General features: G+C 69.3%; 49 protein-coding genes and 1 riboswitch (1 of these 50 running past the window's edge). Of the genes, 16 read left to right on the forward strand and 33 right to left on the reverse strand.

The features are described 5' to 3' along the window. The 4 genes from ACYVF6_RS15175 to ACYVF6_RS15190 all read right to left on the reverse strand — a co-directional run. A protein-coding gene (locus ACYVF6_RS15175) for an Ig-like domain-containing protein (RefSeq protein WP_460521513.1) crosses the window boundary here: on the reverse strand, positions 1-512 show its 5' end (the start). The gene continues 1,783 nt to the left of window position 1, outside the view; 512 of the gene's 2,295 nt are visible here — the first part of the coding sequence; it begins with the start codon at positions 510-512; its stop codon lies off the left edge, out of view. Between the two features lie 186 nt (positions 513-698). Continuing rightward, positions 699-2,291 (reverse strand): hypothetical protein, encoded by a 1,593-nt coding sequence (locus ACYVF6_RS15180; protein ID WP_460521515.1) that lies wholly within the window; start codon positions 2,289-2,291, stop codon positions 699-701. Between the two features lie 79 nt (positions 2,292-2,370). Beyond that, the gene (locus ACYVF6_RS15185; protein ID WP_460521517.1) at positions 2,371-3,324 is read right to left on the reverse strand and encodes a glycoside hydrolase family 130 protein; all 954 of its coding nucleotides are present in this window, start codon (positions 3,322-3,324) and stop codon (positions 2,371-2,373) included. 6 nt (positions 3,325-3,330) lie between these two features. Next, the gene (locus ACYVF6_RS15190) at positions 3,331-4,434 is read right to left on the reverse strand and encodes a glycoside hydrolase family protein (protein WP_460521519.1); all 1,104 of its coding nucleotides are present in this window, start codon (positions 4,432-4,434) and stop codon (positions 3,331-3,333) included. A 244-nt stretch (positions 4,435-4,678) separates the two neighbouring features. Between ACYVF6_RS15190 and ACYVF6_RS15195 the strand changes: the two genes are divergently transcribed. The 5 genes from ACYVF6_RS15195 (at position 4,679) to ACYVF6_RS15215 (ending at position 11,290) form a co-directional block, all read left to right on the forward strand. Then, the gene (locus tag ACYVF6_RS15195) at positions 4,679-7,624 is read left to right on the forward strand and encodes a S8 family peptidase (protein WP_460521521.1); all 2,946 of its coding nucleotides are present in this window, start codon (positions 4,679-4,681) and stop codon (positions 7,622-7,624) included. A 100-nt stretch (positions 7,625-7,724) separates the two neighbouring features. Beyond that, positions 7,725-9,371 carry an acyltransferase gene (locus tag ACYVF6_RS15200; protein WP_460521523.1) on the forward strand — a complete coding sequence of 549 codons (1,647 nt, stop codon included), beginning with the start codon at positions 7,725-7,727 and terminating at the stop codon, positions 9,369-9,371. A gap of 105 nt (positions 9,372-9,476) precedes the next feature. Further along, on the forward strand, positions 9,477-9,965 hold the full coding sequence (locus tag ACYVF6_RS15205; protein ID WP_460521525.1) for an RNA polymerase sigma factor: 489 nt from the start codon (positions 9,477-9,479) through the stop codon (positions 9,963-9,965). After that, complete coding sequence (locus ACYVF6_RS15210; RefSeq protein WP_460521527.1) at positions 9,958-10,515, forward strand: methylated-DNA--[protein]-cysteine S-methyltransferase; 558 nt, start codon at positions 9,958-9,960, stop codon at positions 10,513-10,515. The genes ACYVF6_RS15205 and ACYVF6_RS15210 overlap by 8 nt, the downstream gene beginning before the upstream one ends. 28 nt (positions 10,516-10,543) lie before the next feature. After that, entirely contained in the window at positions 10,544-11,290 is a 747-nt protein-coding gene (locus ACYVF6_RS15215; protein WP_460521529.1) for an alpha/beta fold hydrolase, read from the forward strand. Between the two features lie 8 nt (positions 11,291-11,298). On the opposite strand, the gene ACYVF6_RS15220 is transcribed toward ACYVF6_RS15215, so the two are convergent. Both ACYVF6_RS15220 and ACYVF6_RS15225 read right to left on the reverse strand, forming a co-directional pair. Further along, entirely contained in the window at positions 11,299-14,508 is a 3,210-nt protein-coding gene (locus tag ACYVF6_RS15220; RefSeq protein WP_460521531.1) for a GH116 family glycosyl hydrolase, read from the reverse strand. A gap of 31 nt (positions 14,509-14,539) precedes the next feature. After that, the gene (locus ACYVF6_RS15225) at positions 14,540-14,704 is read right to left on the reverse strand and encodes a hypothetical protein (RefSeq protein ID WP_460521533.1); all 165 of its coding nucleotides are present in this window, start codon (positions 14,702-14,704) and stop codon (positions 14,540-14,542) included. 72 nt (positions 14,705-14,776) lie between these two features. On the opposite strand from ACYVF6_RS15225, the gene ACYVF6_RS15230 reads away from it, so the two are divergent. After that, a complete protein-coding gene (locus ACYVF6_RS15230; RefSeq protein ID WP_460521535.1) occupies positions 14,777-15,802 on the forward strand; it encodes a GlxA family transcriptional regulator in 1,026 nt (341 codons plus the stop codon). Here ACYVF6_RS15230 and ACYVF6_RS15235 read toward each other — a convergent pair whose 3' ends face one another. Then, positions 15,803-17,083, reverse strand: coding sequence for an alpha/beta hydrolase (locus ACYVF6_RS15235; RefSeq protein WP_460521537.1), 1,281 nt, complete (start codon positions 17,081-17,083; stop codon positions 15,803-15,805). It lies immediately after the preceding gene. A 130-nt stretch (positions 17,084-17,213) separates the two neighbouring features. On the opposite strand from ACYVF6_RS15235, the gene ACYVF6_RS15240 reads away from it, so the two are divergent. Then, the gene (locus ACYVF6_RS15240) at positions 17,214-18,443 is read left to right on the forward strand and encodes a glycosyltransferase (RefSeq protein ID WP_460521539.1); all 1,230 of its coding nucleotides are present in this window, start codon (positions 17,214-17,216) and stop codon (positions 18,441-18,443) included. A 1-nt stretch (position 18,444) separates the two neighbouring features. On the opposite strand, the gene ACYVF6_RS15245 is transcribed toward ACYVF6_RS15240, so the two are convergent. From ACYVF6_RS15245 to ACYVF6_RS15270, 6 genes are all read right to left on the reverse strand, one after another. Next, positions 18,445-19,026, reverse strand: a complete 582-nt coding sequence (locus tag ACYVF6_RS15245) for a dihydrofolate reductase family protein (RefSeq protein WP_460521541.1) — start codon at positions 19,024-19,026, stop codon at positions 18,445-18,447. A 105-nt stretch (positions 19,027-19,131) separates the two neighbouring features. Beyond that, a complete protein-coding gene (locus tag ACYVF6_RS15250; RefSeq protein ID WP_460521543.1) occupies positions 19,132-20,412 on the reverse strand; it encodes an enolase-like domain-containing protein in 1,281 nt (426 codons plus the stop codon). Further along, positions 20,409-21,224, reverse strand: coding sequence for an NAD-dependent epimerase/dehydratase family protein (locus tag ACYVF6_RS15255; RefSeq protein WP_460521545.1), 816 nt, complete (start codon positions 21,222-21,224; stop codon positions 20,409-20,411). The genes ACYVF6_RS15250 and ACYVF6_RS15255 overlap by 4 nt, the downstream gene beginning before the upstream one ends. Positions 21,225-21,307: 83 nt before the next feature. Further along, positions 21,308-23,356: a carbamoyltransferase HypF gene (hypF, locus tag ACYVF6_RS15260; RefSeq protein ID WP_460521547.1), complete on the reverse strand. Its 2,049-nt coding sequence runs from the start codon at positions 23,354-23,356 to the stop codon at positions 21,308-21,310. Positions 23,357-23,431: 75 nt separating this feature from the next. After that, on the reverse strand, positions 23,432-24,913 hold the full coding sequence (locus ACYVF6_RS15265) for a hypothetical protein (RefSeq protein ID WP_460521549.1): 1,482 nt from the start codon (positions 24,911-24,913) through the stop codon (positions 23,432-23,434). 277 nt (positions 24,914-25,190) lie between these two features. Continuing rightward, the gene (locus tag ACYVF6_RS15270; RefSeq protein WP_460521551.1) at positions 25,191-25,838 is read right to left on the reverse strand and encodes a transcriptional regulator; all 648 of its coding nucleotides are present in this window, start codon (positions 25,836-25,838) and stop codon (positions 25,191-25,193) included. Positions 25,839-26,239: 401 nt separating this feature from the next. Between ACYVF6_RS15270 and ACYVF6_RS15275 the strand changes: the two genes are divergently transcribed. After that, a complete protein-coding gene (locus ACYVF6_RS15275) occupies positions 26,240-26,701 on the forward strand; it encodes a pyridoxamine 5'-phosphate oxidase family protein (RefSeq protein ID WP_460521553.1) in 462 nt (153 codons plus the stop codon). A gap of 56 nt (positions 26,702-26,757) precedes the next feature. After that, positions 26,758-28,524 (forward strand): sensor histidine kinase, encoded by a 1,767-nt coding sequence (locus ACYVF6_RS15280; RefSeq protein WP_460521555.1) that lies wholly within the window; start codon positions 26,758-26,760, stop codon positions 28,522-28,524. A 436-nt stretch (positions 28,525-28,960) separates the two neighbouring features. Here ACYVF6_RS15280 and ACYVF6_RS15285 read toward each other — a convergent pair whose 3' ends face one another. Further along, complete coding sequence (locus ACYVF6_RS15285) at positions 28,961-30,283, reverse strand: NAD(P)/FAD-dependent oxidoreductase (protein WP_460521557.1); 1,323 nt, start codon at positions 30,281-30,283, stop codon at positions 28,961-28,963. A 114-nt stretch (positions 30,284-30,397) separates the two neighbouring features. Between ACYVF6_RS15285 and ACYVF6_RS15290 the strand changes: the two genes are divergently transcribed. From ACYVF6_RS15290 to ACYVF6_RS15305, 4 genes are read left to right on the forward strand one after another with little or no spacing between them, the layout of a single operon-like run. Then, the gene (locus tag ACYVF6_RS15290; protein ID WP_460521559.1) at positions 30,398-31,243 is read left to right on the forward strand and encodes a helix-turn-helix domain-containing GNAT family N-acetyltransferase; all 846 of its coding nucleotides are present in this window, start codon (positions 30,398-30,400) and stop codon (positions 31,241-31,243) included. A gap of 54 nt (positions 31,244-31,297) precedes the next feature. Beyond that, entirely contained in the window at positions 31,298-32,032 is a 735-nt protein-coding gene (locus tag ACYVF6_RS15295) for an arsenate reductase/protein-tyrosine-phosphatase family protein (protein ID WP_460521561.1), read from the forward strand. Continuing rightward, positions 32,029-32,679 (forward strand): arsenate reductase ArsC, encoded by a 651-nt coding sequence (locus ACYVF6_RS15300; RefSeq protein ID WP_460521563.1) that lies wholly within the window; start codon positions 32,029-32,031, stop codon positions 32,677-32,679. The genes ACYVF6_RS15295 and ACYVF6_RS15300 overlap by 4 nt, the downstream gene beginning before the upstream one ends. Continuing rightward, on the forward strand, positions 32,679-33,413 hold the full coding sequence (locus tag ACYVF6_RS15305; RefSeq protein ID WP_460521565.1) for an MIP/aquaporin family protein: 735 nt from the start codon (positions 32,679-32,681) through the stop codon (positions 33,411-33,413). Before ACYVF6_RS15300 ends, ACYVF6_RS15305 begins: the two co-directional genes overlap by 1 nt. 7 nt (positions 33,414-33,420) lie before the next feature. Here ACYVF6_RS15305 and ACYVF6_RS15310 read toward each other — a convergent pair whose 3' ends face one another. The 5 genes from ACYVF6_RS15310 to ACYVF6_RS15330 all read right to left on the reverse strand — a co-directional run bounded on the left by ACYVF6_RS15310 (position 33,421) and on the right by ACYVF6_RS15330 (position 38,062). Further along, positions 33,421-34,572 carry an aromatic ring-hydroxylating oxygenase subunit alpha gene (locus ACYVF6_RS15310; protein WP_460521567.1) on the reverse strand — a complete coding sequence of 384 codons (1,152 nt, stop codon included), beginning with the start codon at positions 34,570-34,572 and terminating at the stop codon, positions 33,421-33,423. 9 nt (positions 34,573-34,581) lie between these two features. After that, positions 34,582-35,289, reverse strand: coding sequence for a cupin domain-containing protein (locus tag ACYVF6_RS15315; protein WP_460521569.1), 708 nt, complete (start codon positions 35,287-35,289; stop codon positions 34,582-34,584). Between the two features lie 39 nt (positions 35,290-35,328). Beyond that, positions 35,329-36,003: a ferritin-like domain-containing protein gene (locus tag ACYVF6_RS15320; protein WP_460521571.1), complete on the reverse strand. Its 675-nt coding sequence runs from the start codon at positions 36,001-36,003 to the stop codon at positions 35,329-35,331. Between the two features lie 148 nt (positions 36,004-36,151). Then, positions 36,152-36,796: a TetR/AcrR family transcriptional regulator gene (locus tag ACYVF6_RS15325; RefSeq protein WP_460521573.1), complete on the reverse strand. Its 645-nt coding sequence runs from the start codon at positions 36,794-36,796 to the stop codon at positions 36,152-36,154. Positions 36,797-36,931: 135 nt separating this feature from the next. Next, on the reverse strand, positions 36,932-38,062 hold the full coding sequence (locus ACYVF6_RS15330) for a YihY/virulence factor BrkB family protein (protein WP_460521575.1): 1,131 nt from the start codon (positions 38,060-38,062) through the stop codon (positions 36,932-36,934). An 18-nt stretch (positions 38,063-38,080) separates the two neighbouring features. Between ACYVF6_RS15330 and ACYVF6_RS15335 the strand changes: the two genes are divergently transcribed. After that, a complete protein-coding gene (locus ACYVF6_RS15335; protein ID WP_460521578.1) occupies positions 38,081-39,661 on the forward strand; it encodes an acyl-CoA dehydrogenase family protein in 1,581 nt (526 codons plus the stop codon). A 44-nt stretch (positions 39,662-39,705) separates the two neighbouring features. Continuing rightward, positions 39,706-40,158 (forward strand): hypothetical protein, encoded by a 453-nt coding sequence (locus ACYVF6_RS15340; RefSeq protein WP_460521580.1) that lies wholly within the window; start codon positions 39,706-39,708, stop codon positions 40,156-40,158. Positions 40,159-40,183: 25 nt separating this feature from the next. Here the strand turns inward: ACYVF6_RS15340 and ACYVF6_RS15345 are convergent, their stop codons facing one another. The 3 genes from ACYVF6_RS15345 to ACYVF6_RS15355 are packed head-to-tail and all read right to left on the reverse strand — an operon-like array spanning position 40,184 to position 41,958. Next, entirely contained in the window at positions 40,184-40,972 is a 789-nt protein-coding gene (locus ACYVF6_RS15345; protein ID WP_460521582.1) for an immunoglobulin domain-containing family protein, read from the reverse strand. Between the two features lie 12 nt (positions 40,973-40,984). After that, a complete protein-coding gene (locus ACYVF6_RS15350) occupies positions 40,985-41,311 on the reverse strand; it encodes a hypothetical protein (RefSeq protein WP_460521584.1) in 327 nt (108 codons plus the stop codon). Next, on the reverse strand, positions 41,308-41,958 hold the full coding sequence (locus ACYVF6_RS15355; protein WP_460521586.1) for a YbaB/EbfC family nucleoid-associated protein: 651 nt from the start codon (positions 41,956-41,958) through the stop codon (positions 41,308-41,310). Before ACYVF6_RS15355 ends, ACYVF6_RS15350 begins: the two co-directional genes overlap by 4 nt. Before the next feature lie 258 nt (positions 41,959-42,216). After that, positions 42,217-42,315: riboswitch (ZMP/ZTP riboswitch) on the forward strand. Positions 42,316-42,350: 35 nt separating this feature from the next. On the opposite strand from ACYVF6_RS15355, the gene ACYVF6_RS15360 reads away from it, so the two are divergent. Continuing rightward, positions 42,351-43,613 (forward strand): serine hydroxymethyltransferase, encoded by a 1,263-nt coding sequence (locus ACYVF6_RS15360; RefSeq protein WP_460521588.1) that lies wholly within the window; start codon positions 42,351-42,353, stop codon positions 43,611-43,613. Between the two features lie 88 nt (positions 43,614-43,701). On the opposite strand, the gene ACYVF6_RS15365 is transcribed toward ACYVF6_RS15360, so the two are convergent. From ACYVF6_RS15365 to ACYVF6_RS15415, 11 genes are all read right to left on the reverse strand, one after another. After that, on the reverse strand, positions 43,702-44,436 hold the full coding sequence (locus tag ACYVF6_RS15365) for a GNAT family N-acetyltransferase (protein WP_460521590.1): 735 nt from the start codon (positions 44,434-44,436) through the stop codon (positions 43,702-43,704). A gap of 21 nt (positions 44,437-44,457) precedes the next feature. After that, positions 44,458-45,681: a type III PLP-dependent enzyme domain-containing protein gene (locus tag ACYVF6_RS15370; protein ID WP_460521592.1), complete on the reverse strand. Its 1,224-nt coding sequence runs from the start codon at positions 45,679-45,681 to the stop codon at positions 44,458-44,460. Then, positions 45,678-47,246 (reverse strand): N-acyl-D-amino-acid deacylase family protein, encoded by a 1,569-nt coding sequence (locus tag ACYVF6_RS15375; protein WP_460521594.1) that lies wholly within the window; start codon positions 47,244-47,246, stop codon positions 45,678-45,680. The genes ACYVF6_RS15370 and ACYVF6_RS15375 overlap by 4 nt, the downstream gene beginning before the upstream one ends. A gap of 206 nt (positions 47,247-47,452) precedes the next feature. After that, on the reverse strand, positions 47,453-49,003 hold the full coding sequence (locus ACYVF6_RS15380) for a M4 family metallopeptidase (protein WP_460521596.1): 1,551 nt from the start codon (positions 49,001-49,003) through the stop codon (positions 47,453-47,455). 405 nt (positions 49,004-49,408) lie between these two features. Continuing rightward, the gene (locus ACYVF6_RS15385; protein ID WP_460521598.1) at positions 49,409-50,518 is read right to left on the reverse strand and encodes a ScyD/ScyE family protein; all 1,110 of its coding nucleotides are present in this window, start codon (positions 50,516-50,518) and stop codon (positions 49,409-49,411) included. Between the two features lie 118 nt (positions 50,519-50,636). Continuing rightward, positions 50,637-53,378 carry a DEAD/DEAH box helicase gene (locus ACYVF6_RS15390; protein ID WP_460521600.1) on the reverse strand — a complete coding sequence of 914 codons (2,742 nt, stop codon included), beginning with the start codon at positions 53,376-53,378 and terminating at the stop codon, positions 50,637-50,639. A gap of 57 nt (positions 53,379-53,435) precedes the next feature. Beyond that, the gene (locus ACYVF6_RS15395) at positions 53,436-54,356 is read right to left on the reverse strand and encodes an LLM class F420-dependent oxidoreductase (protein ID WP_460521602.1); all 921 of its coding nucleotides are present in this window, start codon (positions 54,354-54,356) and stop codon (positions 53,436-53,438) included. 116 nt (positions 54,357-54,472) lie between these two features. Further along, positions 54,473-55,357 carry a YegS/Rv2252/BmrU family lipid kinase gene (locus ACYVF6_RS15400; protein WP_460521604.1) on the reverse strand — a complete coding sequence of 295 codons (885 nt, stop codon included), beginning with the start codon at positions 55,355-55,357 and terminating at the stop codon, positions 54,473-54,475. 34 nt (positions 55,358-55,391) lie between these two features. Next, the gene (tatC, locus tag ACYVF6_RS15405; protein WP_460521606.1) at positions 55,392-56,249 is read right to left on the reverse strand and encodes a twin-arginine translocase subunit TatC; all 858 of its coding nucleotides are present in this window, start codon (positions 56,247-56,249) and stop codon (positions 55,392-55,394) included. Positions 56,250-56,311: 62 nt separating this feature from the next. Then, entirely contained in the window at positions 56,312-56,593 is a 282-nt protein-coding gene (locus ACYVF6_RS15410; protein ID WP_460521608.1) for a Sec-independent protein translocase family protein, read from the reverse strand. Positions 56,594-56,713: 120 nt separating this feature from the next. Continuing rightward, positions 56,714-56,914, reverse strand: a complete 201-nt coding sequence (locus ACYVF6_RS15415) for a hypothetical protein (RefSeq protein ID WP_460521610.1) — start codon at positions 56,912-56,914, stop codon at positions 56,714-56,716. Between the last annotated feature and the right edge of the window lie 40 nt (positions 56,915-56,954).

A 56,954-nucleotide genomic window follows, 5' to 3' on the forward strand; every position in this document is an offset into this window, starting at 1 on the left:
GTGCCCTTGAGGTCGCCGCCGCGGAAGCGCAGGTAGCGGATGATGACGTTGTCGGCCTTGACCGACGTCTCGTTGCCCACGACGCAGATGCCGCCGCCGGGCGCCGTCTGGCCGGCGATCGTGAGGTTGGAGCCGGTGATGTCCAGGCCGCCCTCGATGAAGATGTTGCCGGACACGCGGAACACGACCGTCCGGTTGCTGCCGGAGACGGCGTCCCGCAGGGAACCCGGTCCGGAGTCGTCGAGGTTGGTGACCTCGTAGACCTCTCCCCCGCGGCCGCCGGTGGTGTACATGCCGCAGCCTTCCGCGCCGGGGAACGCCGGCAGGTCGGCGGCGGTGGCGGCTGCGATCTTGGCGTCCATCGCCTTCTGCCTCGCGGTCCGCTTCTCCCCCGGCGTCGCTGGCGTTGCCGGCCCCCACATCACCGCCGGCCCGGCGAGCGCACCGCCCGCCACGAAGCTGCGCCGGGTGATCCCGCTCGCTGGCACGGGTCGTTCAGACGTTGCCGCCATTGCCCATCTCCGATCACGATGCACGCTGCTGGTATGCCACTTGAATGCCGTCATGGTCGAGCGCACATCTCAACCCGTCAACCAAGCACGACCGCTCTTGGCCAGGGATTGTGTGGTGGAGCGGGTTGGTGGATCAGCCGGTGAACACGGTGTGGCATGCCGGGGCGGCACCGCTCCGGCGGCGCGTCAGTACGGGCCTCGTACGGTCACGCTCTGGCCGTACCGGTCGCCCGCGGCTCCGTGCTCCGGGGTCCACCGGTCCCACGTGATCGGGCCGGATCCGTGGCGGTGCACGCCGTGCGCGGCCCAGCCGGCGTTCCGGCTCGTGCCGCTGCTGCCTGGCACGCCGATGACCAGTTCGTCACCGTCGGAGCTGGCGCCTGACCCGCAAGCCAGCTGGGCGCCGAAGCCGGCACCGGCTGCGCTGTGACCGCCCACCGTCTCCGCGGTCAACGTGGGCGCGTCCAGCAGGCCGAGGACCGCACCCGAGCCGGCATCTTCGCCGGGTGCTCCAGCCAGCAACAACGTCGCGGTGGGGTGCACGGACTTGCTCCCGCTGGAGATCGGCCGCTTGTCGTAGTGCTCGTAGCGGCACAGAGCCGTGCCGAAGCGGTCGCCGGAATCGGCGCGCTGGCCGCGGACATCGTTCTCGGAATAGGTGCGACCGGCATGCCACACCCACGTCCGGCCGGACTGCGTTGCGCGCAACGTGACGATCTGGCCGGCGTCCCGTACGCCGTCGACGTCCCTGCCCGGCACGCCGATCCACAAGGTCTCGGTCATGGTCGCGTCGTCCCAGTGCCGCAGGAACGAGGAGCCGAAGCCGTCACCGGCGGCCGGCTTGCCCGGCAGTCCGGTCGTGCCGAGCTGGAAGATCCAGTACTTGGGTGGTCTGGCGGGTGATCCTCGGTTGACGTACACGACCAGCCCGGCACCCTGCTGCCCGCCGAGGGTGGCGCCGGGTGCTCCCCACATCTGGTTGGAGACTGTCGTGCCGAGCCGGTCGCCGGCCTGCGCCTCGCGCGGCGATCCCTTCAGGTCGAGGGTGTACAACGCTCCGTTCACGGTCTTGACCGAGCCGTAGAACTGGCCGCCGACGTACTTCGTGAAGTCCAGGACGAACACTCCGCCCGCGGCCCTGGCATCGCCGACGTCGAGTCCAGGCACGCCCACGGACACCTGCGTCGCCCCGGAGTCCTCGTTTACCTCGCCTGCCAGCGCCGCACCGAACTCCGCGCCGGCCTGCACCCGTCCGGGGGCGGCGGGGGTGTCGCCGGGATCACCCGGCATGCGGACATGGACATCGTCCTGGGTGACCACATCGACGAAGCGGTACGTCTTGCCCGCCTGCTCGAAGACGTAGACGCCTCCGGCGTCCTTACGCCCGCCGACGTCCAGGCCGGGGGCGCCGACCAGCAGGAAACTGGGGCCGTTGTGATCGACCTCGTCCAGCGGACCGGAGAACACCGCCGCGCCGAACCGCTCGCCGGCCTGCGGATCGGGCGGCGCCAGCACGTGCCGACCGTCCGACCCGGCCGTTCGTACCTCCACCACACCCGAGCCGTTCGCTTGTGGAGCGCCGACATAACCGTCGCTGAGCGAGGCGTTGCGCGCGGCGGCGGCCACCTGGTTGCCCACCGGGCCTTTGTCCTCCGGCTTCGCCGGAGACTGCGGCGAGCAACCGGCGACCGCCAACCCGGCCAGCGCGGACACCGCTATCAACGCCTGCGCCTCGAGTGCCGGGCTCCGGCCCGGCCGGTCCGTACGTCTGGCGTTCATATCCCAGACGACTCAATGCCCCCGGCGAAAGTTGTCGCTGCCGACGAATATGGAAAAAGACGACCGCCGGGCCTCCGCGTTACGTCCCGAGGCCGGAGTAGCGGTCGCCGACCCGATACGTCGCGACGCCGAGGGTGGAGTCGCTCTGGCCGTAGTACGCGAACCACGTGCCCTGGTGGAAGACGAGCCCTTCGACGAACGTCACGTTCGACACCAGGCCGTGGGTGTCCTCGTACGTGCTCGGCTCGAGCCAGGGGCGGTTCAGCTGGGCCAGGATCCGGCCTGGGTCGTCGGGTGAGAAGAGGAGTTGGCCGCAGGTGTAGCGGACGCCGCCTCCGGGGAGCTTCACCGCGGCGTTGTGGAGCAGGAGGATGAGGCCGCTGCTGGTGACGATCGGCTGCGGGCCGACTTCGACCAGGGCCGAGCCGAACGAGCCAGGCGTCGGCGTCATGGCCGGCTCGGCCACTGGTGTCCAGTGGATCAGGTCGTCGGACCAGGCGTGGAAGATGGAGCCCTCGCCGAAGTACATGAGGTAGCGGCCGTCGACCGGCACCGGCAGGATGCCGCCGGCCTTGCTCCACGTGCGGCTCGGCTCCCGCGGCCCGAACGTGTCGAAACCCGGGAACAGCGGCCCGTGCTTCGTCCACGTCCGCAGGTCCGTAGAGGTCGCCAGGCACAGCTGGGCGGTCGAGCGGTCCCAGCCGGTGTAGGTGAGGTAGTACGTACCGTCGATCTCGGTGACGCGGGGGTCCTCGCAGCCGTGGACGTCGTACGGCTCGCTCGGCGACAGCACCGGCTCCGGCTCGCGTTCGAAGTCGAGCCCGTCCGCGCTCCTCGCCAGCCCCACGTGCGACACGATGTCGTCGGCGTGTGCCCGGTAGAGCAGCACCACCTCGCCGCCGGCGACGACGGCGGCCGGGTTGTAGACGGACGCCGACTCCCAGCCGGTGCCCTGCGGGCGCAGGATCGGGTTGCGGTCGTACGGACGGAACGGGCCGAGCGGAAACTCCGCGGGCGGAACGGTCGAGCTCATGGCCGGTTAGCCTACGGAGAAGTCCCTGATCACCGGGAAGTAGTCCGTCGCCTGTCCACCGCCGCTGACTGCCGTCGACGACCACAGGCACGGATAGTCAGACTCGTCGCACTCCGGTCCCCAGAACAGGCCGACCGCGGCTCCGCCGGACCGCATCCCCGTCAGCACCGACCGGATCGCGGCGGGCGAGCTGGCGTCGCTGCCTGCCTGCAACGGCGCGTAGAACTCCGCCCACCACACCGGCAGCGTCGTACGCGCGGTCAGCCACTCGGTGATCGCCTGGAACGGCGCACCCGCCTCGGACGCCGGCGGGTAGTAGCCGTCCCGCGTCGACGCCCACGTGTCCAGGTTGACGAAGTCCGCGCCGGCCTGGTGCGACAGCCAGTACTCGATCGCGTCCAGGTCCCGCTGGTCCACCGTCCCCCACGAGCCCGTGAGCGACGAGGGGTGACTCATGTTGCCGCGATCCTTGTAGATGTTCACCGAGACGTACGGCCCACCGACGTGCAGATCCGGGTTGTACGCCTTCAGCTTCGCGTAGACCAGGTTGTACAGCTCGGTGTAGCCCTCGTAGTTCCAGCGATTCGCCGAGTCGTCCCAGAATCCCTTGAACTCGTTCCACACCTGGAAGTACTTCACGTCCGGATAGCGCTTGGCCGTCTCCAGCGCGAGGTTCGCGAAGTCGTCGTAGTGGTCGGGCGTCGGTGCGGCGTCCATGTCCCAGTCGTCGGTGCCCTTCATCCAGCCGGGCGCCGTGCACAGCGTGATCACCGGCACTCCCCCGGTGGACCGGATCAGCTCGATCCGCCCGTCCAGGCTGGCCCAGTCGTACACCCCCGGGCTCGGCTCGGGATTGTCGGTACCCCACCCCATCAGGTGCTGGTTCTGCAGCGGCCCGACCTGGCCGAGCAGCGCCTTCGCGGACGAGATCGCGCCGGGGTCGCCCCACGGGTCCGGGCCACCCGACTGGGTGTGCGTCACGCCGGCCTGGAACGTGACCGCCGCCTGGTTCGAGGCCGCCGCCTGCGGTGCCGAGCCGGCTCCCAGTGCGATCACGGAGATCCCCATCGCCGCCGCGGCGACGCCGAGCACACCCGTACGAAGTCCCACCAAGCCCTCCCCAGAGCCGAGAAGCCGACAAGCGGCCGGCCGACGAAAAGTTGATCTTGCGAAAGCCATCACAGCGTAGGAAGAACGCGACCACCCGTCGCGCCCGGTTGCACCAAGCTGCCGTTTCCGCAGAGTTACGAATCCGACGTTTGCGTACTTTCCTCGCGAAGCTTGCCCTAGGATCGCGAGCCAGTGTGTGCGGCAGCGCTGGGTGGCCGCGCCAGGAATGAGAGGTCACCACCAAGTGGCACCGAAAGCCAGGGCCAAAGCCAAGGCCAAGGCAGCGCTCGCGCTCACCACGACGGCCGCCGTACTCGCGCTGGCCGGTTCGACTGGTGCGCAGGCCGAGCCGCCGCCCGCGGCCGCGTCCGCCGGCATCTATCTCGTGCAGACCAGCGGCGTTCCGATCGCGGCCTATGACGGGTCGGACGTCAGCGGACATCGCAAGGCGCTAGCCGACGGGCGCCAAGCCGTGCTGGCAAAGGTTCCGGGCGTCGAGAAGATCTACGACTACGAGACCGCGTTCAACGGCTTCGCGGCCAGGCTGACCGGCCCGGAGGCCGCCAAGCTGGCCCGCACCCCCGGTGTGCTGGGCGTGTGGAAGAACGAGGTACGCAAGCTCGACACGACCTCCACTCCGAAGTTCCTCGGCCTGACCGGCGACGACGGTGTGTGGGCCAAGCAGTTCGGCGGCGACAAGCACGCCGGCGAGGGTGTGATCGTCGGCATGGTCGACTCGGGCGTCTGGCCGGAGAACCCCGCGTTCGCCGCGCTGCCCGAGCCGCGGCCCGACGCCAAGGCCATCCGGAAGAAGTGGAAGGGCACCTGCGACCGCGGTGCCGATACCGCCGACAACAACATCACGTGCAACAACAAGCTGATCGGCGCGCGCTACTTCCACGAGGGCGTCACGCCGGTCGAGGACGAGTTCGAGTCGCCGCGTGACTTCGGTGGGCACGGCACCCACACGGCCAGCACCGTGGCCGGCGACCTCGGCGTCGACGCGATCATCAACGGCGCCAGCCGCGGCAAGATGTCCGGCATGGCTCCGGCCGCGCGGATCGCGGCGTACAAGGTCTGCTGGGAGACCGGCGGCGACGGCGGCTGCGGAACGGTCGACAGCGTCGCGGCCATCGACCAGGCGGTCGCCGACGGCGTCGACGTCATCAACTTCTCGATCTCCGGCTCGACGAGCTCGGTCGTCGATCCCGTCGAGATCGCGTTCTACAACGCCGCGAAGGCCGGCGTGTTCGTCTCCGCGTCGGCGGGCAACGAGGGCCCGGGCGAGTCGACGGTCGCGCACAACTCGCCGTGGCTCACCACGGTCGCGGCCAGCACGCACGACCGCGCGTTCAAGGCGTCCGCGACGCTGGGCAACGGCACAACGCTGAGCGGCGCGGGTCTGGGTGACGCGGTGCCTTCGAGCCCGCTGGTGCTCTCCGACAACGTGGGCAAGGCCGAGGCTCCGGCGAACGAGGTCCACCTCTGCTACCCCGGCCGGCTCGATCCGGCCGAGGTGGCAGGCAAGATCGTGGCCTGCGCCCGCGGCGTCAACGCCCGCGTCGACAAGAGCGAGGCCGTGAAGGAAGCCGGCGGCTCCGGGATGATCCTCTACAACACCAGCGCCGCGGCCGACGACACCGCCTCCGACTTCCACTACGTACCGACCGTGCATGTGAACGTCGCCGCGGGCAAGACGCTGGCCGGCTACGCCGGACAGCCCGGCGCGACCGCGGCGCTCAGCAAGGGTGAGCAGTACGTCGCGGAGGCGCCGGAGATGGCGTCGTTCTCCTCGGCAGGCCCGGCGCTGGCCGGCGACGGCGACCTGCTCAAGCCCGACATCACCGCGCCCGGCGTCGACGTGATCGCCGCCGTCGCGCCTCCGGGCAACGCCGGCGCCAACTTCGCGTCGTACCAGGGCACCTCGATGTCGAGCCCGCACATCGCCGGCCTGGCCGCGCTGCTGATCGGCAAGCACCCGGCCTGGGACCCGATGTGGGTCAAGTCGGCGCTGATGACCACCGCCTCGCAGGTCGACAACCAGGGCAAACCGATCAAGCGCGGCTCCGCGAACGCCACGCCGTTCGACTTCGGCGCGGGCCACGTGAACCCGAAGGCGTCCTTCGACCCCGGCCTGGTCTACGACTCGGCGCCCCGCGACTGGGTGGCGTACATGTGCGCGCTCGGCCAGGGGCAGTCGATCGGAGCGCCGTGCGCGAAAGCCGGGACGATCGACCCGAGCGACCTCAACTACCCGTCGATCGCGGTGGGCGACCTGGCCGGGTCGCAGACCATCACCCGCCGCGTCACCAACACCACGGGCAAGCTGGCCTACTACCGCTCCACGGTGGAGGCGCCCGCGGGCACCAAGGTGAGCGTGCGGCCCGCCGGGCTGCTCGTGCCGCCGCACCGCTCGGTGTCGTACCAGGTGAAGATCAGCCGCACCGACGCCGCGTTCGGTGACTACTCGTTCGGCGCGCTGACCTGGAGCGACGGCCTCGGCCACAAGGTGCGCAGCCCGATCGCGGTGCGTCCGGTGGCTGTCGCGGCGCCGAAGGCGGCGTCCGGCAGCGGTACGTCCGGCAGTCTCCAGCTGGCGGTGAAGTCCGGCTACGACGGCACGCTGAACGCCTCCGCGGCCGGTCTGGTCGCCGACACCGTGACCGACCTGCCGCTGGCCAACCCGGACGGTAGCGGGTTCGACACCGACAAGCCGGCGACCGGCGAGCACACCGGCAAGGTCTCGGTGACGGTGCCGGAGGGCGCCAAGCTGGCACGGTTCGCGACGTTCGACGCCGACTACACCTCGCTCGGCGAGGGCACCGACATCGACCTGTTCGCGTACAAGAAGACGGCTGACGGGCTGGAGCCGGTCGGCGACTCCGCCACCGCGACGGCCGAGGAGTCGATCACGCTGACCGAGCCGGGCGAGTACGAGATCTACGTCGATCTCTTCGCGCTCCCGGCCGGCGTGACCTCGGCGAACGTCCAGCACCACCACTGGGTGCTCGGCGACCCGGCCGGCAACCTCACGCTGGCGCCGGAGTCACAGCGGGTCGGCTCTGGTGACTCGGCGTCGGTGACGGTCTCGTGGAGCGGGCTGCGGGCGGGCACGCGTTACCTCGGCGCCGTGCTCTACTCGGACGAGAAGGCCGAGCTGGGCAACACCATCCTGACCGTTACCGGTTGACGTTTGGCGTCTGGCCGGCCACGTTCACTATCGTCGAAGGCACGGTGTGAACGTGGTCGGCCATGTTTCGTCGACGCCAGACGACTTCAGGAGCGTTGTTGTGCCGCAGAGCGAACGACCTGACTACTACGACTTCCATCCCTGGGGCTTCTTCAAGTCACCGGACGAGGTCCAGCTTCGGCACCGTCGTTGGCTCGAGCAGCTGACCAGGCGCCTTTTGGCCGACGGCGGCGAGGTCGAGCTGGCCGATCCGGTCTTCATCTCCTCGTGGGCGAGCGTCCACACCAGCCGGCTGAAGCTCGGGCAGCGCTGCTACATCGCCGCCCACTCCTACGTCTCGCAGGAGGTCGAGGCCGGTGACAACTGCACGCTGAACCCGTTCACGATCGTGCGCGGCAAGATCAAGCTCGGCAACGGCGTGCGGATCGGTGCGCAGGCGCAGCTGCTGGGGTTCAACCACGGCACCGCTCCGGACAAGCCGGTGTTCCAGCAGCCCACGACGTCGGTCGGCATCGAAGTCGGCGACGACGTGTGGATCGGGTCGAACGTCGTGATCGTCGACGGGGTCAAGGTGGGCGCGCACTGCATCATCGGCGCCGGCGCGGTCGTCACCAAGGACCTGCCGGAGTGGTCGGTCGCCGTGGGCAACCCGGCCCGGGTGATCCGCGACCGGCGCGAGCCACGCGGCGCCCGCGCTGCCGGGCAGGGGCTGGGTGCGCGGCTGGACGCGTTCGCCTCCAAGGCCCGGTCGCAGGCGGTCGACGTACTGGACCGCGCCTTCGTCGACGACCGGTTCCTCGACCGGCCCGGGCGGGAGCCGACCGTACGTGCCTGGTGCGACGCGGTGGAGATCGCGGACCTGCTGCTGGGCTCGGCGCCGCCGCAGGTGCCGGCCGAGCAGATCAGCGCGCACCTGCGCGAGCTGCAGGACCCGAAGACCGGGCTCGTGCCGGAGTACGGCGAGGACTCGCCGCCGACGCTGGGTGGCGCCGCGACGTACCACATCCTCTGCGTGGGCTACGCGCTGCAGCTGCTGGGGACGCCGTTCGAGCACCCCGTCCACGCCGTGCAGGACCTGACGCCGGGCGAGCTGGCCAAACAGCTCGACGCGTTGCCGTGGTCGCGACGGGCGTGGGGCGCCGGCTCGTTCATCGACTCGATCGGGACGGCGTACTACCGCAACCTGGCCGACTTCGACCTGCGCGCGGAGTCGACCGACGCCTTGTTCGGCTGGCTGCTGCGCAACGCCTCGCCCTGGCACGGGATGTGGGGCACGCCGGACAACGAGTCGCGCTGGCATCAGGTGGTCAACGGCTTCTACCGGCTCACGCGTGGGACGTACGCGCAGTTCGGGCTGCCGCTGCCGTACCCCGAGCGCGCGATCGACACGCTGCTGACCCACAGCGTGGACGTGGCGTACTTCGGTCCGGCGCGCGGCACAGCGTGCGACGTACTGGACGTGATCCACCCGCTCTGGCTGTGCGCGAAGCAGACGCCGTACCGCCGCCCCGAGGGCGAGGCCTGGGCGCGCCGGCAGCTGGACCGCGCGCTGTCGAAGTGGCAGGACGGCCAGGGCTTCACCTTCTACCTCGAGCCGGGCACCGACGAGCTGCACTCCCCTGGCCTGCAGGGCACGGAGATGTGGCTCGCGATCATCTGGCTGCTCGCCGACTACCTCGGCGAGAGCGAGGCCCTCGGCTACAAACCCCGCGGCGTCCACCGCCCCGATCCCGCGGCCACGCTCTAACCGGCCGCGGGGCAGCACCTCGCGCGGCCGGCTCGACCGGGTCCTGCCGGAGGCTGACCTCCCGGCATCCCTCACAGAATCCGGTCGCCGTACGTTGAATGGCTGATGACCGCACTGCCTCCGTTCCAGCGTCTCGTCGACGCGCACTGGCGCGACGTCACGCGACTGGCGATCGCGCTCGCGGGTGCCGCTGACGCTGAGGACGTGGCGCAGCAGGCCTGGTTGCAGGCGTACGCCGCCTATGCCGGCCTGCCGTCGGCACGCAACCTGAAGGGGTGGCTGCTCACGATCACCGCGCGGTGTGCGATGGACGCGCATCGGCGGCGGAAGCGAGAGCCGCTGCCCAGCGACGCGCTGCCCGAGCGCGCCGCCGATCCGCCCGGCGCGCCGGATCCTGAGCTGTGGCAGGCCGTTCGGCGGTTGCCCGAACGGCAGCGCTCGGCCGTCGCGTTGCGCTACGTCTGCGACCTCGACCACGCGACGATCGGCCGGGCGCTCGGCACGACCCCGGCGGCGAGCCGGCGGCTGGTCAGCGACGCGCTCGGCACGCTGCGGAGCGAGCTGGACCGATCCGGAGAGGATTCCGATGCTTGAACTCGACCAACTACCCCTGCCCGCCGGAGCCAGGCCGCCGGCGTTCCCGGACGCGGACGTGTCGTACGCCGTGCACGAGTGCGAGCTCGGCACGCTGGTGCTCGCGACCAGCGCCGGGCGGCTCGTCACCAGCGCGTTCGGCGCGGAAGACGCGGTCACCGAACGGCTGGCGAAACGGCTCTCCCCGCGCGTGCTGCGGCAGCCGGCGAAGCTGGACCCCGTCCGCCGTGAGCTGGACGACTACCTCGCCGGCCGGCGAGCGGCGTTCGACGTTCGCGTGGACCTGAGGCTCGCGACGCCGTTCCAGCGCGCGGTGCTCGAGGCGATCGGCACGTACGCGCCGTACGGCGAGACGACGACCTACGGCGCGCTGGCGAAGGGGATCGGCAAGGCGCGCGCGAGCCAGGCCGTCGGCGCGGCACTGCGCACCAACCCGTGCTGTGTCTTCGTCCCGTGCCATCGGGTCAACGGCGCGAGCGGGTCGCTGACCGGGTACGCCGGCGGGCTGGCCGCCAAGCAGGTGTTGCTCGACCTCGAGGCCCGGCACTAGCCCGCCCACCTCGAACGTTGGGGACGGTGTGAGCAGTACGGAGACGCGTTCGCGAACCCTCGACATAGGCGGTGGTGTGCGGCTGGCCTACCGCGAGACCGGCGACCCGGCAGGCACGCCGGTCCTGCTGCTGCACGGCATGTCCAGTAGCGCGGCCAGCTGGGATGCCTTCGCCGCGGAGCTCGCGGACGCCGGTTTCCGGGCGATCGCGCTCGACCAGCGCGGGCACGGCGGCAGCTCGCGGGCAGTGAGCTACAGCCTCCACCAGTTCCGCGACGACGCTGCCGCGTTCCTCGACCGGGCCGGGCTCGAGCAGGTGGACGTGGTGGGCCACTCGCTCGGCGGCCACGTCGGAACGATGCTGGCGCAGGTCCAGCCGCAGCGGATCCGCCGGCTGGTGCTCGAGGACATCCCGGTCCGCCCGCGCGACGCCGCGGAGAACGGCAGGGCGAGCCCGTTCAGCCTGGTCGGGCTGCTGCTGGCCCAGCTGGGCAACCTCGGCAAGCTCAAGGGCTTCGACCGCAGGCTGGTTCGCCCGATCATCACCGAGCTGCGCACGCCCGACCCGCAGTGGTGGACCGCCCTGCGGCGCGTCACGATGCCGACGCTCGTGATCAGCGGCGGCCCGGCCAGCCACGTACCAGCCGAGCGGCTACGCGACCTCACCCTCGCCCTGCCCGACGCCGACCTGGTGACGATCGACGCCGGGCACCGGGTGCACAGCCTGCGGCCGAAGGACTTCAGCGCGGCCGTCCTGCCCTTCCTGGAAAGCTGAAGCTCAACTCAGCGCAGCCGCAGCTCGACCTCCAGCACGTCTCCCGGCCGCAGCACCACGTCGGACTCGAACGTGACCAGCACACCGCCCGCCTCTCGTACGGACAGCTCGAGCGGTAGCTTCCGGCTGCCCAGCCGAGCCGTCGCCGAACGGACCCCGAGCTCCACGGCGAACGACAGCGACGACAGCCTCAGCCGCCCGTGCCGAAGCTCGATCCGCCCGGTCTGCCGGTCGCGGCCGCGCTGCTGCCGGTACGAGCCCCAGCCCTCGGCCACCGTGAACCCGGCCCGGAAGTTGTCCGGCCGCAGCTTCGGCGCGAACCCGAGATGCCCGCGCGGCCCGTGGTACTCGTACCCCGTCATCGCGAGGTACGCGGCGTGGCTCATCATCGCCCGGGAGTAGTGATCGCTGCACTCGATCTCGTTGTAGGGATTGCGTTTCGAGCCGTGGTAGCGGTCGTACACCGCGCGGGTCAGCACCAGAGCCTCGTCGACCAGGCCCTCGGCGAGCATGCAGGCGGCGACCTCGTACTCCGGCCCGGTCCAGACCTCGTTGAAGTAGCCGACGGCGTACGCATCACCGCCACCGGACGCCTCGTCGTCACCACCGTGCGGCCAGCTGGCCAGCAGCAACCCGGCCTCGCCCTGCTGCGCGAACCAGCGGCCGCCACGCACCTCGACGCCGGCGCGGAACGCCTCGTGGTCGCTCACGAAGTTGTAGCGGTAGAGGTTCCGCAGCGCCGTCGCGGCCTGGTCCGATGGGAAGACGCGTGGCAGGCCGAGCTGTCGCGCGTACGTCTCGCCGTAGAGCTGGTCGACGTAGCAGCCCCGGTTGCTGTTGGTCGCGGAGGCATGGGCCGGATCGACGTGCTGGACGAAGTAGCCGTACTCCGCGTTCCACAGTTGCCCGGACAGGAACGCCGATCCCAGCTCGGCCAGCCCGTCGCAGCGGGAGGCGAAGGCGGCGTCGTCGAGGTCGCGCGCCATCTCGGCACCCGCCCGCAGGGCCGCGACGTAGAGCCCGCTGATCCAGGGAATCTCGCCGTACCACGACTGGTCGAGCGTGTTGTACTGCTCGCCTTCGAGGATGCCGTCCGGCTCGCCGTCGCGGCCGATCAGGTGCTCGATCGCCAGCTTGACCCGCGGCCACGTACGCCGCAGGAATGCGTCGTCGGGCGCCATCTGGTGCTCGCGGTAGATCCGCAGGATCGTGCCGGCCTGCCCGTCGGCCGCGACGATCCGGCCGGCCTCGCCGCGGTAGTCCATCGCTCCGGTGTCGGTGTGGAACGCGATGCCGAGGTCGACCCGTTCGCGCGTGTCGCGTTCCAGCGAGGGAAACAGCCGCGCGACCGACTGGGCGTAGTTCCACACGTGCTGGCAGGTGCCGTCGCAGCAGTACTCGCCTTCCTGGCCGTAGAACCGGCCGTTGGTGAAGCGGTAGCACGTGGTGGTCGCGACCGTCGAGGCCGGCGCGAGCGTGCGTTCCAGGAACCAGTACGGCAACGTGGAGTCGTCGTACCACGTGCGTACCCACATTCGGGTCGCGGCTTCCAGGCGGGCCAGGTTCCCTCGCAGATAAGCGACGACGGCTCCCGCCGAGTCGAACCGGCTGACGTAGTGGTGGCGCAGGGTGGCACCGTCCTGGAGGAACGCGAACTGGCCCTCGCGCGGGATCGGGAAGCACCAGCCGACGACCATCCGTACGGTGGCCGACTCCCCCGGCTCGAGCCGTCTGCGTACGCGGACAGCGCCGGTCAGCGTGCCTTCGGACGCGTCGATCTCCGACGGGCCCGGGCCGGAGTCGAAGATCGCGTCGAGCGTCGAGGCGTCGGCGAGCGACGGCAGTGCCTCGGAGGTCGTGTCCAGGGCCGCGAGTGCGAACGTCCCGCAGTCCGGCAGCTCGGCGACCGGCCGGCCCTTCGGCGTGTCGGTGAACACGATGTAGTCGCAGTTGATGTGGCCCCAGCCGCCGGTGTTCGCGTCGACGATCTCGATCCGCGCCTGCTTGCCCGCGTGGCCGCGCACGTCGAAGTTGACGGTACGCAAGGGCTCGGTGTCGTTGCCGACAGCGGACGCGACGACCTCGCCGGCCACGACGAGGTTGACGCAGGTCTGCCCGGCCCAGTGCCCACCGCCGACGCCCAGCGCGACGAACCGCCGTTCGACCGTGAACTCGCGGCTCGTCAGCCGGCCGGTCGCCCCGTCGGCGTCGCCGCCCGTACGGAACGCGTGCGAGGTGACGAACCGCGTGCCGTGGACGTGCAGGTCGCCGAAGCGCTTGAAGTAGTCGGGGACCTCTTCGGGCGTGACCGGTCCGGCGCCGAACGCCGTGCCCTCGACCGTCCAGCCTTCGTACGTCGTTCCCTCGAAGTCCTCGAACACGACGTCGGGCCTCGGTTCGCCGGACAGCTCGGGCTCGTCGGCACCGAACTCGAAGCCGGTCACCCCGGGTGAGTCCAGATCGCCGGCCAGCAGCCGGAGCGGCCGTGAGCGCCGGCTGTCCAGGCAGACCGGGGACTCGCTCCAGCCCGCGAGGCCGACATCGACGGCCGCGCCGGAGGTGTTGCGAATCGTCCAGACCAGAACGGTCGCCGGCAACGAGGAGTCGTCGACCTCCGTCGGCACGAACGGCGAGAACGCGGCGAGGGCCACCTCCACCGGCGAGGCGTCGTCGCGATACTCCACCTGGCCGAGCGGGTAGCGGCCGGTGAAGCTGACCCCGGCGAAGCCCTCGGCGTCCAGCGACCGCGTGCGCACGGTGCCACCGGCCGTTGTCCGCAAGGCGAAACCCTGCCGGAACGGTGAGCTGACCCGCAGCGGCTCGGCGTAGGTGCGTCCCTCCCACTGCGACGCCTGCGGGTTGACCGGGTTGTAGACGTCCCACATCCACAACCGGCCGTCGCCGCTGAGATAGAGCCGGCCGGACGTGGCGCCGCCGACCGGCATGCCGATCAGGTCCAGCGCGTCGCCGGTGTAGACGGTCGGCGTTCCGCGTTCCCTCAGCGCCCGGAGCTGCCCGGCCGAGATCCCCTTGTCGGCCGGCACCCGTACCAGCGTCGACTCCGGAACCCCCAGCGCGGCCGACGCCTGCGCGAACGGCCCTGCCAGCAATCCGGCCGAGCCCAACGAGCCCAGGGCGAGGAACGTACGCCTGCTCAGCTCTTCTGACTGGTGCGACTCGTGTGACTGGTGTGACTGGTGCGACTCACCCTCTGCCATGCCGTCAGGGTTATCCAACGTTGAAAGCAGATCAACCCCTACGTCTGGAAGCTGCCACCCGGCGGGCCCAGTCGCGCGTGGCGTGGCCCAGCAGGCGCTCGGTGAGCCAGCCGGCGGCGACGAGTACGGCCAGGGATACCACGGTGCTGACGGCGAGAGCCACGGCCGTGAGTGGACTTGCGGCATCGATCGGCATGTCGATCAATGCTGGTCGGAAGGCCTTTCTCCGGCCATGGCCTGGACGGCCGGGTATCGATAGGTTCTGGACATGCACACCGTGGCGATCCTGGCGCTGGAACGTTCCGGCGGCATCGACATCTCGATTCCGTGCATGATCTTCGGCCAGGCGTATCCGCTCGGGCAGCACGCCAAGCCGGCTCGCCCCCTTTACGACGTGTGGGTGTGCGGTCCGGCCGTCACCACCACGCTGGCCTGCGGCGACGTGGCGTTCGGGATCGTTCCGCCGCGCACGTGGGCAGACGCCGCAGCGGCCGACACGATCCTGATCCCCGGGCTGTCCAGCTATGCCGAGCCACCGCCGGAGGAGGTGATCGAGCTGCTGCGCGACGCGCACCGGCGCGGCGTCCGGATCGGCGCGATCTGCAACGGCGTGTTCGTGCTGGCCGCGGCCGGCCTGCTCGACGGCCGGCGGGCGGCGACGCACTGGACGCACGCGGCCAAGCTGTCCGCGCTCCATCCGTCCGTACGGATCGACGACGCGGTGCTGTTCATCGACGACGGCGACATCGTGACCACGGCGGGCGGCGCGGCCGCGCTCGACCTCTGCCTGCACCTCGTACGGCGCGACCACGGAGCGGCGATCGCGGCCGAGACGGCGAGGCACACGGTCATGTCCTTCCATCGGGAGGGCGGGCAGGCCCAGGTCGTCGACTACGTACGGCCGGAGGCGGGCCGCAGCCTGGAGCCTCTGATGCGCTGGATGGAGGACCGGCTCGACACCGAGCTGACCCTGGAGACGATCGCCGACCAGGCGGCGGTCAGCGTGCGCACGTTGAACCGCCGGTTCCGCGCGCAGACCGGCACGACACCGCTGCAGTGGCTGATCGGGCGGCGGCTGCAGCGCGCCCGGGAGCTGCTGGAGACGACCGACCAGTCGATCGAGACGATCGCGTCGTGGTGCGGATTCGGTACGGCGATCTCGCTGCGCCAGCACTTCCGGCGGGCGACCGGCACCGCTCCCCTGGCCTACAGACAGGCCTCCACGGATAGGGACCTACGCCGGCAGGACGAGCCTGCCCGCGTAGGTCATACCCGCGGAGGGATTCTGAGGTGACTAGGCCGTGTCCTGGCCGAGCCAGTCGAGGATCGCCCTGGTGCCGGTGACCTCCGAACCCAGGTGGATCGAGCCCTGGTACTCATGGGCGGGGAGCTTGATCGGCGTCAGGTCCTTGCCGCCGGCCGCGAACTCCGCCTGGCAGACGCCGGTGTTGGCGTTGACTGCCTGCTCGTCGTTCTCCGCGTAGTAGAGCCTGACGGGCACGTTCGGAGCCCAGCCGGTGCAGGTGCTGTCAGCCACTCGCAGGGCGTCGGCGAACTCCGGTGTCGGGTGCTCGAGCAGCTCGAAACCGCGCGGCTTCAGCAGCTCGCCGAGGCTGCCGGGCAGCCCGTTGAACATGTCCTCGCCGGTCGTCGTGCCGTCGAACAGCTTGCCTACCTGGTCGGCGTACTCCTTCTGGAAGACCTCGTGCGGCGAGTCGTAGAGGTGGTGCAGCCGGTTCCAGGCGACCAGCAGGTACGTCGTGTAGACCACGGCGACCTTCGGCGGAACCTCCTCCCCCTTCAGCAGGGCAGGGATCTCGGCCGCCCGGAACGCGTAGGCACCGCTGATCGGTGCGACCGCGCCGAGCCGGAACCACGGGTCGGCCCGCTCGTCCAGCGCCCGGGCCAGCCCCAGCGCGGCCGAAGCGCCCTGGGAGAAGCCGGTGACGACAACGCTGCGCTCGGCCGAAAGCCGCCGGCCGGCCATGAACTCCCTGGCAGCCCGCAGCATGTCGAGCGAGGCCGTGGTCTCGGTCGGGAGGTGCAACCAGGGATGGGTTCCCGGCCCCTCTCCCAGTCCGAGATAGTCCGGTGACACGGCGGCGAATCCGGCCGCGGCGAACGCGACCGGCGGCGAGTTCGCGAAGTCGTTCGTCCCGCTGGAAGGCGCGTCGCCCTTGTAGACCTCGGTGCCATGTGTGAACGACAGCAGCCGGAACCGGCGCCTGTCCCTGTCCATGTTCCTGTCCGGCAGCACGATGAGGCCGGAGGCGATCGTGGGCTCGCCGTGCACACCGGTGGTGCGGTAGACGAGCCGGTAGAGCTTGACGCCGTAGTCGACGTGATCGGCGTCGAATCCCGCATCCTGCAAAGCGTTGACCGTTTCGGCCTTCGAAAGCGTGCGCAGGTGAACCGGCTCGGCCACCAGCCGGTGGCCGCTGACGTGGCTGCCCGCGTTGGCCGGCTGCGGTTGCGGCTGCCGCGCCGCCAGGGCCGGACCGCCGACCGCCACCGTCAGGCAGGCCGTCGCGGCCACCAGGGCGACAAAGCGCTTACGTGCATGCAGATTCTTCATACCGACAACGCTAGGGATCAGGCGCGTCCACACCCATCCGACGAACCACCGAACTGTACCGGGGGTCGTCCTCACCCTGAGATCACCTAGGGTCGAACGCCGGAAACGCTTCAGTAGAACGGAGGCTTCGATGCGGATTCTGATCGTGACCGCGGGCTCGCGAGGTGATGTCGCGCCGTTCACGGGTCTGGGCCAGCGGTTACAGCAAGCCGGGCACCAGGTGGCGCTGGGCGCGCACGACCGGTTCGCCGGTCTCGCACGCGAGGCCGGGCTGGAGCATCGCGCGCTTCCCGGCGATGCGGTCGAACTGGCCCGCGCACGTACGGGCGATCCCTCGCCGGCACAGGATGACGTGCGAGCGGCCTTCCCCGAGTATCTCGGCCAGCTGGCCGACGGAGTGCTGGCCGCCGCGAACGCAGGTACCGACCTGGTGCTCACCGCGTTCGGTCCGGCCCCGCTGAGCCGGCTGGTCGCCGAAGGGCTCGGCATTCCGAGCGTCGGCGCCTATCTCGCGCCCTGCGTCCCCACCCGGGAGTTCCCGCCGCCCGGCTGGCCCGCGGCCGGGACACTCTCACCCGAGGAGAACCTCGAGGCCGGCCGCAAGCTGTTCGCCCAGCCCGGACCGCTCTACGCCGGCGCGTTGCGGCGGCTACGCGGCCTGCTCGATCTCCCGGCCGCCGACGAACAGGCAGCGGGCCCGCCGCAGAACTGGCCGATCTGCCACGGCTTCAGTCCGGCAGTGGTTCCGCCTCCCGCCGACTGGCCGGCGTCGGTACGGGTGACTGGCTACTGGTGGCCGGCCGAGCCGCCGGCGTGGCAGCCCTCCGGCCAGCTGACCGAATTCCTGGAGGCCGGTCCGCCGCCGGTGTTCGTGAGCTTCGGCAGCACCCCCACCCACGGGCGGCTCGACGAGGTCGTCGCGGCCGCCGTCGAACGAACCGGCGTACGTGCGGTCGTCCAGGGCGGCTCGGCCGAACCCGGGCCCGTCGGCGACGACATCCTGATGGTCGGCGACGTGCCGTACGAGTGGCTGTTCCCCCGGATGGCCGCCGTGGTCCACCACGCCGGCGCCGGTACGACCGCGGCCGGACTGCGTGCCGGTGTGCCGGCCGTCCCGGTGCCCAGCATCATCGACCAGCCGTTCTGGGCGGAGCGGCTGCACCGCCTCGGTGTCGCGCCGCGTCCACTGCCACTGGACGAGCTGACCGCCGGCACGCTGACCGACGCACTGCGGACCTGCCTCGACCAGCCGGCCTACCGCGACCACGCCATCGAGCTCGCAGGCCGAATCCGCGCCGAGGACGGCCCTGGTGCCGTGCTCTCGCTCCTCACGCAGTTGGAACGCCAGCCCCGATCCTGAGTCAGCGGCGAACCCGGTAGCGCAGGTGCAGGACGCGGTCGCCCTGGATCACCACGTGCGGATCCTCCAGCAGGTGCTGGGCGTTCACGCTGCCGAAGTAGCGCTTGCCGGACCCGAACACCACGGGCGCGACGTCCATCGCCACCTCGTCGACCAGGCCGAGCTCGAGTGCCTGCCCGCCCATCTCGCCCGCGGCCAGCGCGACGATCTTCTCGGCGCCGGCCAGTTCCCTGGCCTTCGCGACCGCCTGCGTCACGTCGCCGGCGAAGTGGTAGGACGCTTCCGGGTGCCAGCCTTCCGGCTTGGGCCGGTGCGACACCACGACCACGTGCTCGCCGGTGGGCGGCTTGCCTTCCCAGCCGTTGGTGAGGTCGAACAGCCGCCGCCCGATCACGATCACGCCGATGCTGTCCCACATCGACTGGACATACGCCGCCGAGGCCTGGGAGATCTTCGACCCGACCCCGTCGCCGAGGGAAACGTCGCCGTTGAAGTACCACTCGAACAGCGGACCGACGTCATCGTTCGCGTCGGCGATGTAGCCGTCGACGGACACGACGTTGTGCATCACTACCTGGCTCACGCCTGCTCCTTTCGTCGCGCACCCCGCACCTGATGCCCGGGATTCCGGTAGTTGAGACCACCCGGAACGCCCGAACTCATCGCCGCTCGACGAACGAGCCAGTGGTCAGGGCCGCTGCACGGTCCCGTCCGGCAGGCGGGTGGCGGTCCAGCGGTCGTTGACGAGCGGTTCGACCGGCGGGAACTCCGCCGCCCTGGCCTCGTCGAAGTCGACGCCGAGGCCAGGAGCCGAGCTCGGCCACAGGTGACCGTCGCGCACCTCCGGGGTACCCGGGAAGACCTCGCAGGCCGCCTCGTTGAAGCGGTGCTCCTCCTGGATGCCGAAGTTGGGCGCGGCCAGGTCGAGCGCGAGGTTCGCGGCGTGGCCGATCGGGGACACGTCGCCAGGACCGTGCCAGGCCGTCCGGATGCCGAACAGCTCACACGCCGAGGCCAGCCGCCAGGCCGGCGTGAGCCCTCCGATCGCGGAGATGTGGCAGCGTACGAAGTCGCACAGCCGCTCGCGGACCAGCGGCATGTACTCCTGCGGGTTGACGAACAGCTCGCCGATCGCCATCGGCGTCGACGTCTGCGCACGCACCATCCGCAGCCAGTCGAGGTCTTCCGGCGACAGCAGGTCCTCCAGGAAGAACAGGCGGTACGGCTCGAGGTCCTTGGCCAGCCGGACCGCCTCGATCGGGCGGAGCCGCTCGTGGACGTCGTGCAGCAGCTCGACCTCTTCGCCGACCGTCGAGCGCAGGTGCTCGAACATCGCCGGGACCGTACGCAGGTATGCCGAGGGGTTCCACGCGTTGTCCGTGATCACCCGGCGCTCGCCGTTGCCCTCGGCCGCGGCGGCTGCCGGCGCACCGTAGGTCAGCGCGCCCGGGATCGCGACCTGCGCACGGACGTAGCCGTAGCCCTTCTCGAGGTAGCCCCGCACGTTGTTCTCGAGCTCGGCGAGATCGCGGCCGCTCGCGTGCCCGTAGACCGGCACGGCCGCGCGGCACCGGCCGCCGAGCAACTGCCATACCGGCATCCCGGCCTGCTTGCCCTTGATGTCCCACAGCGCCATGTCGACACCGGACAGCGCGTTGTGCAGGACCGGGCCGTTGCGCCAGTACGAGCTGACGTAGAGCCCGTTGAGGATGTCGGTGACGTCGGCCGGGTCGCGCCCGATCAGCTGCGGCGCGAGATATTCCTCGATCGCGGTCACGACGGCCAGCGCGCGCTGCGTGAACGTCGCGCAGCCCAGGCCGTACAGCCCGTCGTCCGAGGTCGTGATCTTGACGACGACCAACGTGATGTTCTCCGGTGCTGTCAAGAACACTTTGACATCGGTGATCCGGGTGCCGCTCGAGGTGGGTTCCTGCCACGGCGGCAAGGGACGAAGTCCGTTAGCGGTCATGAACTGCTTCCGTTCCGGTACGTGTTGGGCACGAAGCCGAGCAGCTTCTCGGCTCGTTCGATCGAGTAGGGCGTCGCGGTGCCGTCGATCGGCTTCCGTACGACGGTATCGGGGTGGTAGCGCGCCAGCAGCTCGGCCGTCGGGACGTCCGACAACGTGTCGGGCGCGATGATGTTGAGCGGGTGGAAGCCGGGCGGAGCGTCCAGCCCGAGCCGGCAGGCCCGCGCCGCGTCGCGGATCTCGATGTAGCCCCACAGCTCCGAAGCCCCGTGCCCGTGGGCCTCTTCGGTCGTCAGCGACGCGCGCCGCGCGAGGATCTGCTCCTCGGTCGCCACCCAGTGGAAGCGCATCGCCACCACCGAGAGGTCGTGACCGCGCCACAGCATCGCCGCCGTCTGCTCGTCAACCTGCTTGGACAGGCCGTACGCCTCCTGCGGGAGCATCGGGTGGTCCTCGTCGAAGGGTACGTATTCAGGCGAGAACGGCCGATGTGCCCACGACATGCCGTACGCCGAGACACTGGACGCGATCACAGCGTTGCGAATTCCCAGCTCGACAGCGGCTTCGAGCACATGGAACGTCGCCAGCACGTTGTTCGCGAACGTCTCCCGGCCCGGACGCCCTCTCGGCCCAGGGTAGGCCGCCAGGTGCACAACACCGTCGCAACCCTCCAGCAGCTCACGGGCGACGACCGGATCACCGAGATCGGCGGGCCGGTCGGTGCCCTTGACGGTGAACCCCGCGCTGTCGAGCTCTGCCGTAACCGCTTTCCCGATTCGGCCGGAAGCGCCGGTGACCAGAATTGTCCGCATGGTTCCAAGAGTCTAGGCGCGGGCTGTGCAATCGTATGCATACCAGGCTGATGCTGTCTGTTTGCGGTCAGCCGGCTCGTCAGCTAGGTCCGGGCCGCGGCGATGGCGGCTTGCCCGTAAGCGATGCCGCCGTCGTTCGCCGGCACGTTCTGGTTGGCGTAGGCGTCGAAGCCCTCACTCTGCAAGGCCTTCAGCAGGTCCATGGTGAGCAGCCGGTTCTGGAAGACACCGCCGGACAGGCAGACCGTACGCAACCCCGTCGCGGCCGCCGCCTTGGCGCACAGGGCCACCGTCACCGCCACGATCGTGGCGTGGAAGGCCGCGGCCAGCGACTCCGCGGTGTCGCGCCGGGCCAGGCCGGTCAGCAGCGCGGTCAGCGTCGGCAGCGGGTCGTAGACCCACAGCCCGTCGCGTTCCACCAGCTGCCACGGCAACTCGGCCGCGCCCGAACCACGGGCGGTCGTCTCGAGCACCGCCGCGGCCTCGCCCTCGTACGTCGCGTAGTCGACCAGGCCGAGCATGCCGGACACCGCGTCGAAGAGGCGGCCGGCGCTCGACGCGTGCGCGGCACCAGCCTGCCGGTGGATCAACCGGCGCGCGGTGTGGACTTCGCTCTCGGCCAGCCGATCGGTGAACGCCTGCACGAGATCGGCGTCCGGCAGCGGTACGCCGAGCTGCTCGGCTCCCCACAGGTATCCGAGCGCCATCCGGGCCGGCCGCCGCACGGCGACCTCGCCCCCGAGCAGCGGCGCCCGGCCGAAGCGGCCGAACCGCCGGTACTCCACCAGGTCGGCGATCAGCACCTCGCCGCCCCACATCGTGCCGTCCTCGCCGAGGCCCAGGCCGTCGTACGCGACGCCGATGAAGGACTTGGTGAGCTCGTGCTCGGCCGCACAGGAGGCTACGTGCGCGTGGTGGTGCTGCACCGCGAGCCGGGACGGCTCCGGCCAGCGCGCGGCGTATCTGGAGGTGAGGTAGGCGGGGTTCAGGTCGTGCACGACGAGCTGGGGCGCGATGCCGGTCAACCGCGACAGCTTGACCAGCGACTCCTCGAACGCCTCGAACGTCTCGGGTACGTGCAGGTCACCGATGTGCGGGCTCAGCACGGCCCGGCCGTCGACGGCGAGTGCGAAGGTGTTCTTGCCCTGCGCGCCGACCGCGAGGATCGGCCGGGCGGCCGGCCTGGGCAGGCGCAGCGCGTCCGGGGCGTACCCACGCGCTCTCCGCACCATCGCCGGGCGGCCGCATACAGCGCGTACGACCGAGTCGTCGTACCGCGCGCGGACGTCGCGGTCGTGCACCAGGAAACCGTCGACGATCCGGCCGAGACGTCCGAACGCGTCGTGGTCGTCGGTCGCGATCGGCTCACCGGCGCGGCTGCCGGACGTCACGACGAGCGGCCGGGAAAGCTCGTGGGCGAGCAGGTGCTGCAGGGGCGTGTGCGGCAGCATCACACCGATCTGGTCGGTGCCGGGCGCGACGCCCTCGGCCAGCGAGCTGTTCGGCCGCGCGATCGCCAGCACGATCGGGTGCGCCGCCGAGGTGAGCAGCGTGCGCTCCTCGCTGTCCAGCCAGGCCAGCGACTGCCGAGCCTGGTGCAGACCGGTGGCGAGGACGGAGAACGGCCGGCGCGGCCGGTGGATCCGCCAGCGCAGCAGCCCGATCGCTGTCTCGTTGGTGGCGTCGCACACCAGCTGGTAGCCGCCGAGACCCTTCACCGCGACGATCCCGCCGTCCCGGATCACGCCGATCGCGACGGACAGGGCTTCCTCGGCGTACTCGATCGGCACGGCCCACGCGGGCGCGGCAGGCACCCAGCCCAGCTGCGGTCCGCACTGCGGGCAGCAGATCTGCTCGGAGTGGAACCGCCGGTCGGCCGGGTTGGAGTACTCTCGCGCGCAGTCGGTGCACATCGGGAACGCGGCCATCGCGGTCTGCTCGCGGCTGAAGCCGTCCTCGTCCATGATCGTGGCCCGCGGACCGCAGGCCGCGCAGCTGACGAAGGGATAGTGGAAGCGCCGGCTCTCCGGATCGAACAGCTCGCCGGCGCAGGTGTCACAGGTGGCCAGATCGGCGGGCAGATCTCGTACCGTGCCGACCTCGGTAGCGCTCTCCACTACACGAAAACCCATCGCCTATGGGCTTCCCCCCAGTTCGGGTGCCGACACTTAAGCCGCCGAACACACCGTGTGAATACCTGACGAGTCTCAATACTGCAGGCGGTCACGATCGGAATCCATTGCCGGAGGTCCCCAGCTGTCGGGGCCATGGGCCTCTTCACGCCAGCCGGACCAGGAGGAGTAGAACTGGTAAACCGTACGGCGATAGCTGCCGTGGCCGGCACAGGAATACCGATATCCGCCAGTCCTCGTCACTTTTCCGTCTGAACATTCGACCAAATAGCCGTGCTCATTCCAGAAATCGTCAGCACACCGGAAATACTGGCAAACTCCGGATTCCGGCGAATATACGTACTCACCGCCGCAGAAGTTGTACTGATACGGATTCCACGGCGCGTCGCACATCCAGTCGCCCCGCCCGTCGTCGTCACCATCGTCGTCACGTCGCGGGAACGGGTTCTGCTGGGTCGACTTCGGCGTCCTCGACCTCGAGCTCGACTTCGGCTGCGCGGTCGGCGTCGGCTGCGGCGCCCTGGTCTCCTTCGTGTCGGGAGGCGGCGGCACCGGGCGGCCCTTGGCCGTCGGTTGCGAGCCTGGCTGCGGCGTGGTGGGTGCCGGCGTCGGATCGCTCAGGATCCGGTCCGGTGCCGGCAGGTCGACCGACGCGGTCGGCGACGGCGAGTCTGCGAGCGACGGTGGAGCCGACAGCACCTGACCCTCCGGAACGTCCGGCGTCACGACGTTGAACAGCACGAACGCCGCGCCGGCGGCCGCGACCAGACGCAGCGAGCGGCCACCCATCGATCCGCCGGCACCGCCCAGGGCCAGCTGCTTGGCGGTCCGCAGGCCGAGCCGCACCCTGCCCGGCGAGTCCTTCGCGGTGACCAGCGAAGGTGGCGCGGGCCTGGTGTGCTGGTGGGTGTCGAGCATCCGTTCCAGGTACGCGACGAAAGCCGCACGTTCGCCGGCGCCTTCGGCGAGCGCCAGCGACACCACGAACCGGAACTCGCTCACGGCTTCCGGCGTGAGCAGCAGACCGGTCAGCGGATGGCGACCGGCGGGCGCCACGGCCTCCTTCTCGCCGTTCGCGGAGACCTGCAGCAACGTGCAGGGCACGTCCGGCGTGTGCAGCAGCCCGGTCAGGTCGGCGAAGACCCACTCACGGCGGCGATTCCTCGGCGACGTGCCGGCGAACATCAGCCGCTGGTCGGTCACGGCGACCGATCCGCTGTCGACCGGCTTCAGCCGTGCCGACGGCTCCGCCGGGAACGACTCTGTGAGCAGGTCGGTGGTCAGCGCGTCGTACCCGGGCACGCGAAGCTTCGGCGAGGTCGTCGTCTCGACGAGCGTCACGCCGGCACCCGTCCAGAGTAGGGTCTCGTCCGGGCGCAGCCCGACCTCGGGAGCCAGCTGCCCACCACCCATGCCGGTGTAGGAGCAGGCCGTCACGACCATGCCCTGCAGCTCTGCGTTGGTGTCGGACCAGGCAGCCTGCGCAGCCTCGTACGCCTTGCCGTACCGCCGATTCTCCTGTTGGGCCCAGCGCGTGCGCAGCCCGCGCTCCTTCAAACCAGAAACTATGCGGCCGAGCCGCATAGGTGACGCTCCGCGGCGTTGCCGCAAACTCGACACGAGTCCGTACCGCCCCTCACGGAAAGCAACATTCGCCGGGTGCCCAGCCAGGCGAAAGCAGACCGCAACAGTCAAGCACTCTTCAGCGGTCGCTGTGGGAAAAGTACGCCATTACCGGGCATTGGCGAGTCCCGGATCCATAGGCCCAAAGTCCTGATCCGGGCAAATGGCTCACCGTGTCATTCAAGTTTGAACAGCACACAGCTACGGTGTGTCAACGCCCTTGGCGGCGCATTCTCTCGACCGCGAACACGGCCGCCTCGGTGCGCCGCTCCATGCCGAGCTTGCGCAGCAGCGCCGAGACGTAGTTCTTCACGGTCTTCTCCGCGAGGTACATCGTCTGGGCGATCTGGCGGTTGGTCATGCCCTCGGCGATCAGGTCGAGGATGCGGCGTTCCTGGTCGGTGAGCGAGGCATAGCGCGGGTCCTCCTCGGACGGGCCGCGGCGAAGCCGTTCGAGCACCGACGCCGTCAGTGCCGGGTCGAGCAGCGACTCTCCCGCGGCCAGCCGGCGAACGGCACCGACGAGGTCGTTGCCGGTGACCTGCTTCAGGAGGTAACCGGCCGCACCGGCCATGATGGCCTCGAACAGCGCCTCGTCGTCGGAGAACGACGTGAGCATCAGGCAGGCCGGCGGCGGATCCATCGAGGAACGGATGTCCCTGCAGACCGTCACGCCGTCGCCGTCGGGAAGCCGGACGTCGAGAACCGCGACGTCAGGACGTAGTGCGGGCACCCGGGCCCGGGCCTGTGCGGCTGTCGCGGCCTCACCGGCGATCTCGATATCGGGCTCGGCCTCGAACAACTGCCTCAGCCCAAGGCGGACTACCTCGTGGTCATCCAGCAGGAACACTCTGATCATCGCCGCGTCACCTCGCTTGCCGGCATCGAACGCCGGCTACCAGGCAGCGTACGACACGTAACGAGGTGACTGCCGTGGATCCAGTAACAGGTGGACGAGCGAGCCGATGTATTCCTGCCCTGGACGAAGGGGCCGCCTCACGTTCCGGCGACGATATTCGCGGTACGTCTACCTGCGAAACTCAACCTCGCCCAGGGCAGGGGCCCTGCGATTCCTCATCTCCCAGCCGATGGGTACCCACTGTCTCCCCCGTTCCGGCGGGCCGAAAGAGGCTTTGGGCTCAGGTCGGCCCGGGACCGATGTCACCTCATATCGTCTGATCCATCAGGGCTTTGGTTCCGGACCGTGGAGAGGACCTTCTGCCCTTCTCACCAAGGCATTCCGCGCCCCACGCTGGACAAATGCTCGACAGGTCTGGCCTCGAGGTCCTGGAAGCGGCCGAATGCATCAGGCTGCTCACCAAGACGGCGGTCGGCCGGGTGATCTTCACCGAAAACGCCCTGCCCGCGGTCCGGCCGGTCAACTTCGCCGTCCACGAGTCCAACTCGGCACGCGGCGCACGACACTACGTCGTCGTGCGTACCTCCGACGGTTCCGACCTGATCGCGGCCACCTGCGACACGGTGGTCGGATTCCAGGCCGACGACTTCAACCTCGAGCAGCGGTCCGGCTGGAGCGTCTCGCTCGTCGGCCGGGTGGACCTCGTCGACGACCCGGAGCAGGTCGCCGCGCTGGCCGGCCTCCCCCTCTCCACCTGGGACGGCGGTTCCTGGAACGCAACCGGCTCGGACCGATTCCTGCGGATCCGGATCGAGCGGATGCGCGGCCGCCGCATCTCGACACCGCTTTCTCCCCCCGACTAGCCTTTGTTACGTTCCACACACAGGCAACCGGGTGCAGGTGAGGAGGTGAGGGCCCGATGGACCACGCCGGCCGTGACGAGTCCGCCGACCCGCATGACTTCCTCGACCTCCCCGACCTCAGCCGGCTTCGGCTGGAGACGCTGCTCCACGAGCTGATCGAGCGCGCGAGCCAGGTCATCGAGAACGAGAAGCGGCTGCACAAGCTGCTCGATGCCGTCGTGACGGTGGCCAGCGACCTGGCGCTGCCCGACGTCCTCGAGCGCATCGTGCGGTCCGCGTGCGAGCTGGTCGACGCGCAGTACGGCGCGCTGGGCGTCATCGGCGCCGACGGCACGCTGGTGGAGTTCCGGCACGTCGGCCTGAAGGTCGGCGACCGCGAGCGGATCGGTCACCTGCCGACCGGAAAGGGCGTGCTCGGCCTGCTGATCGCGGAGCCCAGGCCGCTCCGGCTGAAGGACGTCGGCTCGCACCTGGCCTCCTCCGGCTTCCCGCCCAGCCATCCGCCGATGCGCAGCTTCCTCGGCGTACCCGTGCGGATTCGCGGCGGCCGGGTCTTCGGCAACCTCTACCTGACGGAGAAGACCGGCGGCGACTTCACCCAGGAGGACGAGGACGTCGTGGTCGCGCTCGCGGCCGCGGCCGGCATCGCGATCGAGAATGCCCGGATGTTCGTCCAGACCCATCAGCGCGAGAGCTGGCTGGCGGCCTCGACCGAGATCACGTCCCGGTTGCTGGGCGGCGCCACCCCCGACGAGGCGTTCCAGCTGATCGCCGAACGCGCCGGCGCCGCGGCCGACGCCGACCTCACGTTGCTGGCACTCGTCGCCGACGACGGCGCGCTCGTCGTCGAGGCGGCCTCCGGCTCGGGCGCGTTCGGCGCCGACGCGGCCCGGCTGAAGGGACAACCCGCCCAGCCCGACGACAGCGCCATCGGTGAGGTGCTGCGCACCGGCCGGCCTCGCGTACACGACAGTCGCGAGTCGCTCGGGCTGGTGCTGCCGCATGACATGGATCTCGCGTCGATCCTGCTGGTTCCGCTGGCCGCCGGACCGCACATCCTGGGCGTCCTGCTGACAGCCCGGCAACCCACCACCGACCTCGTCTTCGGCGAGAGCGAGATGGAGCTGGTGGCCACGTTCGCCCGGCACGCGGCGCTGGCAGTCGAATACACCCGTGCCCAGCTCGACCGGGAGCGGATCGCGGTCCTGCAGGACCGCGACCGCATCGCGCGCGACCTGCACGACCAGGTGATCCAACGGCTGTTCGCGATCGCGCTCGGCCTGCAGGGCATGTCGCGGCGGCTCGGCGGGCGGACCGACCTGACCGAACGAGTCGGGGGTTACGTCGAAGACCTCGACGTGACGATCCAGCAGATCCGGCGCACCATCTTCTCGTTGCAGGAGGAGGACGCCGGCGAACGCAGCCTGCGCGGCAAGATCCTCGACATCGCGCAGGATGCCGTCGAGCCGCTCGGCTTCGAGCCGCGGATCAGCCTCGAGGGACCTCTGGACTCCGCCGTTGCCGACCAACTCGGCACCGAGCTCCTGGCGACGTTGCGGGAGGGTCTGGCCAACGTCGCCCGGCACGCGAATGCGGCGCACGCGGAGGTCGTCGCGCGCGTCGACGTGCCGAGACGGATCGTCGAGATCCGCGTGAAGGACGACGGCATCGGCATCCCGGACAACCACCCGGTCGGTGGAGGGCTGAAGAACCTCGCCGCCCGAGCCCATCGGCTGGGCGGCGAGTTCAGCGTCACCGCTCACGTGGCGGGTGGTACGGAGCTGATCTGGCGTTCTCCGCTGCGCCTCGAAGCTCCTGGCTGAGCCCCGGCGGGGTCGGTTGGCTCTGGTCTGCTCTTTCGACGGCTTTCGGCTGGCGGTGGCTCTTTGGGTTGGCGCTTCGCTGCTTTGGGCTTGGGTTGTTTCGCGGCGGCTTTGCCTTTGTGGGTTGCCTCCGGCGGGCCGGACACTCAGGGCTCGGAACCGGGGGCTTCCCGGCCCCTCACCCGCCGGACGCGCCACCGAAGGTTTAGCCGACGCTGCCCAGGGCCGCAAGGCCCCGGCTCTTCGGTTTGCCATTGTTTTGGCCTTGCACCCCTGGGCATCGCCGGCCAAATGCAAGCATGTCGCGTCCGACGGGTGAGGTTCCGGGAAGCCAGGGATTGGACTGTGCGGGGGGCGCACACCCGTCGGGTTAACTGAGCGGCTTGGCTTGTCGGGCGTACTGATTGACGACTCGGCCCTGTTTCTGTTCTGGCGGTCAGGCCGGGCCGCAGCATCCGGCCGATGCCGTCGGCTCGGCGGCGAGGTCGGCGGTTGGCGGGGCTTCCTGGTAGAGGCCGTTGCCGCCGCAGACGCCGGTTTCGGGGAGGGTGAGCTCGACCCGTTCGGCCGATGCCTGGTCGCCGGCGAGGGCGGCGGCGATGCTGCGGACCTGTTCGTAGCCCGTCATGGCCAAGAAGGTGGGTGCGCGGCCGTAGCTCTTCATGCCGGCCAGGTAGACGCCCGGTTCGGGCTGGGCCAGTTCCTTGACGCCGTGCGGGTAGACCGTGCCACAGGAGTGGACGTTCGGGTCGATCAGTGGGGCGAGCTCGCGGGCGGCCTGCAGCGTCGGGTCGAGGTCGAGGCGGATCTCGGTCAGGAACGACAGGTCCGGGCGGAACCCAGTCAGCACGACAACCTCGTCCACCGGGTCGAGGCGCTGCCCGTCGTTCGAGCTCAGGACGAGCCGGCCGCCGGTCTTCTCGACCTGCTCGGTACGGAACCCGGTGACCACCATGACGTGCCCGGCCTGCGCGGCTGCGCTGGCGCGCCGGCCCAGCGCACCGCGAGCAGGAAGCTGGTCGGCGTCGCCGCCGCCGAAGACATTGCCGGTCGCGCCGCGGCGCAGCAGCCACACGAGGTGGGTGCCTGGGTGCTCCTCGGCGAGGTCGGCGAACGCGACCAGCGCGGTGAGTGCGGAGTGGCCGCTGCCCGCGATCGCGATCCGCCTGCCCGCGTAGCGGTCGCGGACGCTGGGGTCGGCGAGGTCGGGTACGCGGTAGCTGATTCGCTCGGCGACGTCCGCCTCGCCGAGGGCCGGCAGACCGTCGGCGCCGAGCGGGTTCGGCGTACTCCATGTGCCGGAGGCGTCGATCACCGCCCGCGCCTGGACTCGCTCCTCACCGGCAGGCGTCTCGATGCGAACGGTCAGGGGCTCGGTGTCGCGGCCGGCGTCGACCACCCGGTCCCGGCCGCGCCTCGCGACGCCCACGACACGGGCGCCGTAGCGGACCCGATCGCCGAGTACGTCGGCGAGCGGCTGCAGGTAGAGCCGGGCCCAGTCGAGCCCGGTCGGATACGTCCCGGGATCGGGACGCGTCCACCCAGCCGGCTCCAGCAGCCGCTCCGCCGCCGGGTCGACCAGCTCCGACCAGGCAGAGAACAACCTGACGTGGTGCCACTGCGACACCGCCGCGCCGGCCTGGTCGCCGGCCTCCAGAACCAGCGGTTCCAGGCCGCGCTCCACCAGGTGTGCCGCCGCGGCCAGCCCGATCGGCCCGGCGCCCACCACGACAACCGGCAGATCCCGTGACTCGTACATCTGGACTTCCTCCCAATTCATCGATGTGCGTCGATCAATGCGCTCGACTGTATCGACTCGCATCGATGAATGCAACCATCGATTCTCATCGATCAAGTCGGTAGGGTGGGCGGCATGAGCACGCTGGACCTTCCGCTGGTCTCCCTGTTGCCGGGCGTCGAGGCCGAGACGTACGCCGGCTGGTTCGCCACGCTGGCCGATCCGACCCGCGTACGCCTGCTGCATCTGATCGCCACGACGCCGGGCTCCGCGACGGTCGGCGGGCTGGCCGCGACGCTGGGGATCAGCCAGTCGACGTGCTCGCACCACATCCGCAAGCTCGCCGAGGTCGGGTTCGTCGTGCTCAGCAAGGAGGGCACCACCACCCGCGTCACGGTCAACCCGGCCTGCTGCACCGGCCTCCCCCACGCGGCCGACGTCGTGATGGGCGTCCTCGCGCCGCGGCCGTGCTGCCCGGAAGACCTGCCCGCGGACGTCCGCGTCCGTGCCCTGGAAGCCTCGGACTGGGAGGCCGTACGCCGGATCTACGCCGAGGGCATCGCCACCGGTGACGCGACGTTCGCGACCGAGGTGCCCGCCGCCGGCGAGCTGGACGCCACGTGGCTGCCCGGTCATCGCTGGGTCGCCGAGCTCGACGGACAGGTCGTGGGCTGGGCCGCCGCCACGGCGGTGTCGGCCCGGCCGTGCTACTCCGGCGTCGCCGAAACCTCCGTCTACGTCGGCGACGGGTTCCGCGGCCGCGGCGTCGGCAAATCCCTGCTGCACAAGCAGGTCACCGCCGCCGACGCCGGCGGCCTGTGGACGTTGCAGACCGGCATCTTCCCCGAGAACCGCGCGAGCCTCGCCCTCCACCACTCCGCCGGTTACCGCACGCTCGGCGTCCGTGACCGCATCGCCCGCCACCGCGGCACCTGGCGCGACGTGGTCTTCCTCGAACGCCGCAAGGCCACCGACGAGTAGACCGGCAGCCACGGGGGTTGCCGACCCAATATTGACTCAGTAATAATTGAGTCAATGAAATCTGAGTCAACCAAGATCGACTGGACGCCGTCGCTGCGGGCCCGGGCTCGAGCGCACGCGGCGCTGGGCGAGCCTGCCCGGCTGGCGATCGCCGACCGGCTGCTGCTGGGCGACGCCTCTCCAAGCGAGATCGGCGGTGAGCTCGGCCTGCCCAGCAACCTGCTCGCCCACCATCTGAAGCTGCTGGAGCAGGCCGGGCTGATCGAGCGGTCCCGTTCCGAAGGCGATCACCGCCGCACGTACCTCCGGCTGCGCACGGATGCTCCGCACGGCCTGACCGGACCAACCGGTCTGGAGCCGGCCGGCGTTCGTACCGCGCCGAGGGTCGTGTTCGTGTGCACACACAACTCCGCGCGATCCCAGCTGGCGGCGGCGGTGTGGAAGAAGCGCAGCCGGATCCCCGTCGCGTCCGCGGGCACGCATCCGGCCGACCAGGTTCACCCCGGAGCCGTGGCGGTCGCCCGCGCGAACGGGCTCGCGCTCGCCCGGGCCCGCACCACCCACCTCGACGACGTACTACGCGACGACGACCTGATCGTCGCCGTCTGCGACAACGCCCACGAAGAACTCGACGCGCACACAGACCGCGCCGGCGACCGCCTGCACTGGTCCGTGCCCGACCCCGTACGCACCGGCACCGGCGAAGCCTTCGAAGCCGCGTTCCGCGAGATCACCGATCGCATCGGCCGGCTCGCCCCGGCCGTCCACCCGTCCGGAGACCAGCCATGACCGAGACACACAGGCACCCAGACCTCAGCATCGACCAGCAGCATGCCCTGCACACCGCCGCTGCCCGGCTGGGCGGCGAGTTCGACGGCACGTTCGGCAACGAAACGATCGAACGGTTCCTGCACTCCAGCTACGACGAGTTCGCCTCCCACAGCACCGTCCCCAACTTCCTTCCCCTGCTGGCCGAACGCTTCGCCCGGCAACGCCTGCACGCCCTCGCCCGGGTCGAAGGACACCACGACGGTCGGCCGATCGTGCTGTTCCTGTGCGTGCACAACGCCGGTCGCAGCCAGATGGCGCTGGGCTTCTTCCAGCACCTCGCCGGCGACAACGCGCTCGCCTGGTCCGGCGGCTCCGAACCCGGCCACGAGGTCAACCCCTCCGCCGTCGAGGCGATGCGTGAACGTGGCATCGACATCACCGGCGAATACCCCAAGCCCTGGACCGACGAGATCGTCCGTGCCGCAGACGTCGTGGTCACCATGGGCTGCGGCGACGCCTGCCCGGTCTTCCCCGGCAAGCGCTACCTCAACTGGGAGCTCGACGACCCCGCCGGCAAGAACGTCGAAGCCGTCCGGCCGGTCCGCGACGAGATCGAACGCCGCGTCCGAGGACTGCTCGCCGAGCTCGACGTGCCGGTCGCCTGATGCCGCAGAACGTACGCCCCGCGCTGTCCCGGCGGCTCCTCGCGGAGTACGCCGGCAGTCTGCTGCTGGCCGCGCTCGTGATCGGCTCCGGCATCGCGGCCCAGCGCCTCTCACCCCACGACACCGGCCTCCAGCTGCTGCAGAACGCCGCCGCCACCGCCGCCGGGCTGTTCGCCATCATCCTGATGTTCGCGCCCATCTCCGGCGCCCACTTCAACCCCGTCGTGTCGCTGGTCGACGTCGCGTTCGGCGGGCTGTCCTGGCGGCACGCCGCCGCCTACATCCCTGTCCAGGTTGCCGGTTGCGCCAGCGGGGCCGTCCTCGCCAACCTGATGTACGACCTGGCGCCGGTCGGCATCAGCACCACTCACCGCGCGACCGCCGCCCACGGACTCGCCGAGGTCGTCGCGACAGCAGGCCTCGTCCTGGTCGTCTTCGCCCTGACCCGCACCGGTCGCGCCAACCTCGCACCCGCGGCCGTCGGCGCCTACATCGGCGCCGCCTACTTCTTCACCAGCTCCACCAGCTTCGCCAACCCCGCGATCACGATCGGCCGCACCCTCAGCGACACCTTCGCGGGCGTCGCTCCGGCCTCCGTCCCCTGGTTCCTCGCCGCGCAACTGGGCGGCGGCGTCCTCGCGTTCGTCCTCCTGCGCGCGCTCTACCCGAGTCGAGTGCCGGAGCGTTCGAGCCCGGTCGAACCGGCACCCGCCGAACGCGCCGTCCAGGTGTAGGAGATCCCTAGCCCAGCACGCCCTTGCCCTGGTAGGCCCGCGCGATCAACGTCACCCACTGGTAGACCGCGTCCTCGTTGGGCGCCAGCGGCCCGGGACGAAAGTGGGGCGAGGTCAGCCCACGCTGCACCGACTCGCACGCGGCCCAGTCCTCGCGGTTGGTGACGTCCCAGAAGTCCACGGCGTACGACGGATCCTCCACGCCGGCGGCGAAATACCAGGAGCACTCGATGCTCGTCCGCCCCGGATCGACCGGGGTCGTGCGGTGGGTCATCACGTAGTCGGGATGCAGCGACACCAGCAGGTTGGGGAACAGCCCGAGGTAGCTCACCGTCCGCGGATCGACGCCCGGCAGCGGAATCCCCGCCGAACGGCCGTCCAGCGACATGGTCTCGGCGTGCGGACGGAGGTCCATCAACCCACCGACCCACGCGCCCGGCAAGTCCCAGTTGTCGCCGGAAGTAGGCGGGGACACCTTGCAGAGCTCGGGATGGATCAGCGGGCAGTGGTAGCACTCGTGGTAGTTCTCGACGATCACTTTCCAGTTGGCCGCCACGTCGTAGGTGTGCCGCGCCCCGAGCACCAGATCTCCGGGACGGTAAGGCGTCACCAGCCCGGCCATCCCGCCGACGTACGCCGGGAACGGTGCCGCTCCCCCACGGGCGTTGACGAACAGCCAGCCTTCCCATTCCTCGACAGGCACCGCGACCAGACCGTAGTCCGAGGCGTCGAACCCGCCGAACTCGCGCATCCCGGGCGCCGTACGCAACGAACCATCGAGCGTGTACGCCCACCCGTGGTAGGGGCAGACCGCCGCGGGACGATCCGCTTTGGAGCCCGACGGCACTAGCTCGTGCCCGCGGTGCCTGCACACGTTGGCGAAACCTCGTACAACCCCATCGGAAGCACGGGTCAGCAGCACACCGACGTCGCCGACGCCAAGCGCGTGCTGTGTCACGGAAGGGGGAAACAGCTCGGAGACCCGCCCGACGCAGATCCACTGCCCGGCGAACAGTTCGCGCCGCTCCCAGGCCAGCACGTCCTCGGAGGTGTACGCCGCAGCCGGCGGCATCAGCGACTCGCCGTGCGGCCGCAGCACCGCCTCGAGCGCGTCCGGATCCACCGGCGCCGGATGCACGGAGGACTCGACGGCGCCCATCCGAACGCCTCAGACCTGACGTGTCGAGTCGAGGTCCCAGACCTGCAGCCGGCCGCACATCCCGAACTTCCCGGGCTCGGCAGGCGTCGCGGTGTAGACGCCGGAACGGGTCAGGTGCTTGCCCGCTCCGGCCGCGAGCGCCCGCAACTGCTCACCGGTCGACTCCGCCTGGGCCAGCACACGGTCCTGCCAGAGCTTGGACCACCCCGCGGCCTTGTCGCGCACCAACGCCACCGCCGCGGCGTAGTGCTCGGCCATCGCCGCCGGTCCGTCGGCCAGGACGCGCTCCCGCAACGCGAGGTAGCCCTCGACGGCCAGGTCGCGGCGCTCCCGGGCCGGCAGGGCCACCGCCTGGGAGTAGGCCTCCGGATCCGCCAGTACGGAGGAAGGGAACGTCAGCACGGCGTCACCCGCCTCCGGCAGCCCGGCGTTCTGCATGACGACCAGGATCTCGAGGTCGCCGCTCTCGTTGACCAGGCGGTGAATCGTGCCCGGGGTGAACCACAGCAGGGTTCCGGGCGCGAGGTCGTGCTCGGCGTACCCGGAACCGCTCAACGTCTGCAGCTTCCCCTGGCCGGTCAGGACGACATAGCCTTCGGTCGACGCGGTGTGCAGGTGCGGTGAGCCTCCGCACACGTTGTCCGTTGTCGGCCAGTCGTAGACCCGCAACCGGGTCACCGCCGTGCCGCCAGGGAACCACTCACCGCCGTCGACCATGAAAACCTCCGCCCGGTGCCGACCACCCACCAGCGGCAGTCAGGCCGGGATGCCTCGTACGTCCAGGGATTTCTCCACGATACGCAAGCCGGACAGGCCTGGCATCTTGGAGATGTGGTCGTCGATCTTCCGGGCGGCCGCCCGGCCGTCCGGCCCGCTCATCAGGTGCCCGAGCACGTGCTTGACCTCGGACTCCTCATTGATCGTCGACCCCACCGGGCCCCAGAACCGCTTCAACGCGAAGCGCGCGAACTTCTGCGCCCTCGTGCTCCGCGCCAGCCGGTCCCTGGCCTGCGTCGTGTAGAACGCCACGTGCTTGGCCTCCTGCCGGGCGATCCGTACGAGCAACTCCGCGAGCACCGGGTGGCTCTGCAACTGCGCCAGCCGGTTGTAGGCGGTGATCGCGGACCACTCGTTGGCCGCACCCCAGATCATGTGCACGGCCACGTAATCCTGTCCCAGCAGCGTGCCGGCGAACGAGTGCTTGATCGGGTCGATGCGGTCCTTCCAGCCGAGCTTCATCCGGCGTGCCTTGAGCTCGTCATAGTTGACTGTCACACCGTGCAGGTCCAGGACCGCGGCCAGCGCCTCACCATGCCAGAACTCCTCCATGTTCCACATCGTCATGAAGGCGGTCACGGCAGGTTCCTTGTGCGAAGGCGTCACCAGCATGTCTCGCAGGTAGCACACCGTGTGGTATTCGACGTCGCACATATATCTCAATGTGCGCAAGGTGTCGGGTGGAAGTGGATTACGCCGGAAATCGTCGAAATCCAGGTCGTCCCAGGAAACACCACGAGACGTTTTGGTATAGGTGTCGATGTCAAAGCTCATCCGGGGACCTCCCCTTTCGCGGAGTCATTCACGTGACGACCTCAAGGTAGAGGTCGATCAGTGCTTCCAGCCGTGAACGTTGTGGAACGATTACGTTTCCGGGTCTCGCCAAACCGTCGAGCAGTACGTAACTCATGACGGGCCCCACCAGCATGCGGGTCGCGAGCTCGAGATCGACATCACGGACGACACCGGCTTCCTGTCCCCGGCGCAGCACCCCGCCGATGCGCTCCATCATCTGCGCGGGACCAGTACGCCGCCAGATCTCGGCCAGCCCCGGCACACTGAACATCTCACCGACAATCAGGCGGACCAGGGCGAGATATTCGTCGTTCATGATGATGGTCGTCACTCCGACCGCGATTTCCACCAGGCTTTCCCGTAATTCGTCCCGCGTCGTTACGGGACGGTTCCACAGTTCCGGTACGCGCTTGTCGAAGGCGTCGATCAAGGTCGAGATGACGTCCATCAGCAGCTCGTCCTTGCTGCGGTAGTAGGCGTACAACGTCTGCTTGGACACGCCCGCGCTGGCCGACACCTGGTCCATCGACGACGTACTGAACCCGTCCGCGAGGAAAACCTGCAGCGCGCCCTCACGGATCTGGGTACGTTTGCGGCGCGCTCGCTCACTTTCCCGGCGCGCGGGTTTCCTGTGAACGACTTCTCTGGACACGTTCCCGACCTACTTTCGGCCAACCAAACCAAACCGTACAGTTTGATCCACGGCGAGGCCAGACTTTACGGTTGCTTTAATCTGTGGGATGCCTTACATCGAGCTGAACAACGAGCTCGAACTCGCCGGCGGTGGCTAGGGCCGCTCGCTGGTTCGGCGTTCCTCGAACGGCAGCGGTTCGTCGTATTCGGCAGGCAGCGCCTCGTCAACCGCCTGAGCTCGGGTGCCCGCCTCCGGCATCGCCGCATCGTCGCCTCCATTTTGCCCCGATTCGCTGGGTGGATCCGGGTCCTGCCCTGCATTCGGATCCGGACCGGGGTTCGGATGGGCGACGGGCCCGACATTCGGGATCGCGGTGGGCAACGCGACGGACCGCAGCATCCGGCGGCTGCGCAACCACTGGTCCAGGCTGGCGTTGAACGCCGCGCCCACCAGCAGCGAGATCACGATGAGGTAGAGCCACAGCAGCACGGCGATCGGTGCCGCCAGCGGGCCGTAGATCGACGTGCCGCCGATCGACTCGGCCAGGACGTACCGCAGGAGGTACGAGCCGGCGATCCACATCGCGAGCGACAGGAACGCGCCCGGCAGGTCGTGCCGCCACGGCGTGCGCTCGGGCACCGCGAGGTGGTAGAGCGTGGTCAGGAACAGCGAAGTCGACAGCACGACCGCGGGCCAGTAGAGCGCGTTCAGGAAGTCGAGGTTGTCGGGCAGCAGCTGGTCGACCAGCGCGGGACCGGCCAGCACCAGTGGCAGCACGACGACGCCCGCGGCCAGCACGATGACGTACATCGTGAACGACAGCGCGCGGGTCTTGACGATGCCGCGGCGGCCACCCATGCCGTACATGATCGAGATCGTGTCGACGAAGACGTTGAGCGCGCGCGAGCCGGACCACAACGCGAGGATGAAACCGATCGAGATGATGTCGGCGCGGCCCTGGTCGAGTACGGCGTCGAGGGTCGGGACGATCACGCGCTGCACGCTGTCCTCGGTGAGCGCCTGCCGGGCCAGCCCGACGATCTGCGACTTGACGCTCTCGGCGGTCTCGACACCGAAGATGCCGATGACGTAGCCGAGGCTGCCGGCCAGTCCGAACACCAGCGGCGGCAGCGACAGGACGGCGAAGAACGCCCCTTCGGCGGCCAGGCCGGTGACGCGGTAGCGCAGGCAGATCGCAACGGTCCCCTTCAGCAGGACCCAGGGAGCGAAACCACGCGCCTGCCGCGCTTGCCGCGGAGCCGCTTCCTTGGTGATGGCCGCCATAGCGCTTACGGTAACCGCATGAGCCTGACGAACTGGGGAAGCAACCAGCCGCGGCCACTCGTGCCGTACGACGCGCGCACCTCCGACCAGGCTTTGCTCGACGCACTGTCACTGTGGGCCAAGCCCGCGCTGGACGGCCACGGCGGTGCCCGGCTCGCCGAGATCGGCGTGGCAGCGGGGTCTGAGCAGGTACAGGAGTGGGCGGTCGCCGCCAACCGGCACGGTCCTCGGCTGCTCCCCCACGCCGTTCCAGGTATCGAGATCGAGTTCTCACCAGCCTGGCACGCCCTGATCGAGCGAGCCGTCGGGTGGGGCCTGCACGCGACGCCGTGGGTGTCCGGCGAGCCGGCGGCGCACACCGTACGCGCGGCGGGGTTCTATCTGTGGAGCCAGGCGGAGGCCGGGCACGGCTGCCCGATCTCGATGACCTACGCCGCGGTGCCGGCGCTGCGGACCACGCCTTCGCTCGCCGCGGAGTGGGTGCCGAAGCTGGCGTCGACCTCCGCGGCATGCCTGGCGGGCATGTGCATGACCGAGGTGCAGGGCGGCTCCGACGTCCGCGCGACGGTCACATCGGCGGTCCCGTCGGACGACCACTATCTGCTGACGGGTCACAAGTGGTTCTTCTCGGCGCCGATGGGCGAGGTCGCGCTGGTGCTCGCGCAGGCGCCGGGCGGGCTGAGCTGCTTCCTCGTACCCCGGCGGCTGCCCGACGGCACGCCCAACCCGCGGCGGCTGGTCCGGCTGAAGGACAAGCTCGGCAACCGCTCCAACGCCTCGTCGGAGGTGGAGTTCTCAGGGACCTCCGGGTGGCTGCTGGGAACGGAGGGCCGCGGGGTCGCGACGATCATCGAGATGGTCGCGGCGACCCGCCTCGACTGCGTCCTGGGCGCGGCGGCAGTGCAGCGGCGGGCGGTGGCCTCCGCTCTGTGGTGGGCGCAGCACCGTACGGCGTTCGGCGGGCCGCTGATCGACAAGGCGCTGATGCGCAACGTGCTGGCCGACCTCGCGGTCGAGCAGGAGGCGGCGATGTGGCTGGGGCTGCGGCTGGCGCATGCGGTGGACCTGGGTGAGACGACGTTCCTGCGGCTGGCGCTGCCGGTGTCGAAGTACCTCGTCTGCAAACGCACGCCTGCGCTGGTGGCCGAGGCGCTGGAGTGCCTGGGCGGCAACGGGTACGTCGAGGACTCCGGGCTGCCGCTGCTGTATCGCGAGGCCCCGCTCAACTCGATCTGGGAGGGCTCGGGATCGGTGCAGGCGCTCGACGTGCTGCGTGCTCTGCAGCGCGAACCGGCGGCTCTGGAGTCCTGGCTGCTCGAGATCGGCGCCGCGCGGGGCATCGACCCCCACCTCGACGCGGCGGCCGAGGACGTCCTCACGTCCCTCTCCGACCTGGCCGACATCGAGTTCCGCGCCCGGCGCCTGGCCGAGCGGATGGCACTGGTGCTGCAGGGCTCCCTGCTCGTCCAACACGCCCCGGCGGCAGTGGCGGAGGCCTTCTGCGCATCCCGCCTCGGCATGGACGGCGGGCGCACGTTCGGCACCCTCCCCCGTTCGGTCAACACCGGCGAGATCCTCGAACGCGCCGGCACCTTCTGAGCGGCGCGCTTACCTGGGCCTTGCGGTTCCTCTATCCTGAGCCCATGCCATCCGTCCAGCTCCCGAGAGGCGCCGAACGCAGCTACTACGGCGGCATCAAGACCGGCATTCCGGGACTGATCCTGATCCTGCTGGGGGCATATCCCGTCCTCGCCTTGATCCTATGGCTTGGACACGATCAACTGACGAGCACTACCTACTTCGCACTCGCGGGTGGAGTGCTTCTTCATCTATTGGCGATCGTTCTTTTGCTTCCAACGATCAGGCTGGGCCGCAACGGAACGCTGACGTCCGAAGTGTGCCGTAAGTATCTTCCTCGCCTCGGAGTGATAACCGTTGTCTGCGCCCTGTACTCCGTGCTGGCCTACGGCGTCACAGACCGGCTGGCCTATACAGCATTCTCAAGCCTGACCGCGATTGTCTGCCTTTGGTGCGAACTACATTTCTACCAGATTTACCGCGCGGTCACGGCCGGGAAAGGGACTGGAGACCAGTAGCCGAGGAGCGCTACAGCCATTGACTCTAGCCGGCCCAAGGGCGCGGCCAGCGGCCTCCGAACCCACCAAGCGGACTCATCTCAACTCCGATCCTGTCGAGCGCGTCCTCACATGCCTTTGCGAACTCGAAGTAGCCCCGCACGATGTCGAACGCAATCTTCACCAACCCGGATGCCACGGCAACGGCGGCTCCGATCGCTACCGCGGAAAGAGTGTCGACAGTGAACGGCGCCAGCGCCGCCCCTACAAGCAACCCAGCCCCGCTGCTGCTAGCAAGATCTATCAGCATGCCATCGACCGACTTCTTCGCCGCTTCCTGGGCTTCGGCCTTGGCCCTGAGCGCGATGGCGATCTTCTCGCAATGCTCTTCGAGTGGACCGAGACAATCGGAATCCACCTTGTCGTTCAGATAACTTTCCAAGGCTTCAGAGGCACTGTCGGACCATCGAAGTTTGAGCTCATACATCGAGTCGTGCAGCTTACGGTTCCAAGCCTTTGCCATACCGTACAGCGATCCGGTGCCACCACTTCTGCCTTCTGGACACCAGGCATCAGCAGCGGCCCGAAGTCGGGCCGGATCTCCCGGATCCATGAGGAATTTCCGGACCTCGAGCCATCTATCCGCTATGTCAGCCGGTGCGTACCCCATAATGACATCAACAAGTTGGACGCTGGCGGGACCAGGCGGCTCTCGATTGAGCGGAGGATCGGCGCGGGTGGCCCGATTCCATCGATCCTTGTACTCGTCTACCGGAACTCTCGGGTTGTATCGGTAGTATTGTTCCTGCTCATCAGTCAGGTATTCGTCGCTCATGAGCGATCCGCCTTATTCGTTGAGACGGCGACCGATGCGCAGAAGCTCGGCAGCACTGGTTTCTTCGGCTTGCTCACTTCGGGCGGCGACGCTGTGGAGCACGGTGCGGAGCTCGCCAAATGCGTCCGCACCATCCCGAAGGAAGTCACGCACCTTCGCCCGCAGGGCCTCGTACGAACTGTCTGGATCCGAGCCCTCGCCCTGGTAGCCCCAGTCACGAGCACGAAGGAACACAGGCTCCTCGTCGAAACTGCCGGCAGTTCTCCACATGTCTCCCCCGACGCCGAAGAACTCATCACCGGCTGTGCGGATCGCAGGGCGATCTACTTCTTTCGTCAAGGCAACCTCGCTCGTAGTGCGGCCAGTGTCTGGTTGAACTCCTCGAGCCGTTCCTGGGCACGGTCCTCGAAGGACCGGCCGTCGGTCAGACCGGACGCCAGTTCGACCCGGCGGCTGACTGCCGCCTCGCCGCACTCTTGCAGTACGGCACAGATATCCGCGGCAAGTCGGGCCGGCTCGACTTCCGTCGCGTGACGAGCGCGGATGTCCACGCGGTGCGGCTCTCCGCGAAGGTCGAACTCGGCGGCCACCGCACCACGGGCACGTTCCGAGCGCACTGTTTCCGCTTGCAGGCGCCGGATCAGGTCTGAAGCTTCGGGAATGGTGTCCACCGCTGTACGAATGACGGCTCCTGCGTCGCTCGCAGCCTGGTTGTCTAGGCCAGCGGTTGCGTACACTGTCTCGGCTGCTGCTGCCGAATCTTCGCGGGCCCGCATGTGGCAGGCGAATACTTCGCGAGCCAGATTCTGTGACTGAATCGACTTTGCCCAACACGGGTCCAGGTCGACGGTCTTCACTCGCTGCGTGCCGTCGACGGTGATGCGTAGGACCTTTCGCCGATCCTCGGCGGTGAACAGTTGAGCGGACAGTTCACGTTGGGCATACAGAATCCGCTCGCCAAGCGAGCGTGACTCACCTGTCTGCATCGATTCCACCCCGTGCTTGCCCCAGTCAGACCGGCCCCAGTACCGACCAGCCGACTGTATCGCGGCGATGCCGGACAGTGTCAAGGTTCAGACCTGCGGCACAGGTGCGGCCGGTAACGGACCGCGCGGTGGCGCCTGGCCACGTCCCTTGAAAAGGGACACGACCAGAAAGCGGCTCCTTCTCACCACCGTGACCAGGAGCCGCACCAGCACCCGCATCTCTCCGCTCCCTCCGCTGATGGCTGCACTAGGCTCGTCGGGGTACGCGGCGACTGGCGCTGGGGTGGAACCGACCACCGGGGAGCCGCGTACGAGACGCAAGAGCCCGTACCGGCACCGCGCGCCTGGGTGTCTGGGTCGCTGGAACCAACGCTGACCCAGGAGGAAGCACGATGACCGACCTGACGACTCGTCTGGCCGATGCCGACCCGAAGATCGCCGAGCTCGTGGAGGCGGAGGGGCGCCGGCAGTTCGAGAAGATCCGGCTGATCCCGAGCGAGAACTACGTCTCTCGCGCCGTACTGGAAGCCACCGGCACCGTCCTCACCAACAAGTACTCCGAGGGCTACTCGCGCAAGCGTTACTACGAAGGCCAGCAGCTCATCGACGAGGTCGAGGAAGTCGCGATCGAGCGGGCCAAGGCGCTGTTCGGCGTCGAGCACGCCAACGTACAGCCCTACTCCGGCTCGCCCGCGAACCTCGCCGTCTACCTGGCGTTCATGACGCCGGGCGACACGTTCATGTCGCTGGAGCTGGCGCACGGCGGCCACCTGACGCACGGTTCGCCGGTGTCGGCGACCGGCACGTGGTTCCGTCCGGTGCACTACGGCGTCGACCCGGCGACCGGCCGGATCGACATGGACGCGGCGCGTGAGCTGGCGCTGAAGGAACGGCCCAAGGTCATCTTCTGCGGCGGCACGGCGATCCCGCGGCTGATCGACTTCGAGGCGTTCGCGTCGATCGCGCAGGAGGTCGGCGCGCTGCTGGTCGCCGACATTGCCCACATCGCCGGCCTGATCGCCGGTGGCGCCCACCCGACGCCGGTCGGGCACGCCCCGGTCATCTCGACGACCACCCACAAGACCCTGCGCGGCCCGCGTGGCGCGATGCTCCTGTCGGACGAGGAGCACGCGAAGGCGCTCGACAAGGCCGTCTTCCCCGGCCTGCAGGGCGGCCCGCACAACCACACGACGGCAGCGATCGCGGTGGCCCTGCACGAGGCGGCGACAGCCGAGTTCAAGACGTACGCGGCGCAGATCGTCACCAACGCCGCTGCCCTGGCCGACGCGCTGAACGAGCGCGGCTTCGACCTGATCTCCGGTGGTACCGACAACCACCTGATCCTGATCGACCTGACCAAGAAGGACATCGCCGGCAAGCCGGCGGCCAAGGCGCTGGACAAGGCCGGTATCGAACTCAACTTCAACACCGTGCCGTTCGACCCGCGCAAGCCCTGGTCCCCGTCCGGCATCCGGATCGGTACGCCGGCCGTCACCACCCGCGGCATGCAGGCCGACCACATGCCGCGCATCGCCGCCTGGATGGACGAGGCGATCGAAGCCGGCAAGAAGGAAGACGACGACGCCCTGGCCCGGATCGCCGCCGAGGTCAAGGAGTTCTGCTCCGCCTTCCCGATCCCCGGCTGGCCTGCCTGACCGACCCTTCGTTGAACGAACCGGCTGGGTGCGGCTCGACCATGAGCCGCGCCCAGCCGGTTTCGTCTGTGATCGCACGCGGCGACGGCTAGGAAGCTGCGGCGATCCACCAGTTGGCCATCGTGAGCGTCTGGAAGCCGAGCGACTCGTACAGCGGCCGCGCCGCCGTGGCCGAGGTCAGTGTCGCCGGCCGGTCGGCGTAGCGCTCGAGCACGGTGTGCATCATCGCGCGGGCGATGCCGCGCGACCTGTAGTCCGGCAGCGTCGTGACCCAGTAGACGCCCGCGGCGCCGCCCGCCTCGACGATGACCGTGATGCCCGCGGGCTCACCTTCCCACTCGGCCAGGAAGAACCGGATGTCCCGGCGGTCGAGCAGCCCGGCCGGGAACGCCGTCCCCTGCTCGTACGGCTGGAACGTCTCCAGCGGAAAGCCGTCGACCCCGATCCGCTCGACCACGGTCAGCAGGTCCGGCCCGTCGATCTCGGAGACGCTGACCGCCGACGGCCGCAGCGCGGGGAGCGGTGCGGGATGCCGGATCATCACCGCGAGCTGGCGTTTGACCAGGCCCTGCTCGGTCAGATCGACGGTGCCGAACGAGTCCTCCACTGTCACGCCGGCCTGCGAGGGTAGGGTCGCCTGCCGGGCGGCCTCGGCGACGTCGGCATCGGCCGGCTCGCCGGACAGCATCATCACGCGACGGCCGCGCCGGCCACCCTCGACGACGAGCAACCCGTCGGTACGCACGTATTCGTTCCCGCGGGCCTCGGCGAGAGCCGTCCAGAGCGCGGCGGCGTTGCGCACCGCACGTTCGAGATCGTCCATCCGGCAAACGGTAGCCGCGCCTCAGAACAACGTGTGCGCGATCTCCAGAATCCTGCCGTCGTCCGCGACGATCGGCACCAGCCGCCATTTGTCGAAGGCGGTGCAGGGATGGGCGACGCCGAGGCAGACGCGGTCGCCGACGGCGAGGTCGGAGGACGGGGGCAGGTCGAGGAAGCCGTGCTGGTCGTTGACCTGCGAGACCTCGACGCCCGAGGTGTCGCGACGTTCGCCCGTCACGGACTCGGCGAAGCGCACGATCGGCAGGGCCACGTCGAAGGGCACGTCGCGGCGGCCGGCGCCGATCAGGGCGCGACCCGGCTCCGGGCGGGACAGGACGTACGCCCACACGTCGATCGCGGGATGCAGGTCGGACGGCAGCGGTGTCGCCACGGAGTAGAGGCCGTCGTCGTGGGTGACGTAGCCGCCACTGCGCAGCACCACCGTCGCCGGCTCCGCGCCCGACAGCGAGGCTGCCACCACGTCGAAGTACGTACTGCCGCCGGCGCTCAGGATCGGCGGGCCGGAGATCACCCCGGACCCCGCGAGCTCCAGCCCGAGCCGGCGCACCGCCGAGCAGAGCTCGGCCACGGCGTCCATCGTCGCCTCGTCACGCGCATGGCCGACCACGCCTTCGAACGCCGAACAGCCGACCACCGCGAGCGTTCCGGTCGCAGCGGCGGCCCGCGCGACCGCGGCCCCTTCCTCGTGCGTGCGCGCGCCCGTACGCTTGCCCGGCACGCCGAGCTCCACCAGCACGGGCAGCCGGCGCGACAGTCCGGAGGCGGCCAGCGCCCGATCCAGCAGCGAGACCCCGTCCAGCGTGTCGACGTAGCCGATCACCGTCAACGCCGGGTTGGCGTTCAACGCCGAAGCCAGCCAGGCGATCCCCGCCGGATCGACGAGCTGGTTGGCCATCAGCACCCGGCGCACACCCATCTCGGCGAACGTACGCACCTGGTCGATGGTCGCCGCGGTGATCCCCCATGCGCCCGCCGCCAGCTGCCGGTAGGTGATCTCCGGCGACATCGTGGTCTTGCCGTGTGGTGCCAGCTCGACACCGTGCGACCGGCACCATGCCGCCATCGTCGCGACGTTGGACTCCAGCGCGGAGGCCCGCAGCACCATCGCCGGGAACGTCAGGTCGAACAGGCTCGCCTGGTCGGCGATGCGGTTGGGCTGCTTGCGCAGCTCCGCGAGATCGTCGCCGAACACGTCGGCGTCGTACGAAACACCTTCGAGCGTCACAGGCCGGCCTCTCCTCGTCGTACCGCTCGACCGGCTCGGGCACCGGTCAGCACGCCATCCGCCAGCACCAGCCGGCCCGCCACCAGGACGTGGCTGACGCCGGACGCGAGGCTGCGCGGGTTCGCATAAGTCGCGGTGTCACCGACCGACTCCGGATCGATCACGGCGAGGTCGGCGACGTTGCCCCGCACCAGCTGGCCGCGGCCGCGCAGCCCGAACCGCGACGCCGGACGACCGGCAAGATGCATCGCCGCGCGCCCCCAGTCCCAGTCGGCCAGCTCGCGTGTGTGCCTGCCGAGGAACCGCGCGAACGCGCCCCAGCCGCGCGGATGCGGATGCCCGCCGAGGTAGATGCCGTCGGAGCACGCCATGTGCCTGTGGTCCCTGGCCAGCGCGCGCATGTCGTCCTCGGTGCCTCCACCGGGTGAGCCGATGATGCAGCCGACGGCGAGCTCGCTCGCCACCAGCAGCTCGCAGACCAGCTCGCCGAGCCCCAGCTCGGTCCGTTTGCTGGCCTCGGCAAGCGACAGCCCTTCCAGGAAGCGGTAGCGCTCGCTGGCGACGTAGCCGAGCGTCGCCTCGGCCAGCTCCGTCTCGATGCCCGGGAACCAGGTCTGCTCGAGCTCGGTGCGTACGGCCGTGTCGGCCAGCCGGCGCAATGTCGCCTTGACGCCACCCTCCTGTACGCGCGGCGGCAGCGCCTTCATCGCGAGGATGGTGTTTCCGAACAAATGGGGATACGAGTCGAACGTCACGTCCACCCCGTCGGCCGCACAGCGCTCCAGCTGGGCGAGCAGCGCCTCGCTCCTGCCGCGGTAGTGCGACACGTGAACGGGCACGCCGCTCTCGCGGCCGAGGATCCGCGCCTCGGTCATGCCGGGCGCGCGGCCGTCGGCGTAGCTGCGTAAGTGCGAGACGTACGGTGCGTTCCACCGCGCGGCCGGCCTGCACAGCGCGGTCAGCTCGGTCAGGTCGGCGAACACGCCCGGGACGTACTCCAGGCCCGTGGAGACGCCGACCGCGCCCTCGTCGAGACCGGTCTGGACGAGCCGAACCATCGCCGCCAGCTCGTCGATGCTGGCGCGCCGGTTGTCGGGGCCCATCACCTCGTGGCGCACGGTCCCGAGCGGCACGAGGTAGCAGACGTTGATCGAGGTGCGCATGTCGTAGGACGACAGGAAGTCGGCGACCGAGCAGCCACCGGTGAACTCCGCGGGCGGCTGGCCGTCGACGGCCGCGAAGTACTGGGCGACGTAGTCGACGGTGGCCTGTGAGCCGGGTGCGAACGACAGCCCGTCCTGGCCGAGCACCACCGTGGTGATCCCCTGCCGCAGCATGGCCTCCTGGACGTCCGCGCGCTGCAGCACGGCGTCGACATGCACGTGGGCGTCGATGAATCCGGGGAACAGCAGCCGGCCGGTCGCGTCGATGACGGTCCGTGCGGTGGCATCGCTCAGATCGCCGAGCGCGGCGATCCGGCCCTGGGAGACGGCGAGGTCGGCCCGGGCGGGCGGGGCACCCGTGCCGTCGACGACCGCGCCACCGGTGATCAGAACGTCATACATGGCGAGTCGCCTCTCTCCGTGACTGCTTGAGCGGAAAACCGCACGTGTACTGCTTCTTTGGGCGGTGGCGGAACTGCTTCCCAACACCTCTCACAGTCAGTTCTAGCCGATCGCAGGAATCAGCTATGTGGCCTGGACCGATTATGGCCCGCCAAAGACCCCGAACCCGTGCTCGGGTCCGGGGTCTTCGCCGACCAAACAGGTTGTCAGGCGACGCTCACGGCCGTCCAGGTGGCCGCGACCGCTTTGGCCTCGGCGCTGTCAGCACCGTACAGGTCGTTGGCGGCCGACAGGGTGGCCTCGCGGGCACCCTTGTAGTCGGTCGTCGACGTCATGTACTCGGTCAGCGCCTTGTACCAGATCGCGGCGGCCTTCTCGTTCCCGATTCCCGTGACCGTGGAGCTGTCACAGGTCGGGCTGTCGTAGGCCACGCCGTTGATCTCCTTCGTGCCACTTCCTTCGCTCAGCAGGTAGAAGAAGTGGTTGGCGACACCGGAGGAGTAGTGCACGTCCAGGTCACCGACGTCGGCGGACCAGCAGTCGGCGCTCTGGCCATCCATCGACGGCTTGTCCATCCGGCGGATGTAGTTCTTGGCAGGGTCGAAGTCGAGGAAGATTTCCTCGCCCATGACGTAGTCGGGCACGTCCTCGGCGTTGTTGGCGTGGGCCTCGACCATCGTTCCGAAGATGTCGGACGTGGCCTCGTTGAGACCGCCGGACTCGCCGCTGTAGTCCAGGTTGGCCGTACGGCTGGTGACGCCGTGGCTCATCTCGTGACCGGCGATGTCGAGCTCGACCAGCGGACCGGCCGTGGTGCCGTCACCGTCGCCGTAGAGCATGCAGAAGCAGGAGTCGTCCCACGCGGCGTTGAACCAGTTCTGGCTCACGTGAACGTAGGACTTGGCGCCCTTGCCGTCGTCGGCGATGCCGTTACGGCCGTGGACCTCCTTGTAGTAGTCCCAGGTCTCGGCGACACCGAAGTGGGCGTCGACAGCCGCGGAAGCAGCGTCGTTGTTGGTGCCGTCGCCCCAGTTGTTGTCGTCGTCGAGGAACTTGTTGTCCTCCGGGTTGTCACTGCCCTTGGCGTCGTAGGTGGCACCGTTCCCGCGTACGGGGTCGATCAGCGTGAACTGCTCGCCCTCCTTCGTGGTGTCGACGGCGACCTCGCCGAGGTAGAGGCTCTTGCCCTTGCCGGCCTCGTTGAGCACGGTCGGGACGCTGCGCGTCACCTTGCCCGAGGTGGCGTCGACGAAGACACGCTCGCCTGCCGGAGCGCCCTTCCGCGCACCTCGGACGTCGACGCTCCAGGCCAGCAGGGGCTTGGCGCCTGTGGCATCGACGACCAGCGTCGGCTTCGACGTGGCGACCTTGAAGGCGACCGACTTGGCCGCCGCGTCGGCGGCCTTCGGAGCCGCGACGCCGGGTTTGGTGGAGATGCCGGTGCGGATCGCGCCGGACGGCGCGAACTTTCCGCTCGCGGACGTGAACTTTCCGCCGGCGTCCTGGTGGACGACGAAGTCACCACCGACGATCGGCAGTCCGTTGTAGGTCCGGTTGAATCTCACGTGACTCGAGCCGTCACGTTCGACGATGGTGTCCACCGTCGAAAGCGACTGGCCCTTGGTGAATCCGAGCTTGCCACCGTTTGCGGTGACGTTGGCGCGCGCCTTGGCGATAGCCGAGTCCGTGGTCGGCTTCTCGACACTGTCCGACCAGGGGGTACCCGAGCCGGCAAGGGCAGCGCCGCCTGTTGCCATTCCTATCGATCCCAGAGCGAGCACTGTCACCAGTGCGCCTCCGGCGCTTAGTACCGTGCGCCTCAATGGCCCTCCCTCGTAATGTCCCGCCACGTAGTGGGGTCACGCAGCGGAACGCATCCGTTTCGCTGAGAACGCTGTCAAGCGGGCATGGCGGCAAGAAAGTACTGGGCAGTAACCATTGCTTACTCTTTACCAAATGGCACGTGTTGAAATTGTCTGACGACTATGTGTAGTAGGAATTGGCCTAAAGCTGCCTAAATTGGAACCACCTCTGCTGACTGGCTCTCCCGAAAGCGCCGAAATGTCCCCTTTTTCTTTCCAAGCTGAACTCGCCGCCCTGGACCTGAAAAAGGGGATCCGGCCGGAGGCTGACCGGCCGAATCCCCACCTCGCCCTTCTCTGCTAGGACAGCGGAATCCGCAGCACGCTGCCCGTACCCACGCAGGTGCCACAGTTGCTGACGTAGGCGGCACGTCCCTTGAACGCCAGCCCGCCCGGCCCCGTCAGCCCGTCGCTCATCACGACGTGCTGCGAACCGTTGTGGCCGACCCGGATGAGAGCGCCGGTCGGGTCGCCGGAGAGCAACCCGTTCTTGGCGATCTCCAGGACGTAGAGCTTGCCGTCCTTGCCGAAGCCGACGTCGATGATGTTGGTGAAGCCGTCCGCGTAGATCGTCGGTGCCTTTCCGGGAACCACGCGGTAGACACGAGCGGCGCCGGGCACGAACGGGAACCCCGTCAGCTCCCCGACGTAGTACGCGCCGTCCGGGCCGCGCACGACGGACGTCGGCACCGGCTGCATCGGGATCTGCGTCCCCGGCGGCAGGCCGAGGAACGGTGGCGCGTCGACCATTCGGCTGGGGAAGGTCGCGACCGTGCTGACTGCGCCGCTCGGGGACACCCGCACCAGCGAGTTGCCTCCGGCATCGGCGACGACCTGGCCCCACGCCGTGGCGACCACGGAGTTCGGGTTGCTGTCAGGCTCGCCCTGGTCCGGGTTGGCGGCGGCCTCGTAGCCCGCGATGTCGGCGATCTGCATCCAGCCGCCGTTCCCCTTGCCACGCAGCAGCCACCCCGAGGCCTGCTGCCCGAGCCCTGGCAGCCCGGCGCGCATGGCGGGGTCGGCGCCGAGTCCTACGGTGAAGTACGGCTTGTCACCGCGGAACGCCACGTCGGACGGTCCGATCGCGTTCGTTCCGGTGTTCTGGTCCGCGATCGACGGCAGCCGGGTGATCACCCGTTTCTGCCAGCCGTTCTTGACGCGGGTGATGGCTCCGGTCTTGCCGAAGCAGACCGTGCCACCTTCCGGTCCGGCGAAGCACGGTCCCGTGCCACCGCGCCCCGCCTCCGCGACGTACAGCGAGCCGTCCGGCGCGAACGCGAGCCCGCGCGGGTTGTCGAGGCCACGCGCGACCGTGGTGACCCCGTTGCCCGCCTGCGCGGACGTGATTCCTGTGAGCGAGAGGGCGAGCGCAGCGCACGCGGCGATCGCAACTCCGATCCGTCTTGCCATGGTGCGGTCCTTCCTCGGGGTGACAGAACACCCCGACGAAGAACTAGGCAAGGATCCGTTGCGCCGGTTACAGATCAGCGGCAAAGCCCGCTTGACACACCTACCGGTTCACGGAACGTCAGGCGCTCACCGACGCGTAGGCGACCACGCCCCTGCGCATCGCTTCCACGGCCTGCCTTGCGGTCCGGCGCAGAGCCGTTTCGCCCGCGGCGTCGGCGATCTGGTCGGCCAGGTCGAGGATCTGCTTGACCCAGCGCACGAAGTCGCCCGCCGCCAGGCCGGTCTCGTCCAGCACGTCGGCGAGCGAGGCGCCTCCGGCCCAGCGGAACGCCGCCCAGGCGAAGTTGAGGTCGGGCTCGCGCAGGAAGTCCAGCTTGAAGTCGCGCTCGAGCGCGTCCAGCTCACCCCAGATGTGCACCAGTGCCGCGAGCGCCTGCTTGGCCGCTCCACCCGGCAGCTTGGGCGGTGTCACGTCGTCGGGCGTACGAGACTCGTAGACCAGCGCCGACAGGCAGGCCGCGAGCTCGGCGGCGTTCAAGCCGTCCCAGGTGCCCTGCCGCAGGCACTCGGCGGCGACCAGGTCGAGCTCGGTGTAGATCCGCGCCAGCCGTTCCCCGTCGGTGGTCGCGCGGGTGCCGTCGAGATAGCCGAGCGTGCCGAGCACCTCGCACACCCGGTCGAACTGGCGGGCGATGGTGTTGGAACGCTGCTCGATCCGGCGCTGCACGCTGCGCGTCTCGCGCTCCAGCTTGAAGTAGCGCTCCGCCCAGCGCGCGTGATCCTCCCGGTCGGTGCAGCCGTGGCAGGGGTGCTTGCGCAGCTCGGCGCGCAGCTCCTGCAGCGTCGAGTCCTCCCCCGCCGGACCGGCCGACCGCCGGCGCGGTCCGTCGCCGCTGTCGGCCGCGGGTGCCTTCTCGCGCAGCGCCGAGGCCAGGTCGCGCCGGGCCTGCGCGTTGCGCGGGTTGAACGAGCGCGGCAGCCGCATCCGGCCCTGCGGCTCGATCGGCACCGGGAAGTCGGTCATCGACAGCCGCCGCACCTGCCGGTCGGCCGTCAGCACGGTCGGGCGAGGCCCGTCGCCGCCGGAGACGTAGCCGGGATCGAGCACCACCGCGAGGCCGGCCCGCTTGCCGGCCGGTACGTGGATGATGTCGCCGGTACGCAACTGCCGCAGCGACTCCACGACCTGGGTGCGTTTGTCGGACCGCCGGCGCTTGGCCAGGTCGGTCTCCCGGTCGGAGATCGCCCGCCGGATGCCGGCGTACTCCATGAAGTCGCCGAGGTGGCAGGTGGTCGCCTCGCGATAGCCGTCCAGCGCCTCCTCGTTGCGCCGCACCTGGCGGGCGAGGCCCACGACGGCCCGGTCGGCCTGGAACTGGGCGAACGACGCTTCCAGCAGCTCTCTGGCGCGTTCCCGGCCGAAGTCACGGACGAGGTTGACCGCCATGTTGTACGACGGCCGGAACGACGACCGCAGTGGATAGGTACGTGTCGAGGCGAGACCCGCGACCGCTGCTGGGTCCAGCCCGGGCTGCCACAGCACGACACCGTGGCCCTCGACGTCGATGCCGCGCCGGCCGGCCCGCCCGGTGAGCTGGGTGTACTCCCCCGGCGTGATATCGGCGTGGTTCTGGCCGTTCCACTTGACCAGCTTCTCCAGCACCACCGACCGCGCGGGCATGTTGATGCCCAGCGCGAGCGTCTCGGTGGCGAACACGACCTTCACCAGGCCCTCGGCGAACAGCGCCTCGACGACCTCCTTGAACGTCGGAAGCATGCCGGCGTGGTGGGCGGCCAGCCCGCGCTCCAGGCCCTCCAGCCACTCGGCGTATCCGAGCACCAGGAGGTCCTCGTCGGGGATCTCGGCGGTGCGTGCCTCGACGAACGCACGGATGCGCTGTTTCTCCTCCGGCGTGGTCAGCCGGATGCCGGAGTAGAGGCACTGGAGCACGGCGGCGTCACAGCCCTGCCGGCTGAAGATGAACACGATCGCCGGCAGCAGCGCCTCGGACTCCAGCTTCTCGGCGACTTGGTAGCGGGTCGGTGTGAACGCGACCTTGCCGCTGTTGCGCCTGGTGCCGCTGCCCCGGCCTCGCCGGGGGCCACGGTCGTCGCGCTTGCTGACCTTCCAGTGGTCGCGGATCAGCCGCGCCAGCTCGGGGTTGACGGCCGGCCGGTCGTCCGGGCGTCCCGTGTCGGCGAACAGGTCGTACATCCGCTTGCCGACCATGACGTGCTGGTAGAGCGGCACCGGCCGCTTCTCCTCCACGATCACGGCGGTGTCGCCGCGTACGGTGGCGATCCACTCGCCGAACTCCTCGGCGTTGGACACCGTGGCCGACAACGCGACCAGCGCCACCGACTCCGGCAGGTGGATGATCACTTCTTCCCAGGCCGCGCCCCGGAACGGGTCGGCGAGGTAGTGCACCTCGTCCATCACGACGTAGCCGAGGCCCGACAGCGTGCCGGAACCGGCGTAGAGCATGTTGCGCAGCACTTCGGTCGTCATGACGACGACCGGTGCCTCGCCGTTGATCGTGTTGTCGCCGGTGAGCAGGCCCACCTGGTCGGAGCCGTAGCGGTCGAGCAGCTCGCCGTACTTCTGGTTGGACAGCGCCTTGATCGGCGTGGTGTAGAAGCACTTGCGGCCGGACGAGATCGCCAGGTGGACCGCGAACTCACCGACCACGGTCTTGCCCGCACCCGTCGGCGCCGCGACCAGCACACCTTGGCCCAGCTCGAGCGCCTCGCACGCTTCGACCTGGAACGAGTCGAGATCGAAGTCGTACAGCCGCCGGAACGCGTCCAGCGTGCCGGGGTCGCCCCCGGATGGAAACTGCTGGTCCTCCGGGGAGCTCATACGCCTGATGCTACGGCCTGAACGTTTCGGCCCGGGCACGCGGCACGCCCAGTCCCGCTAGAGCTTCGCGACCTCCGGAACGATCGAGGCGTACAGGTCGAGGTCCGCCTCCGTCCACGGGCCTTCCGGGCCGAAGATCACGTGCTCGAAGCCGAGCTCGGCCAGCTCGCCGTAGTGGTCGACCAGCTGCTGTGCACTCTGCGCACCCTCCCGGCCGCTGCCGGGAAGCGCGGCACCGCTGGCGATCGTCTTCTCGATCTCGTCGTACGGGCGGCCGACGGCCTCGCAGTGCCCGCGCAGCACGTCGAGCTTGTGCTGGAGGCCCGCCTTGCCGCCTCGGGTCGCACCGACCTCGACGCCTTCCGGGATGTCGAACAGGTTGCAGGCGTCGGCATACTGCGCCACCAGGCGCAAGGTCTTTCGTTCGCCGGAACCACCGATCAGGATCGACGGGTGGGGCGTCTGCAGGGTGTTGGGGTTGTTGAGCGGGTTCTCCAACGTGAAGTGCCCACCCTCGTACGCCGAGTTGTCGCCGGCCCACATCTGCTGCGCGATCCGCAGGGTCTCCTCCAGCTGCTCGTAGCGCTGCTTGGTCGGCGGGAAGGACAGGCCGAGCCCGGCGGCCTCCCTGCCGTTCCAGGCGGCTCCGATGCCCAGCCAGGCGCGGCCCTGGGACAGCACGTCGAGCGTCGTCACGGTCTTGATCAGCAGGCCGGGGCTGCGGTAGCTCACGGCGGTCACGAGCGTGCCGAGCCGGATCCGCTCGGTCTGGCCGGCCATGAAGCCGAGGGTGGCGTACCCCTCGAGCATCGGGTCCTCGGCGGGGCCGTTCATGCCGATCTGGAACAGGTGGTCCATCACCCAGATGGAGTCGAAACCGGCCTGGTCGGCAGTCCGGGCGATCCGGCCCACCCGCGGGCCGATCGAGGCCGGCCCGTCGGGCCAGGAGAAGTCGACGACGGAGATGCTGAGTTTCATACGCGAAGAAATCCTTTAGTCGGCTAACGTTGAGTCTCGAGAGGGTACGTTAGCCGACTAACGACTAGAGTTCAAGTACTTTGCGGAACGATTGCCCCGACTCTCCCGGCGCCGTCTCAGCGCGGGGGTGGGGTGTACAGCCGCAGCGCCGCCGGGACGCACTCGGCCGTGACGGGCAGCGGGCCGATCCGCTCGCCGTCGGCGTAGGCCGTCAGGTCCGCCGAGGCCAGGCTGATCTGCTTGCCGCGCCGCATCGTCACCGCCGGGTGGTCGAGGTGGGTGCCCTGGCCCAGCTTGGGAAACAACCGCACCAGATCGCGCCGCCGCAGCGGGGTGATCGTGGCGACGTCGAGCTTGCCGTCGGCCGGGTCGGCGCCCTCGCAGATCCGCAGTCCCCCGCCGTAGGACGAGGTGTTGCCGACCGCGACCAGCATCGCGTCGGTCTCGATCCGCTCGCCGTCGATCTCCAGGACGTACGACAGGGGGCGAAACACCCGCAGCTCCGCGACCGTGGCCAGGTCGTAGCGAGTGCGGCCGCGGACCCAGCGCATCGAGCCCACTCGTTCGGACACCCGCGAATCGAAGCCCGCGCACAGCACCGTGCTGAACCAGTGCGCGCCCACCTTGCCGAGATCGAAGTCGGCGACATGCCGGGCGACCACGATGTCAGCGGCCGCCAGCGGGTCGTTTCGCGGGATGCCCGCCGCCCGCGCCAGGTCGTTGCCCGTGCCGGCCGGGACGATGCCCAGCGCGGTTCTGGTGCCCGCGACCGCCTGCAGCGCCAGATGGACCATCCCGTCGCCGCCGACGACCACCAGGCCGTCGACGCCGCGCGCCACCCAGCGCCTGGCGAGGTCCATCGTTTCCAGACCATCGCGGCCGGCTTCCCAGCGCGCTTTGATGCCGGCGTCCCGAAGCCGTTGCGTCACCGGTTCGACGATCCGGGCGCCTTTGCCGCGCCCAGCCGTCGGGTTGACCAGGACGGCAATTTCTACACCCACGTCGGGAGCCTACTGGAGAGGGATTCCTGGTTGCTTAGTCGTCGTCCAGATTTGCGGCGTTTTCGATCGCGTCGATGTCGATGCCTTCGGCAATCAGATTGGCTCGACGGCGGCGCTCGATGAACCGGGCGATCACCTCTGACGCCAGGAACAACGCGCTCATCGGGAGCGCGAGGATCAGCATCGTGATCGGGTCTGTCGAGGGCGTGGCCACCGCCGCGAACACGAACAGGATGAAGATGATCGGTGCTCGCCACTTCTTCAGCCGGGCAACTGACAGGATGCCGACCAGGTTCAACAGGATGACGAAGATCGGGATCTCGAACGAGATACCGAAGACGACGAGCAGACGCAGGGTGAACGACAGGTAGGTGTCGAGCTGGACGAAGTTCGACACTTCCATCGGCGTGAAGTCGATCAGGACGTTGAGGCCCTTGGGCATCGCGAGGTAGCCGACCACGACTCCGATGATGAACAGCGGCGCCGCCGTGCCGACGAACACCATCGTCCACTTGCGCTCGTTGCGGTGCAGACCAGGCATGATGAACGCCCAGATCTGGTAGAGCCACACCGGCGACGACACCACCAAGCCGCCGACCAGCGAGACCTTGAGCTGAAGCATCAAAGGACCGGCGACGTCGCCGATCACCAGCTTCGCATCCAGCCCGCGCTCCTGCTTGAGCTGGTTGATCGTGCTCCAGAACGGCTCTTTGAGCAGATTGAAGATCGGCTCGTAGAAGATCCAGGTGATTACCATTCCGACGACGATCGTCAGGACCGCGATCATGAGCCGGGACCGGAGCTCTGCCAGGTGCTCGACGAGGGTCATCCGACCCTCGGGATCCTTCGGCGTGTCCCGGCCGATCTTGAGCCGGCCGATGGAGATGCTCATCTAGCTCCCCAAGGAGTACCAGCGCGGCCTGGCGTCAGGGCGCGACGTCGGATAAGGGGCCTTTACTTGGCGGACTCGGGGTCCTTCGCCGACTGCGCGGGCGCGGTGCCGTTGGCCTGGCTGACCGGTGCGGCCTGAGCCTGCGCGGGCGCCGTGTCGGCGACAGTTGCCTGCTGCTGGGTCGGAGCGACCTCGGCCGGCTTGTCTTCGTCGCGGATCTCCTTCTTGAAGATCTTCAGCGCCTGACCGATCCCAGCCGCGGCCTTCGGGAGCCTCGTGGCACCGAAAAGCACGACGAGGATGATCCCGATGATGATCAGTTCGGGTGTTCCAATAGACGGCATGGGTGTTCGGCCTCCCAATCGGCTGTACTGGCCCGATAGTACGTCCTCAAGCCACAGAACGGCGGGCGGGTGGGGGTTTGTAGTTGTGGCCGACCCCGGTCGTTCCGCTGATCTTCATGATCAACGTTCGTGCGTGGGCCGGCGTTCCTCAGGCGTTGCCGCGTGTTCCCCGCTGGCAGGCAGCGCGGCATCGATCTTACGCGTTGCCTGGTCTATATCGCGACGCAACGCCTTGTAACGATTCCACGTACGTCTGCCCAAAATGCCATGAAAAATGACGCCCAGCAGGGCAATTCCACCAAGGAGCAACCACCACATCACGCAGCGCAGCCTACCCCTCGGATGGTAGATCGTGGATGAC

The sequence above is a fragment of the Flindersiella endophytica genome (assembly GCF_054779015.1).

What these genes read in the sequence shown, in the direction of transcription:
- ACYVF6_RS15225 (WP_460521533.1), bottom strand. Translation starts at nt 14,704, where the DNA reads ATGCCGATCGATGCCGCAAGTCCACTCACGGCCGTGGCTCTCGCCGTC.
- tatC (WP_460521606.1), bottom strand. Translation starts at nt 56,249, where the DNA reads ATGAGCATCTCCATCGGCCGGCTCAAGATCGGCCGGGACACGCCGAAG.
- ACYVF6_RS15360 (WP_460521588.1), top strand. Translation starts at nt 42,351, where the DNA reads ATGACCGACCTGACGACTCGTCTGGCCGATGCCGACCCGAAGATCGCC.
- ACYVF6_RS15395 (WP_460521602.1), bottom strand. Translation starts at nt 54,356, where the DNA reads ATGAAACTCAGCATCTCCGTCGTCGACTTCTCCTGGCCCGACGGGCCG.
- ACYVF6_RS15285 (WP_460521557.1), bottom strand. Translation starts at nt 30,283, where the DNA reads ATGTACGAGTCACGGGATCTGCCGGTTGTCGTGGTGGGCGCCGGGCCG.
- ACYVF6_RS15375 (WP_460521594.1), bottom strand. Translation starts at nt 47,246, where the DNA reads ATGTATGACGTTCTGATCACCGGTGGCGCGGTCGTCGACGGCACGGGT.
- ACYVF6_RS15345 (WP_460521582.1), bottom strand. Translation starts at nt 40,972, where the DNA reads ATGAGCGACGAATACCTGACTGATGAGCAGGAACAATACTACCGATAC.
- ACYVF6_RS15355 (WP_460521586.1), bottom strand. Translation starts at nt 41,958, where the DNA reads ATGCAGACAGGTGAGTCACGCTCGCTTGGCGAGCGGATTCTGTATGCC.
- ACYVF6_RS15250 (WP_460521543.1), bottom strand. Translation starts at nt 20,412, where the DNA reads ATGACCGCTAACGGACTTCGTCCCTTGCCGCCGTGGCAGGAACCCACC.
- ACYVF6_RS15335 (WP_460521578.1), top strand. Translation starts at nt 38,081, where the DNA reads ATGAGCCTGACGAACTGGGGAAGCAACCAGCCGCGGCCACTCGTGCCG.
- ACYVF6_RS15240 (WP_460521539.1), top strand. Translation starts at nt 17,214, where the DNA reads ATGCGGATTCTGATCGTGACCGCGGGCTCGCGAGGTGATGTCGCGCCG.
- ACYVF6_RS15295 (WP_460521561.1), top strand. Translation starts at nt 31,298, where the DNA reads ATGAAATCTGAGTCAACCAAGATCGACTGGACGCCGTCGCTGCGGGCC.
- ACYVF6_RS15270 (WP_460521551.1), bottom strand. Translation starts at nt 25,838, where the DNA reads ATGATCAGAGTGTTCCTGCTGGATGACCACGAGGTAGTCCGCCTTGGG.
- ACYVF6_RS15235 (WP_460521537.1), bottom strand. Translation starts at nt 17,083, where the DNA reads ATGAAGAATCTGCATGCACGTAAGCGCTTTGTCGCCCTGGTGGCCGCG.
- ACYVF6_RS15210 (WP_460521527.1), top strand. Translation starts at nt 9,958, where the DNA reads ATGCTTGAACTCGACCAACTACCCCTGCCCGCCGGAGCCAGGCCGCCG.
- ACYVF6_RS15180 (WP_460521515.1), bottom strand. Translation starts at nt 2,291, where the DNA reads ATGAACGCCAGACGTACGGACCGGCCGGGCCGGAGCCCGGCACTCGAG.
- ACYVF6_RS15365 (WP_460521590.1), bottom strand. Translation starts at nt 44,436, where the DNA reads ATGGACGATCTCGAACGTGCGGTGCGCAACGCCGCCGCGCTCTGGACG.
- ACYVF6_RS15300 (WP_460521563.1), top strand. Translation starts at nt 32,029, where the DNA reads ATGACCGAGACACACAGGCACCCAGACCTCAGCATCGACCAGCAGCAT.
- ACYVF6_RS15310 (WP_460521567.1), bottom strand. Translation starts at nt 34,572, where the DNA reads ATGGGCGCCGTCGAGTCCTCCGTGCATCCGGCGCCGGTGGATCCGGAC.
- ACYVF6_RS15315 (WP_460521569.1), bottom strand. Translation starts at nt 35,289, where the DNA reads ATGGTCGACGGCGGTGAGTGGTTCCCTGGCGGCACGGCGGTGACCCGG.
- ACYVF6_RS15390 (WP_460521600.1), bottom strand. Translation starts at nt 53,378, where the DNA reads ATGAGCTCCCCGGAGGACCAGCAGTTTCCATCCGGGGGCGACCCCGGC.
- ACYVF6_RS15305 (WP_460521565.1), top strand. Translation starts at nt 32,679, where the DNA reads ATGCCGCAGAACGTACGCCCCGCGCTGTCCCGGCGGCTCCTCGCGGAG.
- ACYVF6_RS15185 (WP_460521517.1), bottom strand. Translation starts at nt 3,324, where the DNA reads ATGAGCTCGACCGTTCCGCCCGCGGAGTTTCCGCTCGGCCCGTTCCGT.
- hypF (WP_460521547.1), bottom strand. Translation starts at nt 23,356, where the DNA reads ATGGGTTTTCGTGTAGTGGAGAGCGCTACCGAGGTCGGCACGGTACGA.
- ACYVF6_RS15280 (WP_460521555.1), top strand. Translation starts at nt 26,758, where the DNA reads ATGGACCACGCCGGCCGTGACGAGTCCGCCGACCCGCATGACTTCCTC.
- ACYVF6_RS15275 (WP_460521553.1), top strand. Translation starts at nt 26,240, where the DNA reads ATGCTCGACAGGTCTGGCCTCGAGGTCCTGGAAGCGGCCGAATGCATC.
- ACYVF6_RS15380 (WP_460521596.1), bottom strand. Translation starts at nt 49,003, where the DNA reads ATGGCAACAGGCGGCGCTGCCCTTGCCGGCTCGGGTACCCCCTGGTCG.
- ACYVF6_RS15385 (WP_460521598.1), bottom strand. Translation starts at nt 50,518, where the DNA reads ATGGCAAGACGGATCGGAGTTGCGATCGCCGCGTGCGCTGCGCTCGCC.
- ACYVF6_RS15205 (WP_460521525.1), top strand. Translation starts at nt 9,477, where the DNA reads ATGACCGCACTGCCTCCGTTCCAGCGTCTCGTCGACGCGCACTGGCGC.
- ACYVF6_RS15320 (WP_460521571.1), bottom strand. Translation starts at nt 36,003, where the DNA reads ATGTGCGACGTCGAATACCACACGGTGTGCTACCTGCGAGACATGCTG.
- ACYVF6_RS15410 (WP_460521608.1), bottom strand. Translation starts at nt 56,593, where the DNA reads ATGCCGTCTATTGGAACACCCGAACTGATCATCATCGGGATCATCCTC.
- ACYVF6_RS15330 (WP_460521575.1), bottom strand. Translation starts at nt 38,062, where the DNA reads ATGGCGGCCATCACCAAGGAAGCGGCTCCGCGGCAAGCGCGGCAGGCG.
- ACYVF6_RS15220 (WP_460521531.1), bottom strand. Translation starts at nt 14,508, where the DNA reads ATGGCAGAGGGTGAGTCGCACCAGTCACACCAGTCACACGAGTCGCAC.
- ACYVF6_RS15255 (WP_460521545.1), bottom strand. Translation starts at nt 21,224, where the DNA reads ATGCGGACAATTCTGGTCACCGGCGCTTCCGGCCGAATCGGGAAAGCG.
- ACYVF6_RS15230 (WP_460521535.1), top strand. Translation starts at nt 14,777, where the DNA reads ATGCACACCGTGGCGATCCTGGCGCTGGAACGTTCCGGCGGCATCGAC.
- ACYVF6_RS15290 (WP_460521559.1), top strand. Translation starts at nt 30,398, where the DNA reads ATGAGCACGCTGGACCTTCCGCTGGTCTCCCTGTTGCCGGGCGTCGAG.
- ACYVF6_RS15340 (WP_460521580.1), top strand. Translation starts at nt 39,706, where the DNA reads ATGCCATCCGTCCAGCTCCCGAGAGGCGCCGAACGCAGCTACTACGGC.